Source organism: Microtetraspora malaysiensis (genome assembly GCF_001528665.1).
GTDB classification, from domain to species: Bacteria; Actinomycetota; Actinomycetes; order Streptosporangiales; family Streptosporangiaceae; genus Microtetraspora_A; species Microtetraspora_A malaysiensis.
In genome coordinates, this window is the sequence record NZ_BBYJ01000014.1 from 1 (window position 1) to 56,394 (window position 56,394).

Here is a 56,394-nt window from a genome sequence, read left to right on the forward strand (position 1 = left end):
CTACTTGAAACCGCGCAGGCGGAGACTGTTGCTGACCACGAACACCGACGAGAACGCCATCGCGGCACCCGCGATCATCGGGTTCAGCAACCCCGCCGCGGCCAACGGCAACGCCGCCACGTTGTACGCGAACGCCCAGAACAGATTCCCCTTGATCGTCCGCAACGTCCGCCGCGACAACCGGATCGCGTCCGCCGCCACCCGCAGATCACCCCGAACCAGCGTCAGGTCCGACGCCTCGATCGCCGCGTCCGTACCCGTCCCCATCGCCAAACCGAGATCGGCCTGCGCCAGCGCCGCCGCGTCGTTGACGCCGTCCCCCACCATCGCGACCGTACGGCCCTGACCCTGCAGGCGCTTGACCACGTCCACCTTGTCGGCGGGCAGCACCTCGGCGATGACCTCATCGATGCCGACCTCGGCCGCGACCGTCCGGGCCACCGCCTCGTTGTCGCCGGTGAGCAGCACCGGAGTCAACCCCAGCGCGCGCAACTGACCGATGGCCTCGGCCGAGGTGGCCTTGACCGTGTCCGCCACGACGAGCACGGCGCGCGCCGCGCCGTCCCAGCCCACCGCCACCGCGGTACGCCCCGCCGCCTGAGCCGCCGCAAACGCCCGCTCCAGCTCGACCGGCAGGTGCTGGGACCACTCGGCCAGCAGCTTCGGCCGTCCGACCAGCACCGCGTGCCCGTCCACGATCCCCTGGACGCCGAGTCCTTCGATGTTGGCGAAGTCCTCGGGCGTGGGCAGCGTGCCGACCCGCTCGGCCGCGCCACGCGCGACGGCCTGGGCGATCGGGTGCTCGGAGGCGTGCTCCAGCGCTCCGGCCAGGCGCAGCACCTCATCCTGGTCCTGGCCGTCGGCGGTGTGCACCTCGACCAGGGTCATCTTGCCCTCGGTGACCGTGCCGGTCTTGTCCAGCACGACCGTGTCGATCTTCCGGGTGGACTCCAGCACCTCCGGGCCCTTGATCAGGATGCCGAGCTGGGCTCCCCGGCCGGTCCCGACCAGCAGCGCGGTCGGGGTCGCCAGGCCGAGCGCGCACGGGCAGGCGATGATCAGCACGGCGACCGCCGCGGTGAACGCCGCCCCCACCCCGTCCCCGGTGCCCAGCCAGAAACCGAGCGTGCCCAACGCCAGCGCGATCACGACCGGGACGAAGATGCCGGAGATCCGGTCGGCCAGCCGCTGGACCTGCGCCTTGCCGGTCTGCGCCTCCTCCACCAGCCGGGCCATCTGGGCCAGCTGGGTGTCGGAGCCGACCCGGGTGGCGCGGACCACCAGGCGGCCGCCGGCGTTGACGGTCGCGCCGGTCACCGCGTCACCCGGCCGTACCTCGACCGGGACGGACTCCCCGGTCAGCATCGAGGCGTCGACCGCGGAGGTGCCCTCCTCGATCACGCCGTCGGTGGCGATCTTCTCGCCGGGGCGGACCACGAACCGGTCCCCCACCGCGAGCTGGTCGCTCGGGATTCGGACCTCAGCCCCGTCGCGCAGCACCGCGACATCCTTGGCGCCCAGCTCCAGCAGTGCCCGCAGTGCGGCGCCCGCGCGGCGCTTGGAACGCGCTTCGAAGTAGCGTCCGGCCAGGATGAACGCCGTCACCCCGGCGGCGGCCTCCAGGTAGATGTTGCCGGAGCCGTCGCTGCGCTGGATCGTGAAGTCGAACGGGTGGGTCATGCCGGGGGTGCCGGCGGTGCCGAAGAACAGCGCCCACAGCGACCAGCCGAGCGCGGCGATCGTGCCGAGCGACACCAGCGTGTCCATGGTCGCGGCGCCGTGGCGCAGGTTGGTCCAGGCCGCCTTGTGGAACGGCCAGCCCGCGTACACCACGACCGGGGCGGCCAGCGTCAGCGACAGCCACTGCCAGTTGGTGAACTGCAGCGGGGGGATCATCGCCATCGCGACCACCGGGACCGCCAGGACCAGCGCGGTGATCAGCCGGGCGCGTAGCGGGCCGAGCTCGTCTTCCGGCTCCTCCGGCCCGCCGCCGTTCTCGTTCTGCTGGCGGGGCGGGGCGGGCAGCTGCGCGGTGTAGCCGGCCTTCTCCACTTCGGCGATCAGGTCGTGCGGGGCGATGCCGTCGGGGAAGGTGACCTTGGCCTTCTCGGTGGCGTAGTTGACCGTCGCGGTCACGCCGTCCAGCTTGTTGAGTCGGCGCTCGATCCGGTTGGCGCAGGACGCGCAGGTCATGCCGCCGATCGAGAGCTCGAGCGAGCCCAGGGGCTGCCCCTCGACGGCGTCAGACTCGCTGACGGTCATCGTCTCTCCTCCCCCTTCTCAGCCGACCTGGCGCCGGCACCGACGCCGAAGACCGCGGCGGGGCCGAGATCGTAGGCTCCGCGCGTCGCGGGAGTGTTCATCATCGATCCACCACTTCGTATCCGGCCTCCTCAACGGCGGCGGCGATCGCGGCCGCGTCGACAGGCCCCTCGCTGTCCACCGTCACCAGGCCGGTGGCGAGGTCCACCTCGACGCCGGTGACGCCGGCGACCTCTCCGACCTCTTCCTTGACCGAGCTGACGCAGTGGCCGCAGGTCATGCCCGTGACGGTGTAGGTGGTGGTGGTCATAACAATCACTCCTGGCATCAGAGATAGGGAAATGTCGGAACTTTGGGGTCACGCCGGGTCGATCGGCGCGAAGTCGCCGCGCTGTTCGCGGAAGGTGTGTGGAGTCAGGAACGGACGAGGCGGGCGATGGCGTCGGAGGCTTCCTTGATCTTCGCCTCGGCTTCCGCGCCACCCTTCGCCGTGGCGTCGGCCACGCAGTGGGCCATGTGCTCGTCCAGGAGGGCGAGGGCGAAGGACTGCAGGGCCCGGCTGGCCGCCGACACCTGAGTGAGGATATCGATGCAGTATTTGTCCTCTTCGACCATCCGCTGCAGACCCCGGACCTGCCCCTCGATCCGGCGCAGCCGCCGGAGGTGCTCCTGCCTGGTATCGCTGTATCCGGCCATCTCTCCCGCCCTCTCGACTCGTGTTCGACGACTATAACACCATACCCCCCTACGGTATTTCCTCGGGGTAGGCGCGCCGCCCGCGCGCATTCCCCGGCCGCGCCATGCCCAGGTCGGCAACCAGGTCGGCCAGGTCGGCGGCCATGGCTCACGCCGCCGCCGGCAGGCCCCTGACCTGGCGGTTACCCAGGGGCCGGCAGTCGCAAAGCGGCCCCCGCGCCACCGGACGCACGCTCGCGGCGCGCAAACGGCACTGAAACGGCGCGAAACGGCGCGGAAACGGCGTGGAACACGGCCCACCCGGACAGACGATCTCGCCGGGCGGCCGATCGCCGCTACACGGAGGCGGAAAAGCTTTACCTAAAACCTGTCCCGCGAAGTCAACATTTCTGTCAAAGGATGGCAACCTGGAGAAATGCACAACGGGAAAGCTCGACTCACCGTCTGCGCAGCCCTCCTTACCTTCGCCGCCGGCATTGCCACGCCCGCGGTCGCGCAGGCCACTCCGACACAGACTCCGGTCATCCAGACCGCGCAGAACGCCCCGTCCGTCTACGGCCGGGCGACATATCTGATCGACGCTACGACCGGCAAGGTCGAGCTCAGCAAGCAGGCCACCGAGCGCATGCCGGTGGCGAGCCTCACCAAGGCGATGACGGCGTACGTCGTCCTCAAGGAAGCCAAGCTGACCGACACGGTCAAGATCACCCCCGCCGACGTCAGCCACGCCGACGACAACGGCGGCACCAGCGCCGACCTCCGCGCCGGTGACCGGGTCGCGGTCAAGGACCTGCTGTACGGCCTCATGCTCCCGTCGGGCGCGGACGCGGCACATGCGCTCGCCCGCACCTACGGCCCCGGCATGGACGGCTTCATCGGCAAGATGAACGCCACCGCCAAGCAGCTCGGCATGAAGGACTCCCTGTACACCACCCCCGACGGCCTGCCGAAGGCCGGCGGCGACGGCTACTCCACCGCGCGGGACCAGGCGCGGCTCGCGGAGGTGGCGCTCCGTGACAAGACCTTCACCGCCGTCACCTCCACCCGGACCCACTACGTCCCGCGTACTTCGGACCACAAGTCCTACACCTGGACGAACACCAACAAGATGCTGGACACCCCGGGCGCGCTCGGCGTGAAGACGGGCTTCACCCGTGCCGCGGGCTTCTGCCTGACCTTCGCCGCCGACCGGGACGGACACCGCCTGATCGGCGTCATCCTCGGCGAGTCCGCCTCCAACCGGCGGTTCGACACGGCCCAGAACCTGATCAGCTGGGCCGTCAAGGCATAACTGAAGGCGCTCAACCGGGCGTAACCGAGAAACGCGCGACAGAGGGTGTCGCCGGGAACCGGGTCGCAGTCACACGACCCCGTTCCCGGTGGCGCCCTCTGTTCGTTTTCAGGGAAGGCGGCGGAGGCCGCGACGCAGGAAGACGGCCCGGTCCAGGTAGTCCCGGGCCAGGACGGTACGGCCGGCGGAGCGGTGCAGCTCACCGAGCATCTGGGTGCTGGCGGCGGCGCCGCTCAGGTCGCCGAGCTGCTGGAAGATCGTCAACGAGCGTTCGAGCTGGGCGAAAGCGGGCCGCAGGTCGCCGCGCGCCGCCTGGAGGCCGCCGAGCCCCTGCATCGCGTAGGCCCCGCAGTGCCGGTCGCCGAGACTCTCGAAGATGTCCAGCGCCCTCCCCTGGAAGCGCATCGCCGTCTCGACGTCCGCGGCCAGGTCGTGCAGGCGTCCGACCTGGATGGAGACGCATCCCTCGCGGTGGGCGTCGCCCATCTCCCTGGCCAGCCGCAGCGCGCCGTCCAGCCATCGCGCCGCCTGCGTGAGGTCGCCGGACTTCAGCCAGACGCGCCCGATCGCCTGCCGGGCGTACGCCTCGCCCTGCCGGTCGTCCAGCCCGAGGAACATCGCGAGGGCCTGCCGGAAGTAGCGGAGCGCGATGACGTGGTCGTCGCGGAACTGGGCGACCGCGCCCAGCCCGCAGACGGAGATCGCCTCGCCTCTCCTGTCACCCACCTGCCGGAACATCGCCCGCGAGCGCCGGAACATCTCCCCCGACTCCCGATAGCGGTCCTGGTAGAGGCACACCTGCGCGAGCCCGCGCAGCATGGCCGCCTCGCCGTGCCGCTCCCCGGCCGCGCGGGCGGCGTCGAGGGCGGCGCGGTGGGTGCGCTGCCACATGTCGAGGTGGCAGCGGAGGTCGAAGAACGGCACGAGGGCCGCGGCGAGCCCCCAGGCGGCACCGGCCAGCCCGCCTTCGGCGGCCAGTTCCACCGCCCGCGCCAGGGCGTCCCGTTCCTGGTCGAACCAGAGGATCGGGTTCTCCAGGACCCCTGTCAGCGTGCCGCCGGCCGGGGTCCAGCGCGCCGCCTCGGTGGGGGTGACGCTGAAGACGGTGGTGGGCAGGCCCGCGGCGGCCCGCTCCGCCGCCACCAGCCAGGCGCCGACGACGCGCGCCAGGACGCCGGGTTCCGGTTCCCGTTCCGCGCGTTCCTTGGCGTCGCAACGGACCAGGTCGTGCAGGAGGTATCGAGGCTGGCCGAGCGTGTCGACGCCGACCTGCCGCAACAGGTTCTCGTTGATGAGGACGTCCGTCACGTCGTCGGCGCGATGGCGGTCGAGGACGGCGTCCACCACCCACGCGGGGAGGGGATGCGCGCCGAGCGTGCCCAGCGCGCGCATGGCCCGTGCGGCCTCGGCGGGCAGCAGGCGGTAGCTCCGGTCGAGGCTTTCCCGTACCTCCAGATCGCCCGCGCGCAGCTCGCCGAGCCGGGTGGACTCGTCCGCCAGGCGCTGTTCGAGCAGGCGCAGCGGCCATCCCGGCCGGGCCGCCAGCCGCGCCCCGGCGACCCTGATGGCCAGCGGCAGGTGTCCGCACGCCTGTGCGATGGCGGCGGCCGACTCCGGTTCGGCCTCGATCCGGCCGGCGCCGGCGATCCTGCCGAGTAGTTCCACCGCCTCGCGCCGCGGCAGCGCGTCCAGCTCCACCAGCGCCGCGCCGGGAATCTCGGTGATCCGCCGCCGGCTCGTCACGAGTACGGCCGAGCCGTCGCCGGGCAGCAGGTGCCCGACCTGCGCGCCGCCGGCGGCGTCATCGAGCAGCACGAGCATGGGACGCTCGGCGAGCAGCGACCGGTAGAGCGCCGCCCGCTCGTGCACGCCGTACGGCAGAGCGGCATCGGCGACCCCGAGCGCGCGCAGCGCCTCGGCGAGCAGATCGGCGGGCTCCACGGGAGCGCCGGACACGCCGCCGAGGCACAGGTAGAGCTGCCCGTGGGGAAACCGGTCCCGTACGGCATGCGCGCAGTGGACGGCGAAGGCCGACTTGCCCACGCCCGGCGGCCCCACGATGACGGCGATCACCGGAGGTCCGCCCGGAAGCCCCGGCGGCGGCCCGACTGGTGGCCCGGCCGGAGGCCCGGGTTCCGGCCGGGCCGGTGTCGAGGCCGGGGCCGGGGACCGAGGTGCCGTCAGCACGTTCAGAAGCGCGGCCACTGCTTCCGTGTGGCCGGTGAAGTCCGGTATGTCCGGAGGGAGCTGGCGCGGGGCGGGAACGACGCGTCCCGGCACGGCGGGCGCCTCCCCCGCCTCAGCCCCCGCGTCAGTCCCCGCATCCCCGGCCGGGGTGCCCGTGTTGTCTCCGGACGGCCGGCGCACGCCGCCCGGCGGGGGCGACGCGTTCACGCGCGGGCCGGGCACGGCGTCAGGCGCGGGCACGTCCACGAGCCGTGCACCTCCGGGAGGTGCGGACACGTTCGCGAGCGGGAGGGGCACGCCCTCCGGCAGGACGGCCGGGTCTCCGGACAGGATGGCGAGGTGGGTGCGGCGGAGTTCGGGCCCCGGTTCGACGCCGAGTTCGGCGACCAGCTGCCGGCGGATGTCTCCGTAGCACCGCAGCGCCTCGGCTCGCCGGCCGCTCCAGTGCAGCGCGAGCATGAGCCGCTGCCAGAGGTCCTCACGGAAGGGATGCTCGGCGAGCAGGCCGCGCAGCTCGGCGACGGCCGTCGGATACTCGCGCGCGGCCAGCCGCACCGCGACCAGATCCTCGGCCGCGTCGAGGCGTGCTCCGGAGATCTCCTCGATGCGGCGGTCCCACAGCGGGCTGCCCGGCAGGTCGGCGAGCGGAGTGCCGCGCCACAGCGCGAGCGCGCGGCGCAGGTGGGAGCCCGCGCCCTCCGGGTCCCGCCTGGCCCGCTCGACCAGCTCCTCGAAGATCAGGAGGTCGACTTCGTGCGGCTCCACCTCGATGGTGTAGCCACCGGGCCGGGCTTGGAGGCCGGTTCCGCTCGGGGCGAGCGCGGCACGGAGCGCACTCGCGTACGTGCGCAGGTTCGCGACGGCCGAGCGCGGGCGGGCCCTGGGCCACAGCACCTCGACGAGGATCTCGGTGCCGACCGTCCGGTTGGCGTCGAGCAACAGTGTGGCGAGCAGCATCCGCGGTTTCGGTCCGCCGATCCGGAGGGTCTGCCCTGCGGATCGGACGTCCAGCGAGCCGAGGACTCTGTACGTGGGCTGATCAACCGTCATGACCGCCTGCTCTTCTTACAGAGGCACTGTCACCATTTATCGCGCTTTGTCATTTCTTTGCCAGCCCTTTGTATGGATTTTTGATGCTCCCTGTGCGGTCAATCCCGACCCTTGGGTCCCATCAGCACCTTTGGACAGGCTCCACAGTCAGTTCGCGGCTTCCGTCAGGAGCATCCGGCGGTCGTCCGCGAGGAAGGATCCGCATGAGACTCACGTCCATCGTCAAGGCGGGGCTGGCGCTGCTGCTCGGCGTCACCGCGGGCGCGTCCACCGGCGTCGCCGGCGCCTCCGCCGCCGGCCTCACCGCCTCCGCCGCCACCGCCTCGGCGGTCATGGCGGAGCCCGCCTTCCAGGTTCCCTTCCCCTGCGGCCAGACCTGGACCGGCAACTCCAACGCGAGCAGCGCCCACCAGTCGTGGGAGATCGACTTCAACCGGGGCAGCACGCCCGACGCCGACCTGGGCGACACCGTGGTCGCCGCGGCGGCCGGCACGGTCGTGATCTCCGCGCACCAGGGATCGACGAACGGCTTCGGCAACCTGATCAAGATCGACCACGGCGGCGGCTGGTCCACGTACTACGCCCACCTGCTCACCCGCTCCGTGAGCGTGGGCGCCACGGTCAGCCAGGGCCAGAAGATCGGCGAGGTCGGCAACACCAGCAAGCCGGGCAACAACATCGCGCCGCACCTGCACTACGAGGTGCGCGCCGGCACCGCCTCCTACCCGGCGAACATCCAGAAGGCCAAGTTCAACGGCGCCACCTTCGGCTACCCGGCCCAGACCGTGACGTCCAAGAACTGCGGTGCGACCAGCAGCAACCCGTACACGGCCGAGCAGGTGTGCGGCAGCGGCTACAAGGTGATCGACTCGGCCGCCCTCGGCTCCGCCGGAACCGTCTACCTCCTCTACAACAGCTCCAACGGCTACAACTGCGTCACCACCCTCAAGCGCACCTCCCTCGGCACCAACACCGCCACCAGCGCCTACCTCGAAGTGCAGGGCAAGAGCCGCATCACCGACTCGGGCAACTTCGGCTACTACGCGGGTCCCGTACGCGCCTCGGCCGCCGGAACCTGCGTCAAATGGGGCGGTTCCGCGGGCGGCGTCAGCTACAACAGCCCCCTCTCACACTGTGGGTGACCGTCGCCCCGGATGAGGCGAACGATCGGAAAGTGGCCGGTGCGGGATCACGTACCATCGACGGCGCGAGACCGGAGCCGCCGAGCCCGGTACCCCATTTCCGAGACCCTGCGGGGGACCATGTTCCGCACGATGATGAAGTCCAAGATCCACCGGGCCACCGTCACCCAGGCCGACCTGCACTACGTGGGATCGGTGACGATCAGCGGCGACCTGATGGTCGCGGCGAACCTGGTTGAGGGCGAGAAGGTCGACATCGTCGACATCGACAACGGCAACCGCCTCTCGACGTACGTCATCGAGGGCCCGGCCGACTCCGGCGTGATCGGGATCAACGGCGCGGCCGCCCGGCTGGTCGGCGTCGGCGACCTCGTGATCATCATCGCGTACGCGCTGGTGGCCGAGGCCGAGGTCGGCGCGCTGCGGCCGAGCGTGGTGTTCGTCGACGAGAACAACCGGGCGGTCGAGACCGGCCACGACCCGGCCGGGGTCCCCGACGGCGTGGGCCTGGTCCGCGGCGATCTCGCCGCCCCGGCCGGCTGACCCCCGCGCCTTCACGCAACAGGGCCCGTTCCCCTCCGGGAACGGGCCCTTCCGCGCTCCGCCGTACGCGCTCCTGCTTGATCGGCGCTCTACCTGATCGGCTTACTTGATCGGCGCTTTACTTGATCGACCCGGCGGTCAGGCCGGACACGACCTTCCGCTCGATCAGCGCGAACAGGATGATGACCGGGACGGTGGCGATCACCGATCCGGCGAAGAGGTTCTGCCAGTCGACCTGGTACTGCCCGATGAAGGAGTTCAGCCGCACGGTCAGCGGCTGCTGTTCGGGCGACGTCGTCAGGGTGAGCGCGACCACGAACTCGTTCCACGCCGCGATGAACGTGAAGATCAGCGCGGTGACGACGCCCGGCGCGGCCAGCGGAAGCGTGATCCGGAACAGCGCGCCGAACCGGCCGGTGCCGTCGATGAACGCCGCCTCCTCCAGCTCGCGCGGGATCGAGGAGAAGTACGCGTTGAGGATCCACACCGCGAAGGCCAGGTTGAAGCCGCCGTTGACCAGGATCAGCGACCAGATCGAGTCGACCAGCCCGAGCTGGGAGAACTCGCGGTAGATCCCGACCAGCATCGCGGTCGGCTGGAACATCTGGGTGACCAGCACCAGGATCAGAAACGCCGTCCGGCCGCGGAACCGGTGCCGGGCGGTGTAGTACGCCGCGGGCAGGGCCACCAGCAGCACCAGGATCGTCGATCCGGCCGCGACCTGCAGGGTGATCAGCAGGTTCCCGGACAGCCCGCCCGACCAGAAGTTGACGAAGTTCTCCCAGGCGAAGTCCGTCGGCAGATACGCCGGCTCGCGCAGTTCGGCCTGCGGCCGCAGCGCGGTCAGGATCATCACCAGGTACGGGAACAGGAAGAGGAACGCGATCAGGTACGCGGCGGCGGCGACGACCACCGTCCTGGTCCGCGGCAGCCGCCGGGCGGGACCGGCGCTCGCGGCGCGCGACGCCGCGGCGACCGGAGGGGTCTCGGTGGCGGTCATCACGACACCTCGTTCTTCCACTTGCTGACCTTGAGGAAGATCGCCACCAGGACGATCACCATGCCGAAGTTCACGACGGACATCGCGGCGGACTCGCCGATGTCGGAGCGCTTGAGGATGAACATGAAGATCGTGGATGTGGCCGTCGAGTAGCCGGGCTGCCCGTGCGTCATCACCCAGATGATCGGGAAGTTGTTGAAGACGTTCATCACGTTGATGAGCGTCGCCACGGTCAGCGCGGGCCGCAGCAGCGGAAGCGTGATCGACCAGTACGTGCGCAGCCGGGACGCGCCATCCGTCTTGGCCGCCTCGTAGACCTCCGCCGGGATCGTCGAGAGCCCCGCGAGCAGCGCGTACGTCGTGAACGGCAGCGAGACGAAGACCGCGACGGCGATCAGCCAGGGCATGGCGGTGGCCGCCTGGCCGAGCTGGTCGGCGTCGGCGCCGCCGAGGGCGTCGAGCAGGCCGAGGTCGTGCCGCACCATGTTGATGAGGCCGACCTCGGGGTCGAGCATCCACTTGAAGATGATCGCCGTCATCAGCACCGACGCCGCCCACGGCGCGATCATCGCCCAGCGGGCGAGGCGGCGACCCGGGAAGCGCTGGTTGAAGAGCTGGGCGAGGGCGAGCGAGAGCAGGATCGTGATGGCGACGACGGCCACCACCCAGATCACGCTGCGCGCCATGACCCCGGGGAAGTCGGGTTCCTCGAACAGCTTGGCGTAGTTGCCCGTGCCGTTCGAGCCCTGGACCACACCGGACCGGTTGATCTTCAGGAACGACGACCGGATCATCTCGATGACGGGCCACACGACCACGACGCCGATGAGCACGATGGCCGGGCCGATCCACGCGAGGGGCGCCAGCGCGCGCGCCGCCCGCGTCAGAGGGGAGGTCTGCTGCATTACTCCTGCTTCCTGCGGAGACGTACGGCCGAAGGCGTACGACCGGACGCGGCGCGGCCCGCGCCGTGGAGACGCGGGCCGCGCCACCGGTCATCCGGCCGCGGCGACCTTCTGGATCGCTCCGAGGACCTTCGCGGGGTCACCCGTGACGGCGCCGCCGATCGTCTGCTTGATCTGCGTGTTCACCTCCGACCACTTCGGGTCGGTGAAGGGGTAGAAGGTGGCGTTGGGCAGGGCGTCGAGGAACGGCTTGAGCTTCTCGTCGCCGGAGAGCTTCTCGATGCCCGACTTCGTCACCGGCAGCAGCTTGTAGGTGTCGCTGATCTTCTGCGCCGCGGACGAGGAGTAGAAGAAGTCGAAGAACTTCTTGATCTCCTCCTGGTGGCCGTTCTTGTTGAAGGCCATGATCCAGTCCTCGACGCCGAGGGTCGTGTCGAGCGGGCCGCTCTTGCCGGGGATCGCGGCGACGCCGTAGTTCGTCAGGCCGCCCTTCTCGAAGATCGGCATCGACATGGGGCCGCCGTTGACCATGCCGACCTTGCCGGCCGCGAAGTCCTCCCAGACCGTCTTGCGGTCCTTGGTGCCGGGGTTCGGCGTGGTGAGGCCGGCCGCGGTCAGCTCCTTGAGGAAGGTGAACGTCTCGACGTTCTGCGGCGAGTCGATCGCCCACTTGCCGGAGTCGTCCTTGTAGCCGCCGCCGTTGCCCATGAACCACAGGAACGACTCGCCCTGGGCCTCTTCCTGGCCCAGCGGCAGGCCGAACGGCTGGGTCACGCCCGCCTTCTTCAGCTTCTCCGCGTCGGCCTTCAGCTCGTCCCAGGTCTTCGGCGGCTCGCTGATGCCGGCCTTGGAGAAGAGTTCCTTGTTGTAGAACAGCGCGCGTGCGGAGGAGACGAACGGGATGCCGTACGCGGTGCCGTCCACCTTGCCGAACTCGGCGAACTTCTCCAGCATGTCGGACTGGGTGTTCGCCGAGAGCACCTCGTCGACCTTGTACAGCAGGCCGTCCTTGACGAAGCCGGAGTAGTCGCCGGTCTGCAGGATGTCGGGCATCTGCCCGTTCTGCACCATGGTGGCGACCTGCGTGTCGATGTCGTTCCAGTTGATGACCTGGACGTCGACCTTGATGCCCGGGTTGGCCGCCTGGAACTCGTCGACGACGCCCTTCCAGAACTTGTCGCCGCTGTTGTCGGCGGTGGGGCCGTCGCCGTAGTCGGCGGCGACCAGCTTCAGCGTCACGGAGCCGCCCGCGGCCTTGTCAGCGCCGCCGTCGCCCCCGGCCGACTCGCCGCCGCAGGCGGACAGGGCCAGCGCCGCGGCCACACCGAGGGTGACCACCCCGGCGAACCTCTTGCTCATCACGAATACCACCTTGCTCTGGGGATGACTGGTCTGTACCGGTTGAGACCCGAACAGCGGATAGGCCGCGAATGAGCGGCTTGGGTGCCAAGGGTAAACATGCGGCAAAGGGCCGGTCTATACCGGCAAATATCGGATTCACAACGAAGGGGCATCGCTGACGCAGAGCCGGTCTATACCGGGCAGCCCATGGCGGGGGCGGTGGCGCTCGGCAGCTCGTTACGGCGCCTCTCGCCCGCACCCACCCCCACATTGCGCGATGTTGCGCATATTAGCCCTTTACCGCTCGAAAATGCGCTGACCGAGACGAAAACAGCGCACGAATGATCACGTGTCACACTTGGCAGCTACGCCCTCGCGCTCCGGCGCGGCCCTCCCGCACACCCGCACGCCCCCAAGCGTCCGCACGCCGCCCCCCAGGGCCTCTCCCGCACTCGGGGCGATTGGGGTAAACGGCGGCAAACCTTTGCTTCCGGCATCGGGGCAGCGGGCAGAGCAGGGGGGATCCCCGAAGAGAGGCCCTGCGGAACCGCGGAGCGGCACGCGGTCTTCGCGCTTTCATCCAGCCGCGGTCCGGCTTGCTTCCGCGCGATGCCGCAGCCGACCAGGGTGCCGTCCGCCGACCTGTGAGATCGTCGATGTCTTCCCCTGGGAGGAAGGCACTACACGGGGGAGACCGCTGATGGTAGGCAAGGTTCGCCTGGCTCTGCTTGTCGTGCTGGGTGTGGGAGTCGTGACGCTGGGTGCTGCCGCACCGGGAAAGACGACGCCGGGACGAGACGGGGCGCCCGCCGGTGCGATGATGTCGGGACGAGACGGCGCGCCCGCCAGTGCAGTGATCAAGAACACCCACGGCCAGACGGTCGGCTCGCTTCAGGTGGAGGACGCCGGGAACGGCAAGTCCAAGATCACAGTTGCGGTGACGAACTTGCCTCCCGGCTTTCACGGCTTTCACGTTCACGCCAAGGGCACCTGTGATCCTCAGTCGAAAGACCCGGCTACGGGCAGCCCCTTCTTCAGCGCCGGCGGACACTACGACCTCGGCTCACACGTCCACGACAACCACAGCGGAGACCTGCCCAACCTCCTCGTCGGCGCGGACGGCACCGGCGCGGCCTCGGTGGTGACCGACCGCTTCCGGGTGGCACAGCTCTTCGACAGCGACGGCAGCGCCATCATGATCCACGCACTGGCCGACAATCACGCGAATATCCCGGACCGCTACCGCAACGAGGAGGGTGCGGCAGGGCCCGATGCTGTAACTCTGAACGCGGGCGACTCCGGCGGGCGCATCGCCTGCGGCGTGATCACCAGAAGCTAGGGCTCAAAGACTCGGACGCGCAGCGAGAGCTTCGACCTGCCGCCGATATGTGGGCCGGACGCGACGGCGCGTCGTTGCTGCACCGCGTCGGACGTCAGCGCGCTGGAGCTCCGCACACGCTTGCCCCCGACGGTGCGCGAACAGGCCGCGACCCGGCGCGGCGATCGGTCACCGGTGATCCGGCCCCTCCCCGGGGCCGGCCCGACAGCCGGCCTGAACTTGCTCATGCCAGGGCTCAGGCCTGGACGACCTCGACGCCGGCGTCGCGGAAGCGTTGGACGGTGTCGGCGGGCGCGTCCTTGTCGGTGACCAGCGTGTGGATGGCCGAGCAGGGGCAGATCCGGGCGAAGGCGCGGACACCCAGCTTGGAGGAGTCCGCCACGACGACCACCCGCGCGGCGCGGGAGGCCATCAGCCGGTTGATTCCGGCTTCGCCCTCGTGGTGGGCGAAGGCGCCGCCCTCGGGGTCGAGGGCGTTCACGCCGAGGATCGCGAAGTCGAGCGACACCTCTCGCAGGACGCCCTCCGCGAACGGCCCGATCAGCTCGTACGACGCGGGCAGCGCGACGCCGCCGATCACCACGATCTTGACGTGTCGGCGGACGACCAGCTCGTTGGCGATGTTCAGCGCGTTCGTCACCACGGTGACGCTCGGCTCGCCGCCCTGCCGGTCGAGGTCGGCCCGGCTCGCGAGGGAGCGGGCGACCTCGGTGGTCGTGGTGCCGCCGTTCAGCCCCACGATCGCTCCGGGCGGGACCAGCGCGGACGCCGCCGCGGCGATGCGGTGCTTCTCGGGGGCGTGCCGCGCCGCCTTGTACTGCAGCGGGAGGTCGTAGGAGATCGCGCCGGCGACGGCCCCGCCCCGGGTCCGGGTCAGCATCTGCTGGCGGCTCAGGTGGTCGAGGTCGCGCCGGATGGTGGCGGCCGAGACGCCGAGTTCGACGGCCACCGCGTCCACCTCGACCTTGCCATCCCTGGCCAGGATCGCGAGCAGCGCGTTCCACCGCTCATGGCTCGACATGGGTCCTCCTCGCCGGTTCCGCCCGTTCTCGCCCGGTGAAGCGTATCCAACCACCGGCTTGCCCGTATTTGATTGCTAATGGCATATTGTGCTCAGAAATACGCATCAGAAGCTCGGGGCCGCGCATGATCCTCACCGTCACCCTCAACGCCGCACTCGACGTGACGTACGAGGTGGACGGGCTGGTGCCGAACGCCAGCCACCGGGTCAGGGCCGTCCACCAGCGTGCGGGGGGCAAGGGCGTCAACGTCGCCCGTGTGCTGGCCTCGCTCGACGCCGAGGTCCTCGCCACCGGGCTGGTCGGGGGCGGAGCCGGAGCGGAGATCACGGACGACCTGTCCCGGGCCGGGATCCCGGCCCGCTTCGGCGCGATCGAGGGCACCTCCCGGCGGACCGTCACGGTCGTGTCCGGCGACGCCACGGTGTTCAACGAGCCGGGGCCCGCTGTCACGGCGGAGGAGTGGCGGCGGTTCCGCGGCCTGTTCCGCGAGCTGTGCCGGGACGCGCGGGTCGTCGTGCTGTCGGGCAGTCTGCCGCCCGGCCTCGCCCCGGACGCCTACGCGGAGCTGACCGAGGATGCCCGGACCGAGGGGGCGCGCGTCCTGCTCGACGCCGACCATGAGGCGCTCCGGCTCGGGCTGGCCGCCCGGCCCGACATCGCCAAGCCGAACGCCGCCGAACTGGCCAGGGCGGCCGGGCCGGGCCCGGTCGAGGAGGCGGCGCGGCGGCTGCTCGCCGCCGGACCCGCCGCCGTGGTCGTCTCCCGGGGACCTGACGGCCTGCTCGGCGTCACCCCTGACGGGAGCTGGGCGGTACGGCCGCCGCGCCGCCTGTCGGGCAACCCCACCGGAGCGGGGGACGCCGTGGCCGCCGCGCTGGCCCGGGCGCTGCACTCCCCCGGGCCGCTCGACTGGCCGGGCGCCCTCGCCGACGCGGCCGCGATGTCGGCCGCCGCCGTCCTCTCCCCGGTCGCCGGGGACATCGACCCGTCCGCCTACCGCGCCTTCCTGCAGGAGATCGCATGCCCCTCGCCACGACCGCCTCGATAGTCGCCGCCGCGCCCGGCGGAGTGTGCGCGTTCAACGTCATCACCCTTGAGCACGCCGAGGCCGTCGTCGCGGCGGCCGAGCGGGTGGGCCTCCCGGTGATCGTGCAGGTCAGCGAGAACGCGGTGCGGTTCCGCCTCGGCCGGCTGCGGCCGCTCGCCGCCGCGGCGGGCGCGCTCGCCGCCGACGCCGCGGTGCCGGTCGCCCTCCACCTCGACCACGTGACCGACGACGCGCTGCTGCGCCAGGCCGCCGAGACCGGGTTCAGCTCGGTGATGTACGACGCGTCCCAGGATCCGTACGAGGAGAACGTGGCCAGGACGAAGGCCGCCGCGGAGTGGGCGCACGAGAACGGCCTCTGGCTGGAGGCCGAGCTGGGCGAGGTCGGCGGGAAGGACGGCGCGCACGCGCCCGGCGTGCGCACCGACCCCGGCGAGGCGGCCGCGTTCGTGTCCGCCACCGGCGTGGACGCGCTCGCGGTCGCGGTCGGCAGCTCGCACGCGATGACGACGCGCGTCGCGCGGCTCGACCACGGCCTGATCGGGGCGCTGCGGACGGCGTTGCCGGTGCCACTGGTGCTGCACGGCTCGTCCGGCGTGCCCGACGACGAACTGCGCCAGGCCGTCACGGCAGGCATGAAGAAGATCAACATCGGCACGGCGCTGAACGTGGCCTTCACCGAGGCGGTCAAAACGTCGTTCGCGGAGAAGCCCTCCGGCGCGGACCCCAGGCCCCGCCTCGCGTCCGCCAGGGACGCCATGATCGAGGCGGCCGCCCACCTGCTCCGCACGGTCGCCGCGCCCCCCGCGTGACGTCGGCCGGCCCAGCCACCGGGTGACGCCCAAACCGAGGAAGAGTGGTCTGGACCAGTGGCGTACGCGTGTCGTCCGGGCCCGGTCGTTCGGTCTGGCCGCGCACCGCTCACCTGGCGGTCCTGCCGGGTCACCTGGTCCTGCCGAGGCCGAGCCGCTCCCTCTCACCGCGCCACCCGCGTTTGACCTGAGCGGACCCGGGCAGCGGGGCTGCGAACAGCGGCCCGCGCGGCCGCCCGCACTGACGTGGGAGGGGCGATGACGAACATCTGGCAACCGGGTGGGCGGCCCCCGCGCGCCGGGGACCTGGACTGGCTGCCCCCGCTGGCCCAGTCTCCGGACGCCGAGGGCGACCCCGAGGACGGCCCGTGGAAGGGCTGGTACGTGCCGGGCGCGGACTCCTCCGACGACGTGGAGGAACCCACACCCGAATAGCCCGGGGTCAGCGGTCGTCCAGGGCCGGCCCAAGCCGCCGCAGCCGCCGTTTCACCCGATCTACCGGCGGGAATCTCCCGACGACACGTCTGTACCGGCTCGTGGGGGCCTGAGCTCGGGAGGTCGAAATGCGGCCGGTGGGCACGGCGGTCGCCTGGTGGGCGGCGCTCATGGCGGTGTGGTCGGCCAGCCTGTCGTCGACGGGAACGGCCGAACCGGTGACCGGAGGGGTCCGATGAGCGTCTGGGCCGTCGCGACGATCGCGCTGGCGGCCGGCGGGCTCGGGCCGGCCCTCTACGTGTCCGCGCGCGGGGACGGGCTCGACCGGCTGATCGGCCTGGAGCTGGGCGGCGTGGTGGCCACGTTGGTGCTGATGCTGCTCTCGCACGGCCCCGCGCGGTCGTCGTACCTGATCGCGCCGCTGGTGCTGGCCGTGCTGTCGTTCGCGGGCACGCTCGTGTTCACCCGGGTGCTGGCGGACCGGCCGTGAGCCCCGTCGCGGAGGTTCTGGTCGGCCTGGGGGTGCTGGTCGCTCTCGCCTCGTCCGTGGGCGCTCTGCTGACCCGCGACGTGCTGACCCGGCTGCACTTCGTCACGCCTGTCACCTCGCTCGCCGCGCCGCTGGTCGGCGCGGGCCTCGCGGTGGACGCGGGCTGGAGCGCCACGGCGGCGATGGACCTGCTCATCGTGCTGGTGCTCGCCGCCGCCGGGCCGATGCTCGCCGCGGCCACCGCGCACGCGCGGGCGCGGCGGCAGGGCCTGGCGACCGAGAAGGCCCCCGAGTGAGCGAGCCACCGGTCGCGGTGTGATGAACGGCTTCGCCCGCACCGGGCCCTCCCGGCCGCCGGGCAGCCCTCGCGCGCGTCATGAGCCCGGGACCACCGACGCCAGGACCAGGGCGGGCGGACCTTCGGCGGCGAGCCGTCCCTCATCGAGCAACAGGCAGTGGTCGGCCCGGGTGGCGGCGTCGAGGTCGTGGGTGGCCTGCACCACGGTGACGCCGGCCGCCACGGCCTCCTCCAGCGCGGCGGCGATGCGCCGCCGCGCGTCGAGGTCGAGTCCGGTGGCCGGCTCGTCGAGCAGGAGCAGGTCGGGCTCCTGTGCCAGGCCGCGCGCGACCAGCACGCGCTGCCGCTGGCCTCCCGACAGGGTGTCCAGCCGCCGCGCGGCCAGGTCGAGGACGCCGAGGCGCGCCATGCAGTCGTCCACGACGGCCCGGTCCCGCTCCGACAGGCGCCGCCACGGCCCGCAGTGCGCCCACCGCCCCATCCCAACGGTCTCCCGGACCGTGATCGGCAGGCTGTCGGGGACCGCGCCGCGCTGCGGGACGAAGCCCGGGCGGCGCGCGCTCGTCCGCTCGACCGAGCCGTACGCCGGGCGAAGGACGCCGGCGAGTACGCCCAGCAGGGTGGACTTCCCCGAGCCGTTCGGCCCGACGAGCGCGGTCACGCGCGAGCGCGGGAAACGGGCGGTCAGCTCGTGCAGGACCGTCCTGCGGCCGTAGCGGGCGGTGAGGCCGCGGACTGCGACCGCCGACTCCTCCTCATCATCCATGGTGACACCTCCATTTGGAAATGGTTTCCGTTTTCATTATATGGTGTTGACCATGCACTGGTTGTTCAGCCCATTCGAGGTGTCCTTCGTACGGCAGGCTCTGTGGGGTGGGATCCTCGTCTCCCTGATCTGCGCCCTGGCCGGGACCTGGGTCGTCCTGCGCGGCTTGGCCTTCCTGGGCGACGCCATGTCGCACGGGATGCTGCCCGGCGTGGCCCTCTCCTCGGCGCTCGGCGGCGACGTCCTGCTCGGCGCCGCGCTGAGCGCGGGGGCGATGGCGGCCGGCGTGACGACGCTCGGCGCGTCGTCCAGCCCGTCCGGCGCCTCCGGCTCATCCGGCTCGTCCCGGTTGTCCAGGTTGTCGCACGACACCGGCGTCGGCATCCTCTTCGTCGGGATGCTCGCGCTCGGCGTGATCGTCGTCTCGCACTCCCGGTCGTTCGCGGTGGACCTGACCGGGTTCCTCTTCGGTGACGTCCTCGCGGTCCGCGAGCGCGACCTGCTGTGGCTCGCCGCCGCACTGCTCGTCGCCGCCGCGGTCGCGGCGCTCGGCCACCGTGCCTTCGTCGCCCTCGCCTTCGACCCGCGCGTCGCGCACACCCTCGGGTTGCGGCCCAGGACGGCGCACGCCGTGCTGCTCGGGCTCGTCACCCTCGCCGTCGTCGCGTCCTTCCACGTCGTCGGCACCCTGCTCGTCTTCGCCCTGCTCGTCGCGCCGCCCGCCGCCGCCGCGCTGTGGGCCCGGCGCATCCCGACGATCATGGCGATGGCGGCCCTGATCGGCGTCGGCGCGACCGCCGCCGGGCTGCTCCTGTCGTGGCATCTTGGCACCGCCGCCGGCGCAACGATCGCCGCCGTCGCCGTCTGCGCTTTCTTCGTGTCGGCGGGCGCGACGATCGCAGTGCGGCCCGCCGGGCTCCTCGGGCGCCGCCGTACCGGCGCCGTGCTGGAAGTGGAGCGGCCGTCGTGACCGGGAACCCGACGGCACGAGCGGCACTCGCCGTCCTCTCCGCCGCGCTGCTGGCCGGGTGCGCCCGGGCCGGAGCGGGCGAGACCGGACACGAGGTCGTCGCCCGGAAGCCGGCCGCGCTCCCTCACGGGTACATCGAGGGTGCGGAGGAGTTGGCGGAGCCGCACCCCCGGCTGGTGATCTCCGACGGCGGCACCGGAACGGCGCACCTCCTCGACCTGGTCAGCGGTGAGCTGACTGCCGTGGGCGCCGCCGGAGACGCCGGGGCCATCGGGGGTGTGGGCGGTGACGGCCGGTTCGCGTACCTGAGCGCGCTGAACGGCACGACGGCCCGCGTCATCGACGGCGGCACGTGGACGGTGGACCACGGCGACCACTCCCACTACTACCGGGCCGAGGCGCGCGACGTCGGGGCGCTGACGGGAGGGCGTCCGCAGCGCGTCCTCGGCGACGCGGGCGTCACCGTCGTGTCCTTCTCCGACGGCACCGCGAAGGTCCTCGACCGCGCCGCGCTGGAGAAGGGCGACCTCGTCGAGACCGCCCTCATCGGCACCGGAGGGCACGGATCCGTCGTGCCGTACGGCGAGCACCTGCTGGTGGCGGGCGCGGGCGGCATGGAGGTGCGCGCCCAGGACGGCGGCCTCGTGAGCCGGGTCGGCGCGTCCTGCCCGGAACCGCGCGGCGCGACCGTGACCCGCCGCGGCGCGGTGTTCGGATGCGCCGACGGCGCGCTGCTCGTCACTGTGAAGAGCGGCGAGTTCACCGGCGAGAAGATCCGCTATCCGGGGAAGCCGCCGAAGGGCGACCGCGCCCTGGAGTTCCATCACCGTCCGGGCAGCGCGACGCTCGCCGCGCGGGCCGGCAGCACGGGGATCTGGGTGCTCGACGTCGCCGTCAGGAAGTGGCGCCTCCTGAGAACCGGACCCGCGCTGGCCGTGGCGGCCACCGGCGATGGCTCTCCGGTCCTGTCGCTGACCGCCGACGGCGTGCTCCACGCGTACGACGCCGCGTCAGGCGACGAGACCGCGACGGCCGAACTCCTCGCCGCGCCCCTGCCCGCGGGCGGCGCGGCACCGGCCATCGAGACGGACCGCTCCCGCGCCTACGTCAGCGACCCGGCCGGGAAGGCGGTCCATGAGATCGACTACAACGACGACCTACGGCGGGCTCGCACGTTCGAGCTCGGGTTCCCGCCCGCCGCGATGGTGGAGACGGGGCGGTGACGGCGATGACGGTTCAACTCCAAGGCGGGCCGCGGCGCACCATCTCCACCGGCCGGACGCTCGTCCGCACCGTGGCTCTCCGCCCGGCGGTCCTCGTCACGGCGATCGTCCTCGGGGCGTCGGCCGCCCTCGCCGGGTGCGCCGGCGCCGACGGGCGGCGCCCGGCCGTGGTCGTCACCACGAACATCCTCGGAGACGTCACCCGCCGCGTCGTCGGCGACGAGGCCGACGTGACCGTGCTGATGAAGCCGGACGCCGACCCGCACTCGTTCGCGATCTCCGCCCAGGAGGCGGCCGCGATCGAGCGGGCCGCCCTGGTCGTCTACAACGGCCTCGGCCTGGAGGAGGGCATCCTGCGCAATGTGGAGGCGGCGAAGGACACGGGGGTCGCGACCCTCTCCGTCGGCGAGGGGGTGAACCCGATCCGCTACGCCGTCGATCACGGCGACGGCCCTTACGGCGCGGCTCCTGCCGGGAATGATCTGGCCGGGCGGCCCGACCCCCACTTCTGGACGGATCCACGCCGGATGGTCAGGGGCGTCGACCTGATCGCCGATCGGGTCATCGAGAAGGTAGACGGCGTCGACGCGACGGCGGTCCGGGCGAACGCGGCGCGCTACCGCACCGAGATCGAGGCGCTGGACGCGTGGATGGAGACGCGGTTCGCCGCCATCCCGCCCGCCCGGCGCAACCTGGTGACCAACCACCACGTCTTCGGCTACCTCGCCAAGCGGTACGGCTTCACCGTCGTCGGGGCGGTGATCCCCAGCGGGACGACGCTCGCGTCGCCCAGCGCGTCCGACCTGAAGTCGCTCGCCGACGCCGTACGCGCCGCCGGGGTGCCGACGATCTTCGCGGACTCCTCGCAGCCGGACCGGCTGGCCCAGGTCATGGGCGCGGAGGCCGGGCTGAAGGTCAGGGTCGTCTCCCTTTTCACTGAGTCCCTGAGCACGGCGCGGAAGGGTGCCTCCACCTACGTGGAGATGATGCGCTCCAACACCGAGGCCGTGGTCGGCGGCCTGAGCGAGGGATGACGCGGCCGCCCGGTTCCTCGCGCACCCCACTCCCGCTTTTCGGGCGCGCCCCCTCCCTTGGGCCCGCTCCGCCCATCCCCCGCGCCATGTCCAGGCGCGGCTCCCAGTCCGGAATCACCGAACAGTCCGGACGCACAGAAAGAAAGGTGCATCACAGATGAATGCCTGGCCGCGTACCCGAGTCGCGGCGCTCCCCGCACTGCTCGTCACGGGACTCGCCCTTGGTGCCTGCGCGACCCAGCCGGACGCGCCGAAGCCCGCCGGAGCGGCGTCCGCGCCCCCGCGGATGGTTGAGGGCCCCGTGACGGATCCCCTCGTCGCCACCTACGACGGCGGGCTGTACGTCATCGACGGGAAGACCCTCCAGGTCGCCGCCGACATCCCGCTCCCAGGCTTCAACCGGGTCAATCCGGCCGGGGACGACCGCCACGTGCTGGTGTCCACCTCGACCGGATTCCGGGTGCTCGACGCCGTCTCCACGGAGCTGAAGAACGACGAGTTCGCCGCGCCGAAGCCCGGTCACGTCGTACGGCACGCCGGCAAGACGGTGCTGTTCTCCGACGGGACCGGCGTGGTCACCGTGTTCGACCCGAAGGATCTCGCCTCCGGCGGCCTGCCGAAGGGTGCGACCTACACGTCGGCCGCGCCGCACCATGGTGTGGCGATCGAGCTGGTGGGCGGCGAGCTCGTGACGACGCTCGGCACCGAGGAGAAGCGGGTCGGCGTGCTGGTCCTGGACCGGGAGCGCAAGGAGATCGCCCGCAACGAGAAGTGCCCCGGCGTCCACGGCGAGGCGGCCGCGAAGGACGAGGCCGTCGTGATCGGCTGCGAGGACGGCGCCCTGCTGTACAAGGACGCGGCCGTTCGCAAGATCAGCAGCCCCGATCCGTACGGACGGATCGGCAATCAGGCCGGCTCCGAGGCGTCGGCGATCGTGCTCGGCGACTACAAGACGGACCCCGAGGCCGAGCTCGAACGCCCCGAGCGGGTCTCGCTGATCGACACGGAGTCCGGCTCGCTGCGGCTGGCGGATCTCGGCACGAGCTACACGTTCCGCTCCCTCGGCCGCGGCCCGCATGGCGAGGGCCTTGTGCTCGGCACCGACGGCCGGCTCCACGTGATCGACCCCGAGAAGGGCACCGTCGTGGACCACGTCGAGATCATGGCCGAGTGGCGGGAGCCGCTTGAGTGGCAGCAGCCCCGCCCGGCGCTGTTCGTGCGCGGCGGCACGGCGTACGTGACCGACCCGGCGAAGCGGGAGCTGCACGCGATCGACATCGAGTCTCGGAAGAAGCTGGGGACCGTGGCGCTGCCCGCGTCGCCCAACGAGCTCAGCGGGGTCGTCGGCTGATCCGGCGCCCGGAACAACGGCGATGACACCGGCCGTGGGCGGCGCGGCCCACGGCCGGTCGTCTCATCGCCGCCGGAGAGGACGCCCGCGCGGGACGACTCATGAGCGAGCACGTGCCCCGGGGCCGCCACGTACTGATCGCGCACATCGAGCGCACCCCCGGGGTGCAGAGCATCTCTTCTCCTCTCCCGCCACCTGACCGCGCCTTCAGTGCACCGGATCCGTCCGCTTGGTCCGGGAAACTCGGTTGACCTCGTCAATAGGGTCGCTCTCGTGCTTCCTGTAGCTGAGACCGAAGAGCAATATGACGCGATCGAGGCGGCGGACCTGCGCGCAGGGGTGCTGGCGCTGTGTGAACACCTCGGGCTGACGGGCGACGTCGTCGCCTTCGACGGGGGTTCCCTGCCCGTCTACGCCGTCGGCGACGATTTGGTCGTGAAGCTTTACCCGCCGCTCTACCTGCATGAGATGCGCGTCGAGCGGGACGCGTTGCGCGCGTTGGAGGGCCGCCTGCCGATCCCCACCCCGGGCGTCAAGGACGCGGGTGAGTTCCACGGTTGGGGCTACATACTCATGGACCGGCTGCATGGTGCGGACCTCAAGCAGGCCTGGCCGAAGATCCCGCGGCACGATCGGGAGCGCCTCGCCGTACAGCTCGGGAGGGCTCTCGCGGAGTTGCATGCCGTCACCCCGCCGGAGGTGCTCGGCCCGGCCGACTGGGCCGCCTTCTGCGCCGAGCGCGCCGCAGCAACCGCCGAGCAGAACCGGCGCCGCGGTCTGGACGAGGCGTGGCTGGCTCAGATCCCGGGTTTCCTGGCCTCGGTCGACCTCGAACCGGACGAGACCGTACTGCTGCACACCGAGTTCATGCACGTGCACGTGCTGGTCCACGAGGAGGCGGGCGCCTGGCGGTTGTCCGGCTTGTTCGACTTCGAGCCCGCGATGCGCGGCGCCCGCGTGTACGACCTGGTCGCCGTGGGGATCTTCCTCACCCGGGGCGACCGGTCGCTGATGCATGCTTTCCTCGACGGCTACGGCTATCCCGAGGAGCGACGGGCGGCGCTCCCCCGCACGGTGATGGCCTACGCCCTGTTGCACGTGTACTCGCACCTGCCGTGGTACTTCCAAGAGGTCCCCGCTCCCGGCGCCGCCACTTTCGACGAGCTGGCCTACCACTGGTTCGGCGTATAGGAAAGCCGCGGGGTGAGAGCAGGTAGGGGCCTGGACCTCGTGAAAAGGTCCAGGCCCGGACTGCTCAGCAGCCGTTGGTCACGTAGCAGCCCTTCACGTACCACTTGCCGCTGTAGTAGGCGCCGCTGGTGACCTTGCTCGTGCCGCCCAGGGAGACCAGGGTGCCCGGCACGTAGGAGCAGGACGAGGTGGAGCAGAAGTAGCCGTAGACCCGGAAGTAGGTCTCAAGCCCGCTGGTGCACTTGACGCTCACAGAGGGAAACTGGCGTTTCTCCGCCGTCTCGGCGATCCCGCCGAACAGACCGGTCCTTCGGCGCAGGCACGCCCCGCCCGTCAGCCCTTCGCGAGGCATGATCAGGGACCACGACCGGGGTGTCAGGGCAAGGAGTACCTGATTTTGATGGACCGGGCTTCCTGCTCGGTCACCTCGCTCGGCGTGCGGGCCAGCGTCTGGCGCAGGTCGGAGACGATCCTGTCACCTGCTCCCCGTACGCGCGTACGGTGCTGGGCGAGCTGCGCGTCGAAGCGTTCGGCGGCCGGTCCCGTCCACACCGTCCCGGAGCGGAAGTCCTGATAGGGAGCTTCGATGCCCTGCTCGATCTCCCGCACCAGCGGCTCGACCCTGCGCAGCGCGTCCCCCAACGCCTCGTACAGCGGATTGGGCACCATCTCGGCCATGCGGGTCAGCCCGTCGCCGGAGAAACAGAAATGGCCCTGATCAATGGCGCGTCGGCATCCCTGCACGGAATGGGACGGAACCCACCCCCCTCTCCGGTCGCCCGCGTCGTGCCACCGGTAGACCCGCCGACCGGCGCCGGCCGCTGAGCGGCCGGGGACGGCGGGGACGGCGGGCACATCGGTGCGGCGCTCGGTAGCGGGTGCGTCATGAGGGCGGTGGGCTCCACAGCGGCCAATGGAATTCAACTCATCGGGTAGCTCACATTATTTTCCATAAAACCCTTTCGTAAAGCGGTAAGCGCGGATTCTGGCTTTTACTGCCAGAAGTCGCTTTCACCGGAAAACTGGTATCGGAGCCACGCCGCCGGTCGGCCTCGACGCTCTCCAGCCCCGCTCGCCCGTCGTCAGCCGACCCGCCGTCAGCCGACCTCGACGCTGTCGAGCACGCCGAGCGCGTCGGGCACGAGGACGGCCGCGGAGTAGTAAGCGGTGACGAGATAGGAGGCGATCGCCTTCGCGTCGATGCCGGTGCACCTGACGGACACGCCGGGCCGGTACTCGTCCTCCAGCCCGGTGCGGTGCAGGCCGATCACCCCCTGATCCTCTTCTCCCACGCGCATGACGACGATCGAGCTGAGGCCCCGGCGGCTGATCGGGATCTTGTCGCAGGGCAGGATCGGCACACCGCGCCACGCCGTGACGGTCGACTCCCCCGCCCGGACGGAGTCCGGATATATCCCCCGACTGTTGCATTGCCGGGCGAACGCGGCGATCGCCCGGGGATGGGCCAGGAAGCAGTGCGACTTCCTCCGCCGGCACAGCAGCTCGTCGAGATCATCCGGGGTGGGCGGGCCGGTGCGGGTGTGGATCCGCTGCCCCAGATCCGCGTTGTACAGCAGGCCGAACTCCCGATTGTTGACCAGCTCGTACTCCTGCCGCTCCCGCAACGCCTCGATCGTGAGCCGCAACTGCTGCTCCGTCTGGTTCATCGGCTCGCTGTACAGATCCGCCACCCGCGTGTGCACCCGCAGAACCGTCTGCGCCACACTCAACTCGTACTCCCGCGGCTCCGCCTCGTAGTCCACGAACGTCCCCGGCAGCGCCACCTCCCCCGCATGACCCGCCGCCAGCTCGATCTCCGCCTCACCGTGCCGGTTCTGCCGGGCGCGGGAGCCGGTCGCGAACCGTCCCACGTGCTCCCGGAGCGGGCCCGACCGGTCGAGCAGCTCCAGGAACGCCTCGACGGGCAGGCTGAGCACCGTGCAGGCGGTGCTCGCGGTCGCGGAGAACCCCCAGGTCATCGCCGTTCCGGACAGTGCCTGCGCGCCGAGGTGGTGGCCGTCGGCCAGCACGCCGAGTGTGCGGGAGCGTCCGTGCCCGCCCGCGGCGGTGACGTCCACCCTGCCGTGCGCGACGACAAGCACTCGGTCCACGGGCTCCCCCGCGGAGACGAGCACCTGGCCGGGCGCCGCCTCGCGCTGGACGAAACGCTCGGCCAGCGCGTCCATGACCGAGAAGTCCGCGAAGCCGCGCAGCACGGGCAGCTCTCCCAGGCTCGAGGGGACGATCCTGACCTGCCCGTCCGCCGACGTCACCATGACGCGGCCGGCGCCGGGCCGGTGGTTCCGCCGCCGGTTCACCCGGTACGTCCCGCCCGCGACGTCGACCCAGGGCAGGACCCGGAGCAGGTGCCGGGGGGAGATCTCCCGCATCCCCGGCGTCGACTTGGTCGTCGTCGCCAGGTTCCGCGCGGCTTCGGTGCCGAGGCTCAGCCGGGGGTCCCCGGCGTCGTTCCCGTTCATCGGCTCACACCACCGATCCCAGGAGGCGCGCGGCGGCGGTGCCGAGGCCCGTCGGGCCGTTCGGCACCGCTCCTCTCGGCACCGGATATCTCAGCTCGGACTCCACGTACCGCCGGGTCCGCTCGTGCCACAGCTGGATCGCGGCCATCCAGTCCTCCAGTCCCGCGACGTACGCGGTGAGCGCGGCGCGCGCCCCCTCGTCCAGGCCGTAGTCGTCGAACAGCACGGGCAGCTCGGTGACGACGAGGTGCTGGAACTGGCGCAGCCGCGACGCGATCAGATCGGTGACGACGCCGAGGGCCCGGCGCGCGTCGCAGGTGAAGAAGTCCTGCACGACGAGGACGCAGTTGTGCAGCTCCCCCTCGTACTGGACCTCCTTCTGGTACGAGTAGACGTCATTGATCAGGCAGCCGACGTCGGCGGTCGCGTTCTCCAGGCCCAGCATCGTGCGGCTGCCGTAGATCTCGGCGGGCACCCGCAGATCGTTGACCGGGCGGGACAGCGCCCGGGTGAGGTCCGATCCGAAGGTCCGGCGCCGCATCTCCATGTAGTCGACGGGATCGGGGATCCGGTTCTGCATGTGGTTCGCCAGCTCCCACAGCCAGCTCTCCGTCATGCTCTCCACCCCGGTGCGGAAAGCGCGCCGGGCCTCCATCGGCATGCCGGCCGCCGTACGGGCCCACAGGTCGCCGAGGCTGCGCTCCACCGGGTTCGCCGGAGGTGGGGTGACGCCCAGGTCCAGCGGCATGAACGCGGACAGCCGCTCGTTGAACACCCGGGCGCCCGCCATGTCGCCGGTGGGGCCGAAGATCACGGGAAAGTAGTCGTCGCCGTACGTCCCCCAGGTGAGCCACTCCGCCGAGAGCGTCAGCTCGGGCGCGGAGACCTCCGGATCGATCCTGGCCGAGCACAGGGCGAAGTCGAAGCCCTCGTTCTGCCGGGCGGTCCACAGGCCGGGCCCGGGCACGCCCGGGATCGGGTCGTAGAACCCCATCCGCCCGGCCCAGGCCAGGCTCTCCCGGCGCGCCGTGTCCAGGTGCGGGTTGAGCCGCACCGGGTACGGCAGGGCGATCCCGTCCCTGGGCAGGGGCTCCACCGGCTGGTAGCGCCGGTAGGTGAAGCTGCGGATCCCGCCCGGCCCGCGCAGGCCGGCGGCGAGCCGGATCCGCGTGGACGTGGTGCCGAGCCCGGTGGGCCCGCCGAGCACCCGGCCCAACGGCGCGTGAACATCCTCCGGGGCCGAGGACGAGGGCGAAGACGAGCCAGCGGACGAGGCCGAGGACGACCCGTTCATGTAGCGGCTGGAGCGCATGTGCCACTCGTGTCCGCCCGACTGCCAGTCCTGCAGCCCCTTGACGTACGCGAGGACGGCCAGCCGTTCGGCCGGATCCAGCGCGTACTCCTCGAAGAGCGGCGGCAGCTCGGTGAGCGCCGTGTTCTCGAACTGGTGCAGCCGGGAGGTGAGCAGGTCGTTGACGGCGTCGGCCGCCTGCTGCGTGCTGTGGCCGAGGAACCGCTCGAACACGAGGATCCCGTTGCTCAGCTCGCCCTCCTCCTCGACCTCCCGCTGGTAGGAGAAGATGTCGTTCCGCAGGTGGACCGCGTCGGCGAAGGTGTCCCTGAGCACGTGCAGGGGGCGCGTCCCGGCGACGCGGGCGGGGACCTCGGCGCCCACCGCGTGCTCCACCAGGTTCGCCGACCACGGCGCGCCGCCGACCCTGCGCCGCATCTCGATGTACTCCATCGGGTTGGCGACGCGGCCTGCGTCGATGTTGGACAGCTCCCACAGCGACTCGTTCAGCAGGTTCGCGGTGCTCTCGACGAACCTGCGCCGCCAGTCCGCCGACATGCCGGGGACCGTGCGCGCCCACAGGTCGGCGAGGCCGCGTTCGACGGGGTTGGCCGGCTCCGGCGGCTCCGCCCCGTCCCGGGCGGGCATGAAGGCCGGGAGCCGGTCGAGGTACTCCTTGGCGCCGGCCGCGTCGCGGCTCCGCTTGTAGACCTCCAGGAAGTGGTCGTCGAAGAAGAACACCCAGACGTACCAGTCCGTGATGAGGTCCAGCTCGTCCGCCGAGGCGTCCGGATGGATGTAGGCGCACATCAGGCCGTAGTCCATGGTCTCCAGGAGCCGCTCGTCCCAGACGCCGAGCCCGGGGTCGAGCATGCCCATGTCCCGCGCCCACTCCCTGGTGTGCGCACGCGCGCCCTCCAGGTGGGGGTTGAGCCGGGCCGGGTACGGCACGTAGAAGTCGGGAAGTTCGAAGGGTTGCCGCATCATCCGCCTCTTCGCCGGTCGCTAGCCGATCTCGACGCTCTCGAGGACGCCGAGGGCGTCCGGGACCAGGACCGCCGCCGAGTAGTAGGTGGTGACCAGGTACGAGATGATCGCCTTGTCGCTGATGCCCATGAACCTGACCGACACCCCGGGCTGGTACTCGTCCGGCAGGCCGGTGCGGTGCAGGCCGATGACGCCCTGGTTCGCCTCGCCGGTCCGCATCGCGAGGATCGAGCTCACCCCGCGGTCGCTGACCGGGATCTTGTTGCACGGCAGGATCGGCACCCCGCGCCAGGCCGGGACGCGGTTGCCGTGCATCTCCACGGTCTGCGGGTAGATGCCGCGGCTGTTGCACTCCCGGGCGAACGCGGCGATCGCGCGCGGGTGCGCCAGGATGTGGCCCGGCTCCTTCCACACCTTGGCCAGCAGCGCGTCCATGTCGTCGGGGGTGGGCGGGCCGGTGCGGGTGTGGATCCGCTGCCCCAGATCCGCGTTGTACAGCAGGCCGAACTCCCGATTGTTGACCAACTCGTACTCCTGCCGCTCCCGCAACGCCTCGATCGTGAGCCGCAACTGCTGCTCCGTCTGATTCATCGGCTCGCTGTACAGATCCGCCACCCGCGTGTGCACCCGCAGAACCGTCTGCGCCACACTCAACTCGTACTCCCGCGGCTCCGCCTCGTAGTCCACGAACGTCCCCGGCAGCGCCACCTCCCCCGCATGACCCGCCGCCAGCTCGATCTCCGCCTCACCGTGCGCGTTGACGGCCCGGCCGTCGGCCGGCTCCCGGCCGTCGAGGTACTCCCGCAGCCCCGGCGACTGCGCCGCGATCTCCTGGAACGCTCCACGCGTCAGGACGAGCGCCGTACACGGCGTGATGGCCTTGGCGGTGAACTCCCACGCGGCCGCCTCGTCGGTCAGGCCCCGGTCGCCGAGGTGGTCGCCGTCGGCCAGCACGTCGGCCACCTTCTCGGCCCCGTACGCGCCGGCGGCGAGCCGGTTCACCTTGCCGTGCGCGATCAGCACCACCCGGTCCGCCGGCGCGCCCGCGCTGACGATCACCTCGCCCGGCTCGAACTCCCGCTGGGTGAACCGCTCGGCGAGCGCCTCCAGCACGTCGGTGTCGTCGAAGCCGCGCAGCGTGGGCAGCTCACACAGCTCGGCCGGGATGACGCGGACGTCCGCGCCGGTGGAGACGAACGTGATCCGCCCGTCCCCGACGGCGTAGCTGAGCCGCCGGTTCACCCGGTACACGCCGCCCGCGACCTGGACCCAAGGAAGGATCTTGAGCAGGTGCCGCGAGGTGATCTCCTGCATCTGCGGCACGGACTTGGTCGTCGTGGCCAGGTTCCGCGCGGCGGCGGTGCCGAGGCTGAGCTGCGGCTGCTCGGTGGAGGAAACGGTCTCCGTCATGACGTGAACCACCTGTTCTCTGTCGGTTTCCTGGGCGTGCTCGCGAAACGCGCGGCGAGGGTCGGCCTTCTCGGCGCGCGGTCAGGTTCCGCGTGTGGGTGTCGTCTGGTCCGCGCAGCGGGCGCGCGACGCCGGCCGTGCCGTACGGCACGGCGAGGGGGCGCCGCGGCGCGGCGTCAGCGGGTGCGGTGGATGAGTCCGTCGGCCAGCATGGCGAGTCCGGCCCTGGCCTCGGGGCCGATCGACGCGGAGTGGAGGACGTCGTACGCCTCGCGGGCACGGCCGTCGATCATGAGTTCCACGTGTGCCAGCGCCCCGGTGCCGATCACGATCTGCCGCACGCCGGCGGCCTGCTCCTCGGTCAGCTCCGGGTTGCCGTGCCATCTGCGCAGGTGGGCCGCCTCGGCGGGTGAGGCGTGCTGGAGCGCGTGCGCGATGAGGATCGTGTGCTTTCCCTCCCTGAGGTCGTCGAGCACCGGCTTCCCGGTCTGCGCCGGGTCGCCGAACATGCCGAGCACGTCGTCGCGGAGCTGGAACGCCTCGCCCAGCGGGACGCCGAACCGGGAGTAGACGTCGAGCAGGGAGGGGTCGGCCCCGGCCAGCGCGCCGCCGATCTGCAGGGGGCGCTCCACGGTGTACTTGGCCGTCTTGTAGCGCACCACGGTGAGCGCCTGCTCGACCGTCGGCAGGTCGCGGACCTGGGCGAGGATGTCCAGGTACTGCCCGGCGATCACCTCGGTGCGCAACCGGTCGAAGAGGGCCCTGGCCCGCTTCAGCCGGGACGGTTCGACCCCGCTGCCGGACAGCAGCTCGTCGGACCAGGCGAGGGTGAGCGTGCCGAGCAGGATCGCCGCCGCCTGCCCGAACGAGCGGGCCGCGAGCCCCGGGTGCAGCCCGGCGAGGCTGCGGTGCATCGTCGGATGCCCCCGGCGCAGGTCGCTGCTGTCCATGATGTCGTCGTGGATGAGCAGGCCCGCGTGGCACAGTTCGAGCGCCGCGCCCGCCGAGACGATCTGGTCGCAGTCCGCTCCACCGGCTCCCCGCCACCCCCAGTAGCACAGGAGCGGCCGGACCCGTTTGCCTCCGCCGAGGATGAAGCCGCGCAGCAGCCGGTAGGCCGTGGTCACCTCCGGATCCGCCACGGGGGCGGCGTGCTCGTCGAGGAACCGGGCGAGCCTCTCGTCGACCAGCGTTCGCATCCGCCGGGCGGTCTCACTGACAGCCCCGCTGACCGTCTCACCGGCGGTCCCACTGGCGGTCTCCTCCGCCCCGCCGACTGCCTCGGCGAGCGCCGTTTCGGCCGCCTGCCCGATCGACGCCTGGTCACTCTCCACCGTCATCGTCCGTCCCCTCGAGGAAGCTCCGATGCACAGGACGCTATTGATCGACTACAGCGCGCGGAAGGGCCCATTCCGGATAGTGGAACGGTCCCGGCGGCCGTCCCCGCCCCACGTGCGGTGATCCGGATCCATAACATCTCTGATACGCAGTGTGGTGATTCATTGCCATGGGTAATCATGGTCTTGCGAATCTCGTAGCCGGAGTTTGCCCTCACATCTCCCGTAAGGTGCGCACCGACAGAATGCCGCGAACCATCACCCATCAGGGGCCGTCGTCCGTGCCACAATCGCTCCCCGCCGCGCCGCCGCCGATCACACCGGACGACCCGGGGCCGCTCGAGAAGCCGAGCAGCCTGGAGAAGGGGATCACGATCCTCGCCTCGCTGAGCGCGGCCGTTCAGCCGATGGGCCTCGCCGAGCTGTCCAGGAGGACCGGCCTGCCGAAGACGACGGCCTACCGCCTGCTCGGCGTCCTGTGCGCCAAGGGCCTCGCGCAGCGGGTCGGCATCGACTACGCCATCGGCGACCGGCTGGCCACCCTGGCCGGGCCGGGGCCGCGGATGATCCCCGGCACCCGCCCCCTCGTCCTCCCGCACATGATCCGCCTCTACGAGCGGACCCGGCAGACGGTCAACCTGGCCGTCACCCGGGGGTTGGAGATCGCCTACGTCGAACGCGTCTACGGCCACGACCGGGTGAGCTCGCCGTCCGACGAGGTCGATCGCGCCCCGCTCCACTGCACGGCGAGCGGCAAGGTGCTGCTCGCGTTCGACCACGGGCTCAACTCGGCCTTCCACGATCGGGGGACCCTCGACCGCATGACGCGGCGCACGATCGTCGGGCACGCCGCCCTCGACCGGGAGCTGAGCATGGTGCGCCGCCGGGGCGTCGCCTATTCGCGGGAGGAGTTCGCCGAGGGCGTGGTCTGCGCGGCCGCGCCGGTGCTCGACGGCGACGGCGGCGTGCGCATGGCGGTGAGCGTGGCCTGCCCCTCGCGGTCGGCCGTGTCGGGAGAGGTCACCGCCCTGGTCAAGCAGGCCGCGCAGGCCATCTCCGCCACCGTCGTCACCGCCCTGTCCGCGATGACGCCGCGGCCGCGCCCCGACGGGCCGCCCGCGTCCTTCCTCTGAACACGCCGCCTGAGTACTGAGTACGCCTCAGGAGCGGACGGCGCCCGGGTCCGCTGAACGGTCCCGCCGCCGTCCACGCTCCTCCCCGCCCTGGCCGGGCGTCCCGACGATGTTCCCGAGAAGGGAAAGATCGGCCAGGATTGCGGAGGGCCGTACGTCCGTCGCTTGTCGCGCGGGCGCGGCCGCCGCCCCCGAGACGAGGAGATCAGGTGACGTTGCCCTTCGACGCGGTGCTGTGCGACTTCGACGGCGTGCTCAGGTTCCACGACCCCGTCGCCCAGGCGCGGATCGACGAGACATACGGACTCGCGCCCGGCACGATCCTGAAGACGGCGCTGAGCCCGGCGCTGATGGGGCCGGCCTCGCTCGGGCTGATCACCTGTGAGGAGTGGGAGGCGTCGCTCGTCACCGCTTTCACCGACGTCCTCGGCTCGGCGGGGCGCGCGGCGCGGCTGGTCGAGGAGTTCGCCGCCGTGCCGTCCTGGATCGACGAGGAGGCGCGCGGCCTGCTGGCCGAGGCGCGGCGGCGGGTGCCGGTGGTGCTGGTCACGAACGCCACGACCCGGCTGGAGGAGGAGCTCGACCGCCTGGGCATGGCGGACTTCGCCGACGCCGTCGTCAGCAGCGCCCGGGTGGGGGTGGCGAAGCCGGACCGCCGCATCTACGAGCTCGCCGCCGAACGCGCGGGCGCGGCCGCCGAGCGCTGCCTGTTCGTCGACGACCGGCCCGAGAACGTCGCCGCCGCCGTGGCGCTCGGCATGACCGGCGTCGTGTACGGCGGTCCGGCGGACCTGCGTGCGGCGCTCGCCACTTCCGAATCGGCCGCGCGGCGCGACCCGGCCCAGTAGCCCCCGTATGCGAACATGACCGCCGGGGGGCTCAAGAGAACATCGGGGGATCAATGGTTCGCAAATTCGTGCTGGCGGCGGCCGTCGCCGTCGCCGGCCTTTCGCTGTCGGCGGCGCCGTCATGGGCGGCTACCGCTTCCACCTCGTCCGTCACGGCCATGCCGTCCGGCATCCCGTGCATGCCCGGATCGCCATGCGCCAGCGGGCTGTGCCCGCCCGGCACCGTCTGCGTCCCGGCGCCCAAGCAGTGCTTCACCCTGCCCTGCCCGCAGTTCGACTGCGTCCGCGTGGACAGGAACGACCGCTGGGACCGGTGGGACCGCTGGGGCAGGAACCAGTGGGACTGGCGGAACCGGTGGGACAGGGACCGGTGGAACAGGGACCGGTGGGACAGGGACCGGTGGGACCCGCGGGACCGGTGGGACCGGGATCCGCACCGGCCGACGTATTCCTGAACCTGGACGTGAAACCGGGTCTGTGCCTGCTGTGACAGGCGGACCGCCTCGCCCGACCGAAAACCGGCCGGGCGAGGCGGCGGAACGATGAACGCGGCCCGCCCGACCGGTTTCCCCCGGCGGTGCGGGCCGCACCCATGTCCGGGCGTGGGTCGTCATTGGCCGAGACGAGCAGGGCCAACACGCGAATCGCCAGCGCGGCGCAACCCGGATCGGGAGCCCCCGTATGTCAGCATGATCCGCGGAGGGGCTCCAAAATGATCGGGGGATCAATGCTCCGCAAATTCGCGCTGGCGGCGGCCGTCGCCGTCGCCGGCCTTTCGCTGTCGGCGGCACCGTCCTGGGCGGCCACCGCTTCCACGCCGTCCGTCACGGCCATGCCGTCGGGCGTCACGTGGGCGCCCGGATGGGACCGGTGTGACGACCGGTGCGACCGGTGCGACCGGTGCGACGACTGCTGCCGTCGATGCGACGACCGGTGCGACGACCGGTGCGACATCCGCTGGGACCGCTGGGACCGGTGCGACGACCGGTGCCACGACCACGACCGGTGGGACCGGTGGGACCGGTGGGGCCGGACGGGGGCGCTGGTCGACCTGGACGTCGACCTGAACCTCGGTCTGCGCCTGCTGTAACAGGCGGACCGCCTCGCCCGACCGAAAACCGGACGAGCGAGGCTACGGAACGATGAGCGCGGCCCGCCCGACCGGTTTCCCCCGGCGGTGCGGGCCGCACCCATGTGCGGCGTCCACCGGCGGACGCCCCTCGCGCGCTCTGGCCGGCGCGCGAGGACGGCGGCCGATCAGAGGCCGAGGCGGACGGGGAGCCGGGACAGACGCCAGGAGCCGGGCAGGAGCTGGCGTTCGAGATCCTCGGGCGGCACGGCCAGGCGAAGGCCGGGGAAGCGGCGGGTCAGCGCCAGGAAGGCGACCTCGCCCTCCTGGCGGGCCAGCGCCGCGCCGAGGCAGTAGTGCAGGCCGTGCCCGAACCCGACGTGGACCTCGCGCCGCCCGTCCGGCTCCCGCGTGATGTCGAGGAGCTCCGGATCGTCGAACCGGCGGGGGTCGTAGTTGGCGGAGACGAGCAGTGCCATCACGGGCTCGCCGCGCCGCACCAGCGTCCCTCCGATCTCGACGTCCTCGGCCGCGTACCGGAGGCGGGTGGCATGCACGGGCCCGCACCAGCGCATCAGCTCGTGGACGGCACGGGGCGCCAGCGCCGGATCGGCGCGCAACGCGTCCCACTGGTCGGGGTGGGTCAGCAGGGCCGTCGTGCCGTTGCCGATCAGGTGGGCGGTGGTCTCGTGCCCGGCCAGGACCAGGGTCAGCACCATCGTGACCATCTCGATGTCACTCAGGCGGTCGCCGTCCTCGTCGTGGGCCCGGATCAGCCCGGTGAGCAGGTCCTCGGCCGGCCGGGCCCGGCGGCGCTCGATCAGATCGTGAATGTGGTCCACCATCTGGCGCAGCGGCTCGTTCAGCGCTCCCGGCTCGGTGGAGAACAGCGCCCTGCCCCAATCGCGCCACTGGGGGCGGTCCTCCACCGGGACGCCGACCAATTCGCAGATCACCGTGATCGGCAGCGGATACGCGAACCCCTCGATGAGATCGACCACGCCGTCCTCGGCGCGGCCGGGAAGCCGGTCGAGGAGGTCTTCGGTGATCTGCTCCACGCGCGGGCGCAGCTCCGAGACACGCCGTGCCGTGAAAGCGCGGGAGACCAGCCGGCGCAGCCGGATGTGGTCGGCGCCGTCGGCGTCGAGAACACTGTCGAGGATGTACTGGGCGTACTCGGGCAGGACGCCGCGAGCACTGATGATCTCTTCGCGGAGGTCATGCGCGTCCGTTCCCGGCACGTTCGCCGGGTTGTTCACGAACCGCTGGTCACTCAGCACCGTCTTGACGTCGTCGAACCGGGTGACCAGCCAGATCGGGGTGCCGCCGCCGACGAAGGCCGCACGCGCGAGCGGAGCCTCCTCCCGGAGACGGGAGTACCCCCGGAACGGGTCGCTCAGCAGGGCGGGGTCCATCATGTCGACGGAACTGGTGGTGCCGGGAGTGCTCATCGTCGCCTCCATCGGGCGTGTCAGATGCGTTTCTGCCTGCCGATCTCTTCGTTCAACCGGTCGAGCAGGCTTTGGTGGAGATCGGCCACCCGCGGCGCCACCGCCGCCGCCTCCTCCGGCGCGCGCGGCGTCTCGAAGGCGGCGCGGACGACGTGGGCGACCATGTCCGCGTTGTCCGCGACACTCGGGACGCCCGAGGGAAGCATGGGCTCGATCATGAGGAACCCGGTCAGCACGGCGAGGTACGCGTGCCGCTGCGCGGCCGGGGACGGCCCCGGATCGATCAGGCCGTGTTCCCGCAGGAGCCGGAAGTAGCCGTCGAGAGTCCGTTCCCGGACCTCCATGAGATCGCCGATGACGTGGGCGGCGCTCCTGCTCAAGGTGCCCAGGGTGTCGGGGTCACCGAGGAACATCGCGCGAACGATCGGGTCCTCGTGGACCCACAGGTAGGCCGCGGCGGCCACCCGGCTGGGCAGGACCGCCAACGGATCGGCCCGGATCTCCTGGACGAACCGCTCGACCATCCTGCTCCGGGCCCGCAGCAGGACCGTGAGGAAAAGGACCTCCTTCGTGGTGAAATGCAGGTAGACCGTGCCCTTGCCGACGCCGGCGCGGCGGGCGATGTCGCCGACCGTCACGCGCGGGTATCCCCAGGCCACCAGCAGTTCCCCGGCCGCGTCGAGGATCCGCTCCGCCCTCCGGTCGCGCTCGGCCTCGGCCTGGCTCACCGCTTCGAGATCGACCTGTGTCACGGCTGCCCTCCCCTGCCTTCCGCCTGACCGGACGCGCCGGAGCGGGTGGCCGCCTCTGCTCGCGCCCCCGGAGATCTCGGGTACGGCAAGCCCCGCCTGGAACGTCGTGACCCAGATGAGGAATCGGGTCATCGAGTCAAACGTAAGCCCGATCCACCTTCCCGACAACCACCTTCACGCCACGAAAACCTCACCGTAGGGACATGGAGAACTGTGACGTACAGGCACGACCTGGCGTCGACACCGGCGCGCGGGCTGTGGCAGCGTTCGGTCCGCATAGACCATAGAGATCCCCGGATACCGACCAGGAAGGCCGTTCATGGACATCTCGACCGCGGACCTGTACGACGAGCGCGAGACCGAGCTCGACTCCTGCGACCTGCAGTTCCGGCAGTACGGCGGGCGCCGCTCCTTCCGCGGCGTGATCGCGACGGTGCGCTGCCACCAGGACAACGCCCTCATCAAGGCGGTCCTGTCGGAGCCGGCGGAGGGGCGGGTCCTCGTCGTCGACGGCGGCGGGTCGCTGCACACCGCGCTGATCGGCGACGTCGTCGCGGGCATCGGCGTGGCCAACGGCTGGGCCGGGGTCGTCGTCAACGGCGCGGTCCGCGACGTCGTGGCGTTGCGCGACCTCGACCTGGGCCTCAAGGCGCTCGGCTCCAACCCCCGCAGGTGCACCAAGGACGGCGCCGGCGAGCGCGACGTCCCCGTGACTTTCGGCGGCGTGGTCTTCCGTCCCGGCGCCGAACTGTTCAGTGACGACGACGGGGTCCTCGTCACCACGGCGTGAACTCCGCGCCGTTCTCGGCTCTACGGGGTGAGGCCGCGACGGCGCCGGAGCACGGAACCATGGACATGATCACGGCTGGCCGGAGGCCGTTCTGTAGGATTTCAGATGATCACAACGCCCCCTGATCCAGGAGTACCGGTTTGCCCGATCTCTCCCGCGAACGGCTCCGCGCCCTCGTTGACGCTCCGGCCTTCCAACGTGCCGTCATCGCCGTGATCACGCTGAATGGGATCACACTAGGGCTGGAGACATCCCCCGATCTGGCCGACCGGTACCCCGCCGCCTTCCTCTGGACCGACCGGGTCATCATCGCGATCTTCGTCGTCGAGATCGGCCTGCGCATCGCCGCGCACGGGAAGGCGTTCTTCCGCGATCCGTGGAACTGGTTCGACCTCATCGTCGTCGGTATGGCCATCGTGCCCGCCTCGGAGTCGTTGTCGATCCTGCGGCTCTTCCGGTTCCTGCGCGTCCTGCGGCTGATATCCGTGGTCCCCAGCATGCGGCGGGTGGTCTCGGCGCTGTTCACCGCGCTTCCGGGGCTGGCCTCGATCCTGGCCCTGTTGATGCTGTCGCTCTACATGGCCTCCGTCATCGGCGAGCAGCTCTTCCGCCAGGCGGCCCCGCAGTACTTCGGGGACCTCGGGAAGTCGCTGTTCACGATGTTCACCGTGCTCACGGTGGAGAACTGGCCGGCAGTCGCCGAAGACGTGATGGCCAAGGAACCGATGGCCTGGATCTTCTTCGCCGCGTTCATCGTGATCACGGCGTTCTTCGTCCTCAACCTGCTCATCGGCGTGATCGTGTCCGCGATGGAGACCGAGGTCAACGCGTCGCGATGGAAAGAAGACCAGGAGCTGGAGCTGAAGCAGCACAACGCGGTGATGGGGCAGATCCGGGCGCTCAGCGAGAAGGTGGACCTGCTGACGGCCAACCTGGCGGCCCTCTCGGCCACCCGCCCCACCCCGGATGCCGAGCGGGAACTCCTCCCCGCCGACGTCGGCGACGGAGCCGGGAGCCAGGACGCGAAGTACGCGCGGCGACGGCGCCGTCGTCAGTGAATGGCTGTCCGAGCACTGGCCCCTGGAGGCCGTCGCGTACGCACCGCGCCTAAGGTTCCCGCCGGGGTTCAGCCGGCGAACCGCTCCTTCCGGCGCGCGACGAACTCCTCGACCGTCTCCGCCGGCCTCCCGGTGACCTCCTCGACCGTACGCGTCATGCGGTCGTACCGGTTCTCCCGATGCAGGCGGGCCATGGTGGCCAGGTGCTCCTCGACGTGCGCCCCGAGTCCGGACGGCGTGAGCACCTGCTCGACCCAGGTCTCCCACGGCACGTCGACGTAGGAGATCGGCCTGCCGAGCGCGCGCGAATACTCCGCGGCGACGTCGGTCATGTCCTCGGCCCGCGGGCCGGTCAGCTCCAGGACCCGGCCCACGTACGGACCCGGATCGGCCAGGACGGTCGCGACCACCCGGGCGACGTCGTCGGCCGCGACGGGCGAGGTGCGGCCGGTCCCGAACGGCAGCCGGATCGTGCCGGTTGCGGCGATGGATCGCGCGGCCAGCGTCGTGAACAGCGGGTTGTCCAGGAAGATGGTCGGCCGGACATGCACGACCGGAAGGCCGGACCAGTCGAGCACCTGCTCGGACAGCCAGTGCAGCCGCTGCTGGTGCGACTCGCTCGCGCTGACCGCGTCCATCTGCGAGACGGTCAGCTGCGAGATGGCGACCAGCGTGTCGAGGCCGCCGACGGCCCGTGCCACGGTCGCGACGACGGCCGTGGCCTCCAGGTAGGACGGCGCCACGCTCATGCTGAAGAACATCCGGCGGGTCCCGCCGAGGGCCCGCGCCACGTCCGCGGGCCGGGTGAGGTCGCCGACGACGACCTCGGCGCCGAGCGCGCGCAGCGCCCCGGCCCGGTCGTCGTCGTGGTGCGCCATCGCCCGTACGGCCAGGCCGCGCCGGAGCAGCAGTTCCACGACCGTGCGGCCCACACCACCGACTCCCCCGCCGGCGCCGGTCACCAGGACAAGGTCGGTCTCCGCCATCACACCCACCCCCCTTCCAGCATGACGGTCGCGGCCTCCGGCCTACCGCGGGCATCCGCCGTTCCCGGTCAGAACGGGAGGGTGACGCGGTCGACGCACCAGTAGAGGCTGACCGCCACGATGGGGACCGACATCGCGACCGTCACCCAGCGGGCGGCGGACGTGCGGCGCAGCAGCGTCAGCAGCGGGAAAAGCACCGCGATGATCACAAGCTGGGTCACTTCGATGCCGACGTTGAAGCTCAGGAGCGACAGGAGCAGCCCCCACGACCCGCCCTCGTCGATGTCGAGCGCGCTCGCGAAGCCCAGCCCGTGCACCAGGCCGAAGGCGAAGACGACCGGCAGCCGCCATCTGCCCGCTCTCTCCTCCCCGCGGCCCAGGAGGTTGGCGACGGCCACGACGATGATCGATACGGCGATGACCGGCTCGACGATCGCCGCCGGAACGTCGACGACGCCCATCGCCGCGAGGAGGAACGTGATGCTGTGCGCGACCGTGAAGGCGGAGGCCGTGACGACGACGTCGCGGAGCCGGCGGGCGCCGATGAGCAGCGCGAGCAGGAAGAAGATGTGGTCGAGGCCGGACAGCAGGTGCTCGGCGCCGAGCAGGAAGAACTCGCCGACCTGGTGGGCGGCCCGGCGCTCGCCGATCCGCAGCGTCGGGCTCGCGGCGGTCAGGACCGCGGAGCCGGTCGTGCCGTCGAGCCGGTATCCGACGAGCGTCTCCGTGCTGTGCACGAAGCTCTCGGCGTCGGGGAAGAGCGCGCTGGAGATCGCGTGCTGCCCCGGGCCGTCGCCCGCGCAGTCGTAGTCGAGGGTCACGACCGCGAAGGCCACCTTCGCGCGCTCGCGCACGTCCGCGTCGCCCGCGGGCGTGGGCGTGCACGGTGCTTCGTCGTACGTCACGGCGAAGCGGCGGGTGACGTAGTCGATGACGGCGTCGTGGTTGATCTTGAGCTGGCGGAGCTGCTCGGTCCGCTCCTTCGCGTCGTAGGCCTCCGCGTACAGCCAGGCCGACTTCATGAGGAGGTCGTACTCCAGATCGAGCACGGCCCTGACGTCCGGGCCCGTCCCGGTCACCGTGGCGTGGGCCTTCGTGGTCGCGTCGTGCGCCGCCGCCGGGGCGGGACGCGCCGCGTCGACGAGCACGCCGACGAGCACACCGGCCAGCAGGCCGACGAGGACGTGGGCGAGGACGAGGGCGGACAGCCGGCGCCTGCGAGGCATGTCTCGTTCTCCAAAAAAGTACGGGGAAAAGGTGCGGGGAAATCCGGCAGGGGAACGCCGCCCCGGGCCGGGGCCCGGGGCGGCGGAGATGGGGTTACTTGCGCTGGAACCAGCGGTACATCGGCGAGTCCGGCCCCCAGTCGCCGGGACGGCCGTGCTCGTTCTTCGTGACGAAGACGCTCGGTTCGGACGCGGTCACGCCGCCGCCGGTGGAGCGTGCCGTGACGAACCACGCGTAGGCCGTGTTGGCCTTGAGGCGGTCCCAGACCACCGAGGCGACCTGCCCCGACTCAACCGTGCTCGTGCCGACGACCCGGGTGGGCTTGTAGATCGCCAGCGAGTCGGTCGCGAAGCTCGTCGTGCGGGTGGTGAGGTCGACCGGGAGCACCATGTTGTCCTCGCGCCCGTCGTAACGGCGCAGCGGGTCGAACTCGCCGGCGCCGAAGTCATTGAGCAGCGGGGAGTAGGTGTCCACGGTCAGCTCCGACCGCTTGACGTTGAACTGCAGCAGGCGGAAGAAGCTCGCGCCGAACTGGAGCTGGTCGTCCGGGTTGTATCCGCCGACCTCGGTGAGCCCGAGACGGTCGGCCGACACCGTGTAGAACTGGTAGTCCGCCAGCAGCTCGACGACGCCCTTGCCGACCTGGCCCACCTTCGGCTTGACGTTGGTGGCCACGCCGTGCTCGTGCCCGGCGAGGATGAGGAAGACGTTCGGGTTCTTCTCGACCACCGTCTTGTACAGCATCGAGCCGTCGGGAGCCGAGAATCCGGCGCCGCGTCCGTCCGGGTTGGTGCTCGGCACGAGGTAGTCGTGCGAGAGCAGGATGCCGTTGCGGTCGGGGAACCGCTTGAAGATGGAGTCGGCCCACTCGGCCTCCTCCCGCGTGACGCCGTACGACAGGCCGACCACGACGAAGTCCAGCCCGCCGGCGGAGAACAGGTCGTAGTGGTTCTGGTTGTCGCCTTCCTTCCACGGCCCGCCGTACTCGGCGTGCTGCCAGCCCTGCGCCGCCGTCTGGTACCGGCCGGGGCCGTAGTACTTGTTGTAGATCGCCTCCGGCCCGTCCTCCGTGCCCGACTGGTTGTCGTGGTTGCCGGCGATCACGCCGTTCGGGATGCCGGCCTCGTCCAGCACGCGCTGCTGCCGGGAGGACACCTCGAGCTCGCCGACGACCTGCTTCTGCATGGCCTCGTCCGCGGGCTTGCGGATGTTGTTCTCGATGATGTCGCCGGTGTGCGCGACATAGGAGATCTTGCGCGGGTCCTTGTTGTCCTTGATCCAGTTGACGATGCCGGAGTAGGCGGACTCCCACACCGCGCGTTCCTCGGCGGTCTCCTGCTCCACCGCGCCCTCGGAGATGTACTGCGTGTCGGTGAAGTGGACGATCGAGAAGTCGTACGTGGAGGGGTCGGCGAAGCCGTTCGGGTCGCCGGGGTCGATGTCGTCGGCGAACGGGTCCTCGCCCGTCACCATGACGTGGACCTTCTGGCCGTCGATGTACTCCGCGCCGACGACGGCGGTGAGCGTGGTGTTGCCCTCGGCGGCGCCGCGGGAGCTCGTCAGGAGCTCCCACGCCTTGGTCTTGGTGTTCCAGGCGCGCAGGGACACCAGGCGCTCGGGGTCGATGACGCCCTCCCAGCGCAGGACCGGGGCGTCCACGTGGCCCTTCACCTGGATGTCGAACCGCTGGTAGGTAACGTCCCGGCCGGCGGGCGCGTCGAGCGTCGCGCCGTCGGCGGGGTCGAGCCCCTTGGTCGTGATCTTCTGCTCGCCGGGCACCTCCAGGGTCGTGGGCACGGTCGCGGCCACGCCCTGATACGCCTGGTTCGGGGTCAGGATCTCGGCCTCGGAGAACGTCGCCTTCACCTGACCGCCGCCGGGCTCGGCCACCTTCGCCGAGAGCGTGACGGATCCCGACACGTCGACGCTGCCCACCGCCGGTGCGAGCTCGGCGGGGACGTCCGGGACGCCCGCGGACTCGAACGTGATCTCACGTGTGGCGGTGTTGCCGAGGCCGTCGGAGCCGGTCACGGCCAGGGTGTGCGCGCCGGGCGACAGCCCGGGGCCCACCTGGGCGCCCAGCGCGATCGGCCGGCCGTCGAGCGTGACGTCCGGCCCGGACACGACACCGGAGGCGTCCTCAAGCGTGACGTCTAGCACGACCGAGGCGGTGAGCTTCTCCCCCGCGGCCGGGACGCTGGCGGCGACCTTGGGCGCGGAGTTGTCGGTGATCAGCGTGCGGGTGGCGGTCTCCCCCGACGTCGAGGCCGCGACGAGCGTGTGCTTGCCGTCCTTGACGGCGGTGGTGTCGAGGTCCGCGCGCAGACCGCCGGCGGGCGCGTCCACGAGGAATTCGAGGTCGATCTCGGTGAGCAGGTTCACGTTGTCGCCGCAGTTGCCGTCACCCATGCTGTACGAGCTCTTGAGCATCTGGCCGGCCGCCGTCCCCCGCACCGGGGCGAGGGCGATGTTCGAGATCGCGAAGTCGTCGCGGTTGGCGCCGCACGACGTCGGATAGGTGCCGGTCACGAAGTCGATCGTGTTCCAGCCGGGCACGAGGTACTCGTTCGGGAACGTGAAGTCGACACGCCGGCTGACGAAGTCGCCGTCGAGCACGACCTTCCGCCCGTTGACGAGCAGGTAGTTCTGGTAGCGCGCCTCGATCGAGTTGCTGCCCACGGTGAAGCTGAGGGTCGCGTCACCCGAGCCGAGCGTCTGGACGACGTGCACCGGCCGGGCGTCGATCGTGTAGTGCAGTTCGACCTCGCGCAGGGCGGTCTGGCTGCTGCCGCAGTCGCCGTCGCCCATCTCGTACGACGGCTTGATGTCCTTGCCGGTCACGGTGGCGCCGTCGAGGGCGAGGTCGAGGTTCGCGATGGTGAAGTCGTCGCGGTCGATCCCGCAGGACGCCTTGTAGTCCCCGGTCACGACCTTGATCGTGTTGTCGCCGGGCACCAGGAATCGGGCGGGCACCGCGATGGGGACGCGCCGGCCGGCCCAGGAGCCGCCCAGGTCGATGCGCTTTCCGTTGACGAGTAAGTAGTCGTCGTACTTGTCGTCGATCGAGTCCGCGCCCACGTCGAAGCTGAACGTCGCCGCCCCGTTGCCCAGGGTGGCCTTCGTGGTGGGCTCGGCGCCGTCGACGGTGAGGGACGTGACGCCGCCTCCGCCCTCGGCGGGCACGGTCGCGAAGACCGACTGGTCGCCCGCCACGAGCGTGCCGTCCGTGGGCAGCAAGCGCGGCGCCCCGGCCGGAGAGTTGTTCACGGTCACGCTGTTCTTGACGGTGACCCCGGCCGCGGATTTGGCCGTGATGGCGTGCTCGCCGTTGCCCAGCTTGGTGGTGTCCAGGTCCGCGGCGAGACCCGTGGTGCCCTGCGGGTCGCCCTGAACGAAGAACGTCAGTTTGGCCTGCTTGAGCAGCGAGGTGTTCGAGCCGCAGTTTCCGTCACCGAAGGAGAGGGTGTACGGGTTGTCCTCGCCGTCCGCGACCTCGCCGAGAAGTTCGAGGCTCACGTCGGACAGGACGAAGTCGTCGTAGTTGACGCCGCAGGAGCTGTCGATCGTCCCGGCGAAGATCTCGATGGTGTTCTCGCCCTTGACGAGGTGCTCGTTCGGGATCTCGATGGTCGCCCGCTCGCTCACGTGGTCGCCGATGTCGCTCCGGTACGCGCCGTTGACGAGCACGTAGTTGTGGTAGCGCGCCTCGGTCGAGTTCGAGCCGACGTCGAAGCGGAGCCGGGAGACGCCCACCGTCCGGGTGGCCTTGATCGCGGCGCCGTCCACGGCGAGCTCCGTGACGCTGTCACCGGCCTCGGCCGGAACGGCCGCGACCTTGGCCGTGCCCTCAAGGAACGAACCGTCGGCGGGGCTGAGGGTTGGGGGGGTACGAGAGCCGGTCGGCGTCGGGCTGGGACGTCCCTTACCGGGTTTCCCCGGGTCGGGGTCGGCGTGCGCCGCCGTCACGACACCGCTGACCAGCAGCGTCGCGACCACGGCGACCACGGCGAAACGTCCTCGAATGCTCGAGCTTCCCAGCAGCTTTCGTGCTGCCACTGGCTGCATCGGGTGCAGTCCCTTTCGTCACGTTCGGATAAAGCGCCCATAAAGGCGCTTAGGTCTCGAGCGGCCACAGTGGAGGGCACGAGTGAACAGTGTGCATAAAGGGGCTGAAGGGAAAAAGAAATATCATTTCGCCGCGCGATGATCGCGCGGGCCGCCCCGGCCGTCCGGCACGTTCGGACGTGGCGGCCCCGCTCACCCCCGGGGCGAAGAGGCGAGATCCGCGACCGGCGTGACCTGCCCTGATGGTCCCGGCCCGCGCCGCCGTACAGTGGGCCGTGGGGCACGGCACGACACGGCACGCCAGAGACGGGCGCGACGGACGCGTGCTCGTGCCGGCGGTTCGCGGTCAAGGGGTGAGAGCCATGACCGGACTCAACGTCACCCGGAAACTGATCGGCGCCCACCTCGTGGACGGCGTGATGACACCCGGGGAGGAGATCGGGCTGCGCATCGACCAGACGCTCACGCAGGACGCGACGGGGACGATGGTGATGCTGGAGCTCGAAGCACTCGGCCTGGACCGGGTGCGCACCCGCACATCGGTGCAGTACGTCGACCACAACCTGCTGCAGACCGACGAACGGAACATGGCCGATCATCTGTTCCTGCGTTCGGCCTGCCACCGCTTCGGGGTCTGGTACTCCCGGCCGGGCAACGGCGTGTCGCATCCCGCGCACATGCAGCGCTTCGGCATCCCGGGAGCGTCGATGGTCGGCTCCGACTCCCACACCTGCGCCGCCGGCTCGCTGGGCATGCTCGCCGTCGGCGTGGGCGGCCTGGAGGTCGCCATGGCGATGGCGGGGCAGCCGCTGTACCTGACGATGCCGGAGGTCTGGGGCGTACGCCTGACCGGCGCGCTCCCGCCGTGGGTCTCGGCCAAGGACGTGATCCTGGAGATGCTGCGCCGGCACGGCGTCGACGGCGGGGTGGGCCGCGTCATCGAGTACCACGGACCCGGGCTGGCGGCGCTGACGGCGATGGACCGGCACGTCATCGCCAACATGGGCGCGGAACTCGGCGCGACCACGACCGTGTTCCCGGCCGACGACCAGGTCCGCGCGTTCCTCGCCGCCGAGGGGCGGGCGGGCGACTTCACCGAGATCCTCCCCGATCCGGACGCCGGCTACGACGTTCACGAGGAGATCGACCTGTCCGCCCTGGAACCGCTGATCGCCGCGCCCTCCTCGCCGGGCAACGTCGTCCCCGTACGCGAGGTCGCCGGCGAGGAGGTCCATCAGGTGGTGGTCGGATCGTCGGCCAACCCCGGGTTGCGGGATTTCGCGATCGTCGCCGCCGTCCTGGCCGGTCGCCAGGCGCATCCGCAGGTGTCGGTGGACATCAATCCGACCTCGCGGGAGACCCTCGCCGACCTCACCCGCATGGGGGCCACCCTCGACCTGATCAGGGCCGGCGCGCGGCTGCACCAGGCCGGATGCATGGGGTGCATCGGCATGGGGCAGGCGCCCGCGGTCGGTCGCAACAGCCTGCGCACCATGCCGCGCAACTTCCCCGGCCGGTCGGGGACGAAGGAGGACTCGGTGTGGCTGTGCTCTCCGGAGACGGCGGCGGCCGCCGCGCTGACCGGACGCATCACCGACCCGAGGACGCTGCCCGGCCTGCTGGGGATCGAGTACCCCGTCGTGACGCTGCCCGAGCGGGCCTCCGTCGCCGAGGGCATGTTCGAGCCGCCCCTCGCCCCCGCCGACGCGCGGCGGGTCGAACTGGTCAAGGCGCCCAGCATCGGGACGCTCCCCGACTTCGACCCGTTGCCGGACCGGCTGCGCGCCCCGGTCCTGATCAAGGTGGGCGACAACGTCTCCACCGACGAGATCCTGCCCGCGGGGGCCCGCGTCCTGCCCTTCCGCAGCGACATCGCGCGGCTCGCCGAGTTCACCTTCAGCCAGATCGACGAGAGCTACCCGGCGCGCGCGCATCAGGCCGGCCCGCACGTCGTCGTCGGAGGCGACAACTACGGCCAGGGGTCCTCGCGCGAACACGCGGTGATAGCGCCCCGCTACCTCGGCCTGCGCGCGGTGATCGCGAAGTCGTACGCGCGCATCCACTGGCAGAACCTCGCCAACTTCGGCGTGCTGGCCCTCGAGTTCGCCGACCCGGCGGACTACGACCGCGTCGGCCAAGGCGACGAGCTGTCCCTGGAGGACCTGCGCGGCGCGCTGGAGAGGGGCGGCGACATCACGGTACGCGACACGACCACGGGCGCCGACTTCGTCGTCCGGCATCGCCTGTCCCCCCGCCAGGTCGCGATGGTGCTCGCCGGCGGGCAGATCCCGTTGATCAGGTCGCGGACCGCGGCGTGAGGACCCATCTGGAGACGGCGCTATGCCGCCGAACCGGTGCATGTACGTCGATTTCGATATCTTGCATAGATCGTGACCGACCGAAACCTGCGAAAAAGGGAGCACCCTATGCTCGACGACGCCGGTCTGCGGGCGCTCCGCGAAGCGGCCCGCCTTTCTCCGGAGAATCTCCCCCTGCGGCAACACCTCGCCGGGCAGCTCCTGGCCATGGGATATCTCGCTGAGGCGGAGGCCGAGTACCGGGCCGCTCTCGTGCTTGCCCCCAAGAACGCGGACATCACGGCAGGTCTGGCGGAGGCGTTCGTCCGGCAGAGCGCCTACGGCGCCGCGCTGGCGGCGCTCGAACCGCTGCTGGCTTCGCCCGGCTACCCTCCCAAGCTCGGCGTGCTGGCGGCGCGGGCGCTACTGGCCGAGGGTGACACGGCACGGGCGGCCCACCGCTACCACGACGCGGTATCCCGTGATCCGTCCGTGGGCGACGCCGATCTCGCCGCCCGCCTGTCGGCCCCTCCCGTGCCCGCGTCGCCGTACCCGGCGCCCGCGCCCGCGCCGGCCTACCCGGCGGCGGGCTCCCCGCCGCCGGACGGTGCCGAGGTGGAGCGCGCCGGCTTCTCCTTCGCTGACGTGGCGGGCATGGAAGCGGTCAAGGAGGCGCTGCGGATCAAGCTCCTGCTGCCGCTCCAGCAGCCGGAGCTGTTCGCCGCGTACGGCAAGCGCGCCGGCGGCGGGGTACTGCTGTACGGGCCTCCGGGCGCGGGCAAGACTCACCTGGCCAGGGCCGCCGCCGGCGAACTGGGCGCGGCTTTCGTCAACGTGGGACTGGCCGACATCCTCGACATGTACATCGGATCGAGCGAGCGCAACCTGCGCGCCACATTCGAAATGGCCCGCCGCAACCGGCCGTGCGTACTGTTCTTCGACGAGGTCGACGCGCTGGCGGCCCGCCGCTCCGACATGCGCCAGGCGCACACGCGTCAGCTCGTCAACCAGTTCCTGGCCGAGCTCGACGGCGTGGACCAGAAGGCCAACGAGGGCGTCCTGGTGCTGGCTGCCACGAACGCTCCGTGGTACGTGGATGTGGCGTTCCGCCGTCCGGGCCGCCTCGACCAGCCGGTGTTCGTGCCGCCGCCCGACGCCGCGGCGCGCGCGGCCATTTTGCGCATCCTGTGCCGCGACAAGCCCTTGGCCGAAATGGACTTCGACGCGGTGGCGCGGGCGACCGAGCATTGCGTCGGCGCGGACCTGAAGGGTGTGGTGGACCGGGCGGTGGAGGCCAAGCTCCAGCAGTCGATCCGTGCCGGCCGCCCCATCCCGCTGTCAACGCCCGATCTGCTCGCCGCCGCGCAGACCGTACGGCCCACGGCGGTCCGCGAGTGGATGTCCACCGCGCGCAACTACGTGATGCACGCCAACGACTCCGGCGCCTGGGACGAGCTGATGCCCTGGGTCAAGCGCAAGTGGTAGCAGTCGCCGACTCAGTCCAGCGGGCGCGCACACTGCTGGAGATGCGCCGCCCGGCTGACGCCGAGCGGGAGCTGCGCGGTGTGCTCGCCCAGGAGCCGCAGCACGTCACCGCGCACTCCTTCCTGGCCCTCGCCCTGGTCCAGCAGGGCAACGTGGCCGAAGGCGTCGCGGAAGCGCATGAGGCGGTCCGGCTGGCGCCCGACCAGTGGCTCACCCACTACATGGCCGGACAGGTGTATCAACACGCCGGCCGTCCCGATGAGACGATCGCCGCGATCAACGCGTCCCTGGCTCTCGAGCCCGAGTTCGCGCCGGCCTGGGAGCTGCTGGCCCGGGCACACCTGAGGAAAGGCGAGTGGCCCCAGACGGCCGAGGCGGCGCGCCGCGGGCTGGCCTTGGATCCGCAGGACTCCGATCTGGTGAGCCTGCTGGCGCTGGCTCTCACGAAGACGGGAGAGGAGGAGCAGGCCAGGGCCGCGGCCGCGCACGCCGTACAGCTGGACCCGGAGAGCGCAACCGCGCACCTGGCGTACGGCCGGATGGCGCTGGCCTTCGGTGATCCCCGGCGAGCGGCGGACGCCTTTCGCGAAGTGCTCCGTCTCGCCCCGGGCTTCGACGAGGCCAGGGATCTCCTCGTGGCTGCGCTGAAGCAGCGCAATCCTCTTTACCGGGCGCTCACGCGACTGCAGGGCAGGTTCCGCGGCAACCGGCGGCTCGTGTTCCTGCTGCCCGCCGTACCGCCTCTCATCGTGTTCTTCGTTCTCGTCGCGGTGCTGCACTGGGCGGCGTGGGTCGCCGAGGCGTGGACCACGCTGCGCCTGGCCCGCATGAAGGCCACCCGGCTGCTGTTCTCCGATGCCGAGGCTCGCGTGGCCGTGCTGTGCTGCGGCCTGGTGGCCGCGGGCGCGGCGGTGCTCACGCTGGGCGTGACGCTCGGCCTGAACGCTGTCGGCACCGCGGGCGTGGCCGTCATGGCCCTGGTCACCCCTGTCCAGGAGGCCGTGCACACCGGGTCCGCCCGGGGCCGGACGGTCCTGTACGGCTGGACCGCCCTGCTTGCCCTGGCCATCGCCGCGTCGGCGGTTCTCACCTCGCCGACCACGGCGCTGTTGTGCGTGTACGCCGGCCTGTCCACGATCTGGGTGGCGGCCGGCATACGCCGTGTCCTTGGTCGTGTCTGACGAATCACGCCCTGCCGCGCGCGGCTCCGGCGGATTCACCCGGCGTCCGGCGCGGAGGTCCCAAGGTTCCACGAGGGAGCGGGTACGGCGCCCTATGGGGTGGAGGACGCGGCACCGGGCGTGGCCACGTACTCCTCCCTCGTGATCACGGTGACCTGAACAGGCCGACCGGTGCTCGGGACCGTCGTACGGCGCTCCGGGCGCATTCCGAGCTTGGCCATCACCCGCAGGGACGCCTCGTTGTCCACGCGGGCGACGCTGACGATCTCCTCCAGCCCCACCTCCCGGAACCCGAAAGCCAGCACCTCACGCGCCGCTTCGGTGGCGTAGCCGCGGCCCCAGTGTGCCCGTCCCAGCCGCCAGCCGATCTCCACGGCGGGCAGCACCTCCGGCAGGAACTCCGGAACCGCCAGGCCGACCCACCCCGCGAAATCCCCTGTCTCCCGCACCTCGACCGCGAACAGGCCGAACCCGCGCTCCTGCCACCCCAGCCCCCGCCTCACCAGCGCCTCGGCCGTCTGCTCGCGGGTGCGCGGCACACCGTCACCGATGTACCGCATCACCTCGGGGTCACCGTCCATCGCGGCCAGCGGATCGAGGTCGTCGTCCCGCCACATCCGCAACCGCAACCGCTCCGTCAGCCGTTCCACTCCGGGCCCTCCTCGATCGCCGAACCATGATCGTAACCGCCGCGCGCAACGCCTGTCAGGGCCGAGCCGGACCTGCCGCACGCGCGGACGCAGGCCGGCGCGTCACTCGCCGGAAAGGTCTCCGGTCTCCAGCAGCCGCCCGCCCGACAGTTCCAGCCGGCGGCCCACCTTGATCTCCGCGAGGAACCGCTCATCGTGGCTGACCACCACGAACGCCCCCTCGTACGCGTTGAGCGCGCTCTCCAGCTGCCCCACGCTGACCAGGTCGAGGTTGTTCGTGGGCTCGTCGAGCAGCAGAAGCTGGGGCGCCGGCTCCGCGCACAGCACGCAGGCCAGCGTGGCGCGCAGCCGTTCACCGCCCGACAGCACCCCGACCGGCAGGTGGGCCCGGGCGCCCCGGAACAGGAAGCGGGCGAGCAGGTTCATCCGCTCCACCTCGGGCATGGCGGGGGCGAACGCGGCGAGATTCTCCGCCACGGTGCGCTCGACGTCGAGCAGGTCCAGCCGCTGCGAAAGGTAGGCCACCCGGCCGTCGGCCCGCCGGGTCGTGCCGCCGTCCGGCTCCAGATCGCCGCCGATCAGGCGCAGCAGGGTGGACTTGCCCGCCCCGTTGGGGCCGGTCAGGGCGACACGCTCGGGTCCGCGGATCGTCAGGTCGACGCCGGGCTCGGCGAACAGGCCGCGGGCCTGGAGGTTCTCGCCGTGGAAGACCGTGCGCCCCGCGGGGACGTTGGTCCCCGGCAGTTGCAGCGCGATCTTCTGGTCGTCGCGCAGGGCGCGCCCCGCCTCGTCGAGCCGGGCCTTGGCGTCGCTGACGCGGGAGGCGTGCATCTGGCCCGCCCGCCCGGCCGACTCCTGGGCGCCCCGCTTCATGTTCCCGGCGAAGATCCGCGGCAGGCCGGCGCTCTTGAGGTTGCGCGCGGCGTTGCTCGCCCGGCGTTCGGCCCGCTCGCGGGCCTGCTGCATCTCCCGCTTCTCGCGCTTGAGCTCCTGCTCGGCGCTGCGCACGTTCCGCTCGGCGGCCTCCTGCTCGGTGCGGACCGCCTCCTCGTACGCCGTGAAGTCGCCGCCGTAGAAGCGGACCTCGCCCCGGTCGAGTTCGGCGATGCGGTCCATGCGGTCGAGCAGGGCCCGGTCGTGACTGACCACGAGCAGGCAGCCGTTCCAGTCGCCGAGCACGTCGTAGAGCCTGCGGCGCGCGTCGAGGTCGAGGTTGTTCGTCGGCTCGTCGAGCAGCAGGACGTCGGGCCGTCTGAGGAGCTGCGCGGCCAGGCCGAGCGACACGACCTGGCCGCCGCTCAGCGTACGCAGCGTACGCGCAAACTCGAGGTCGCCGAGGCCGAGCCGGTCGAGCTGGGCTCGGGTGCGCTCCTCGATGTCCCAGTCGTTGCCGATCGTGGTGAAGTGCTCCCCGCTCGCGTCCCCTGATTCGATGGCGTCCAGCGCCGCGATCACGGGGGCGATGCCCAGGACCTCGGCCACGGTGAGGTCGCCGTCGAGCGGCAGGCTCTGCGGGAGGTAACCGAGCACGCCGTCGACGGACACGCTGCCGCCACCGGGCCGGTATTCACCGGCGATCAGTTTGAGCAGCGTGCTCTTGCCCGCGCCGTTCGGAGCGACGAGGCCCGTACGGCCGCCGCCCACGGTGAAGGACAGATCGCTGAAGACAGGCGTGTCGTCGGGCCAGGAAAAGGACAGGTTGGAGCAGATGATGAACGCATCGGACATGTGGGAGACCTCGTAAGCACGTGATCCGGGCGCGGCGAAGCCGCCCGGCAATGGGACAGGTTTTCGGGAATGACGACCACGGCCACGTCGGCGGCGGTCATACGCGCCTGCCGGGGCCGATCAACCTCCGGTATCACCCGGAGATGTCGTCGTCACCTGCCACGTCTGGTCTCCTAGCTTTCGCTTACAAGCGTCACACACCATAACAGCCGTCTACCGTCCAACGGCAAGGCGTTTTTTCCGGGGCCCCGCCGCCGGCGGCGAGTGCCACGCCGACCACGGGGCCGGCCGCCCTGAACGTCGACGCCAGGAGCGGAATCGGCCACGAGCTGCGGGATCAGGGCTTGCCGGGGGCGCCCGGCGGGCGGTGCTCGGCGGCGATGCCGATGCGGCGGTGCTCAGCCGGGTGGGACTCCCCACTCTGGTGGAAGGCCGCCGTGCCCAGACGAATGACCGTCTCCGAAGGCTGCCGTTCCGCGTCCTCCAGCGCCTGCAGGCGTTCGAGGTCGGCGGCGGGGACCAAGGCCACGATCGGCTTTCCATGCCGGGTCATCACGATGCGCTCCCCGCCGTACGCGGCACGGTTCACCAGCTCGGCGAAGTCGGCCCGAGCTTGCGTGACAGGGATCTCTTCGGCCATGGATCCAACATAGCAGTCTGTATGTAATGTACGTTCTGTATATTCTGTACAGAATGGAGGCCGCCCATGATCGACCCCACCAGCCGCTACGTCCTGCCGGAGGTCGTCGAGAGGACCAGCCACGGCACGGTCGTGATGGATCCCTACTCCAAGCTCCTGGCCGGGAGGATCGTCTTCCTCGGCGCCCCGATCGACGACACCAGCGCCAACGACGTGATGGCGCAGATGCTCTACCTCGACTACGACAACCCCGACCAGGACATCTCGCTGTACATCAACTCCCCCGGCGGCTCGTTCACCGCGATGATGGCGATCTACGACACGATGCAGCACGTCGCCGCGGACGTGGAGACCGTCTGCATGGGCCAGGCCGCCTCCGCAGCCGCCGTCCTGCTGGCCGCGGGAACCCCCGGCAAGCGGCTCGCCCTGCCGCGCTCACGCGTCCTCGTTCACCAGCCCGCAGGTGAGGGGGAAGGACAGTTCAGCGACCTGGAGATCCACGCCCGGGAGGTCCTGCGCGCGCGGGCGCTCACGGAGACCCTGCTCGCCCGGCATACAGGGCAGAGCGCGGAGCGCGTCCGCCGCGACATCGAGCGGGACAAGATTCTCACCGCGAACGAGGCCATCTCCTACGGCTTCGTCGACGCACTGGCCGGATCCCGCAAGAGGGTCCCGATCCGGTGATATGCCGGTGACCGGCGCGGCCGTCGCCGCCGGCGTGATCAAGGCGTCAGGCGGAAGACCGGCCGGCCGCGTGGGTCGCGCTCGGCGTCCAGGGTCTTGTCCTCCAGGAACGCCACGGCATCCGGGTCGAGGAAGACGCGTACGTCCTCCTTCTCGATCACGTGGTCTCCGGACCAGGCATCGCTCGCCAGCGAGAACTCGAGCGCGCCTTGTTCGTCCGGCTTCACGGCGATCCGCAGGCCCGCCTGGTGCGGCAGGTACTCGCCCACGATGAGATCGCGGATCGCCCCCATGGCATTGTCGGTCATCGTCAGCACGGCAGGCTCCTCGATTCTGATGCCGCGGTCCGTCTCGTCCGATGCCGGCCCGCCCAGCGGATCGGCTGCCCTTGGCCCCGGACAAGCCGTGCGCCCGCGCTCCCGCCGCCGGTGGACGAGGACACCCCTCGCGCCCCCTGCCCCGAGCCGTCCCGATCAAACGGCGTCGCCGCGCCCGCAACCATGGTGGCGGCCGGATCGGACGGGCCGTTCCGGCCGCCCCTCTGTCCGCGGGGGCCGGTCTCGCCCGGGGCGTCCACAACGCTCTTCCTCCCGCGGTCGTAGACTCGAAGCCGAACCCGCACCCACCTTCTCGTCGATGACGCGGCCGGCCGCGTCGCGGATCGGGGACGACGGCGTTCGCCCCGGGCGGCGAGCCCGCCGGGCGATCGCGTGACGCTCAGACGGGGGAGATATGCGTATCGGCAATGTCTATCGCCCAATGGTCTTCGGCTGCCGGGCGGACGAACGGCTGCCCGAGGTGGCCCGGCGGATGGTCGAGAAGAAGGTCGGCGCGCTCGCTGTGCTCGACGGCGACGAGGTCGCCGGAATAATCACGGAGCGTGACCTGGTGGCGGCGATGGCCACGTTCACCGACCCGTCCTCCGTGAACGCCGCCACGTGCGCCAAGACCGAGGTGAAGACCGCGGGCCTGGACGAGGACTCGCGCGAGGTCGCCCGCCGGATGCTGGACGCGGGCATCCGCCACCTGCCCGTGGAACAGGACGGACGCATGGTGGGCATGGTCTCGATGCGCGATCTCCTCGCTCTGGAGACGTGGGCGTCGTGAGGCGTCCCTCCGCGTGACACCGTCGCGGTCACGACGAGGGCCGTGCCGAGCGAGATCGTGGAGCTTCCCGGCGAGCGCCGTGATCTCGTCGAGCCCGTGCACGGTCGTGGTCATGGTGTGCCTCTTCTCTCGGGGAGTGTCCGGTCACTTCTGGCCGCCGAGCCCGAGCAGGCGTACGGCGTTGTCCTTGAGGATCTTCGGACGGACCTCCGGCTTGATCTCCAGCCTGTCGAAGTCGGCCAGCCAGCGGTCCGGTGTGATCACCGGGTAGTCGGAGCCGAAGAGCACCTTCTCCTTCAGCAGCGTGTTCGCGTACCGGACGAGCTGCGGCGGGAAGTACTTCGGCGACCAGCCGGACAGGTCGATGTAGACGTACGGCTTGTGCGTGGCGACGGCGAGGGCCTCGTCCTGCCATGGGAAGGACGGGTGGGCGAGGATGATCCGCAGCTCGGGGAAGTCCACCGCGACGTCGTCGACCAGCATCGGGTTGGCGTACTTCAGCCGGATGCCGCCTCCGCCCGGGACACCCGCGCCGATGCCGGTCTGGCCGGTGTGGAACAGCGCGACCGCGCCCAGTTCCTCGATGGCCTCGTACAGCGGGTAGGCGGTCCGGTCGTCGGGCGCGATGCCCTGGATGCCGGGATGGAACTTGAAGCCGCGCACCCCATGCTCCTCGACCAGCCGGCGCGCCTCGCGGGCGCCCGCCCGCCCCTTCCACGGGTCCACGCTGGCGAACGGGATGAGCACGTCGGCGTGCTCGGCACAGCTCTCGGCGACCTCCTCGTTGGAGATGCGCGGGTGGCCGGTGGCGTGCTCGGCGTCCACGGTGAACACCACCGCGGCCATCTTCCGCTCGCGGTAGTAGGCGGCCATCTCGGGGATGGTCGGCTGCCGGTGCGCGTGCGCCTTGAAGTAGTCCGCCGACGCGCCGAACAGCTCCGGGCTCAGCGAGCCGTGGCCGTCCTTGGAGATCTCCGCGTGGGTGTGGACGTCGATCGCGACCAGGTCGGCGACGTTCATGGCTCCTCCGGTCATCTCAGGCCTCCGGGATCGCGGGAACGGGGATTCCGTACGTCTCGGGGTCGGCGCCGACGCCGGTCTTCCACGACTCGGCGATGGGGACCGCGTCGTGGAGGGCGTCGTGGAGGGCGGCGAGGTACCGCTCCGCGTCAAGCGCGGCGGCGCAGCCGGTGCCCGCGGCGGTGACCGCCTGCCGGTAGTGCCGGTCGACCAGGTCGCCGCAGGCGAACACGCCGGTCAGGTTCGTCCGGGTGGACGGGTGGTCCACCCGCACGTAGCCGTCGTCGTCCAGGTCCACCTGGCCGATCAGCAGCTCGGAGCGGGG

The 56,394-nt window shown here is 71.2% G+C and carries 51 protein-coding genes (1 of these 51 only partly in view); 25 read left to right on the forward strand and 26 right to left on the reverse strand.

Features of this window, described 5'->3' with window-relative positions; translation table 11 throughout:
- From AWQ71_RS18475 to AWQ71_RS18485, 3 genes are all read right to left on the reverse strand, one after another.
- Positions 1-2,262 (reverse strand): heavy metal translocating P-type ATPase, encoded by a 2,262-nt coding sequence (locus AWQ71_RS18475; RefSeq protein ID WP_067134844.1) that lies wholly within the window; start codon positions 2,260-2,262, stop codon positions 1-3.
- 100 nt (positions 2,263-2,362) lie between these two features.
- A complete protein-coding gene (locus AWQ71_RS18480) occupies positions 2,363-2,572 on the reverse strand; it encodes a heavy-metal-associated domain-containing protein (RefSeq protein WP_067134845.1) in 210 nt (69 codons plus the stop codon).
- A 104-nt stretch (positions 2,573-2,676) separates the two neighbouring features.
- Positions 2,677-2,958: a metal-sensitive transcriptional regulator gene (locus AWQ71_RS18485; RefSeq protein WP_066951910.1), complete on the reverse strand. Its 282-nt coding sequence runs from the start codon at positions 2,956-2,958 to the stop codon at positions 2,677-2,679.
- A 415-nt stretch (positions 2,959-3,373) separates the two neighbouring features.
- On the opposite strand from AWQ71_RS18485, the gene AWQ71_RS18490 reads away from it, so the two are divergent.
- On the forward strand, positions 3,374-4,249 hold the full coding sequence (locus AWQ71_RS18490; RefSeq protein WP_067134846.1) for a D-alanyl-D-alanine carboxypeptidase family protein: 876 nt from the start codon (positions 3,374-3,376) through the stop codon (positions 4,247-4,249).
- Between the two features lie 108 nt (positions 4,250-4,357).
- Here AWQ71_RS18490 and AWQ71_RS18495 read toward each other — a convergent pair whose 3' ends face one another.
- Complete coding sequence (locus AWQ71_RS18495; RefSeq protein WP_067134848.1) at positions 4,358-7,486, reverse strand: AfsR/SARP family transcriptional regulator; 3,129 nt, start codon at positions 7,484-7,486, stop codon at positions 4,358-4,360.
- Positions 7,487-7,689: 203 nt separating this feature from the next.
- Between AWQ71_RS18495 and AWQ71_RS18500 the strand changes: the two genes are divergently transcribed.
- The gene (locus AWQ71_RS18500) at positions 7,690-8,628 is read left to right on the forward strand and encodes a M23 family metallopeptidase (RefSeq protein WP_067134850.1); all 939 of its coding nucleotides are present in this window, start codon (positions 7,690-7,692) and stop codon (positions 8,626-8,628) included.
- A 120-nt stretch (positions 8,629-8,748) separates the two neighbouring features.
- Positions 8,749-9,171, forward strand: coding sequence for an aspartate 1-decarboxylase (gene panD / locus AWQ71_RS18505; RefSeq protein WP_067134852.1), 423 nt, complete (start codon positions 8,749-8,751; stop codon positions 9,169-9,171).
- Between the two features lie 118 nt (positions 9,172-9,289).
- Here panD and AWQ71_RS18510 read toward each other — a convergent pair whose 3' ends face one another.
- The 3 genes from AWQ71_RS18510 to AWQ71_RS18520 form a co-directional block, all read right to left on the reverse strand.
- Entirely contained in the window at positions 9,290-10,171 is an 882-nt protein-coding gene (locus AWQ71_RS18510) for a carbohydrate ABC transporter permease (protein ID WP_084259029.1), read from the reverse strand.
- On the reverse strand, positions 10,171-11,076 hold the full coding sequence (locus AWQ71_RS18515) for a carbohydrate ABC transporter permease (protein ID WP_067134855.1): 906 nt from the start codon (positions 11,074-11,076) through the stop codon (positions 10,171-10,173). Before AWQ71_RS18515 ends, AWQ71_RS18510 begins: the two co-directional genes overlap by 1 nt.
- 90 nt (positions 11,077-11,166) lie before the next feature.
- On the reverse strand, positions 11,167-12,435 hold the full coding sequence (locus AWQ71_RS18520; protein WP_067134857.1) for an extracellular solute-binding protein: 1,269 nt from the start codon (positions 12,433-12,435) through the stop codon (positions 11,167-11,169).
- Positions 12,436-13,117: 682 nt separating this feature from the next.
- On the opposite strand from AWQ71_RS18520, the gene AWQ71_RS18525 reads away from it, so the two are divergent.
- Positions 13,118-13,756, forward strand: coding sequence for a superoxide dismutase family protein (locus AWQ71_RS18525; protein WP_084259030.1), 639 nt, complete (start codon positions 13,118-13,120; stop codon positions 13,754-13,756).
- Positions 13,757-13,991: 235 nt separating this feature from the next.
- On the opposite strand, the gene AWQ71_RS18530 is transcribed toward AWQ71_RS18525, so the two are convergent.
- On the reverse strand, positions 13,992-14,777 hold the full coding sequence (locus tag AWQ71_RS18530) for a DeoR/GlpR family DNA-binding transcription regulator (protein WP_067134861.1): 786 nt from the start codon (positions 14,775-14,777) through the stop codon (positions 13,992-13,994).
- A 125-nt stretch (positions 14,778-14,902) separates the two neighbouring features.
- Between AWQ71_RS18530 and AWQ71_RS18535 the strand changes: the two genes are divergently transcribed.
- The 5 genes from AWQ71_RS18535 to AWQ71_RS18550 all read left to right on the forward strand — a co-directional run bounded on the left by AWQ71_RS18535 (position 14,903) and on the right by AWQ71_RS18550 (position 17,856).
- Positions 14,903-15,826 (forward strand): 1-phosphofructokinase family hexose kinase, encoded by a 924-nt coding sequence (locus AWQ71_RS18535; RefSeq protein WP_067134862.1) that lies wholly within the window; start codon positions 14,903-14,905, stop codon positions 15,824-15,826.
- The gene (locus tag AWQ71_RS18540; protein WP_067134864.1) at positions 15,799-16,635 is read left to right on the forward strand and encodes a class II fructose-bisphosphate aldolase; all 837 of its coding nucleotides are present in this window, start codon (positions 15,799-15,801) and stop codon (positions 16,633-16,635) included. The genes AWQ71_RS18535 and AWQ71_RS18540 overlap by 28 nt, the downstream gene beginning before the upstream one ends.
- Before the next feature lie 258 nt (positions 16,636-16,893).
- On the forward strand, positions 16,894-17,070 hold the full coding sequence (locus AWQ71_RS41725) for a hypothetical protein (protein ID WP_157570430.1): 177 nt from the start codon (positions 16,894-16,896) through the stop codon (positions 17,068-17,070).
- Between the two features lie 235 nt (positions 17,071-17,305).
- The gene (locus AWQ71_RS18545; protein WP_067134866.1) at positions 17,306-17,560 is read left to right on the forward strand and encodes an MrpF/PhaF family protein; all 255 of its coding nucleotides are present in this window, start codon (positions 17,306-17,308) and stop codon (positions 17,558-17,560) included.
- Complete coding sequence (locus AWQ71_RS18550; protein WP_067134868.1) at positions 17,557-17,856, forward strand: monovalent cation/H(+) antiporter subunit G; 300 nt, start codon at positions 17,557-17,559, stop codon at positions 17,854-17,856. Before AWQ71_RS18545 ends, AWQ71_RS18550 begins: the two co-directional genes overlap by 4 nt.
- A 78-nt stretch (positions 17,857-17,934) precedes the next feature.
- Here the strand turns inward: AWQ71_RS18550 and aztA are convergent, their stop codons facing one another.
- Entirely contained in the window at positions 17,935-18,624 is a 690-nt protein-coding gene (gene aztA / locus AWQ71_RS18555; protein ID WP_067134870.1) for a zinc ABC transporter ATP-binding protein AztA, read from the reverse strand.
- A gap of 52 nt (positions 18,625-18,676) precedes the next feature.
- On the opposite strand from aztA, the gene aztB reads away from it, so the two are divergent.
- The 5 genes from aztB (at position 18,677) to AWQ71_RS18580 (ending at position 24,393) form a co-directional block, all read left to right on the forward strand.
- Positions 18,677-19,594, forward strand: a complete 918-nt coding sequence (aztB, locus tag AWQ71_RS18560) for a zinc ABC transporter permease AztB (protein WP_067135202.1) — start codon at positions 18,677-18,679, stop codon at positions 19,592-19,594.
- Positions 19,591-20,817: a hypothetical protein gene (locus AWQ71_RS18565; RefSeq protein WP_067134872.1), complete on the forward strand. Its 1,227-nt coding sequence runs from the start codon at positions 19,591-19,593 to the stop codon at positions 20,815-20,817. Before aztB ends, AWQ71_RS18565 begins: the two co-directional genes overlap by 4 nt.
- Before the next feature lie 5 nt (positions 20,818-20,822).
- The gene (aztC, locus tag AWQ71_RS18570; RefSeq protein ID WP_084259059.1) at positions 20,823-21,851 is read left to right on the forward strand and encodes a zinc ABC transporter substrate-binding protein AztC; all 1,029 of its coding nucleotides are present in this window, start codon (positions 20,823-20,825) and stop codon (positions 21,849-21,851) included.
- A 157-nt stretch (positions 21,852-22,008) separates the two neighbouring features.
- A complete protein-coding gene (aztD, locus tag AWQ71_RS18575; RefSeq protein ID WP_067134874.1) occupies positions 22,009-23,202 on the forward strand; it encodes a zinc metallochaperone AztD in 1,194 nt (397 codons plus the stop codon).
- A 273-nt stretch (positions 23,203-23,475) separates the two neighbouring features.
- Positions 23,476-24,393, forward strand: coding sequence for a phosphotransferase family protein (locus tag AWQ71_RS18580; protein WP_067134876.1), 918 nt, complete (start codon positions 23,476-23,478; stop codon positions 24,391-24,393).
- A 64-nt stretch (positions 24,394-24,457) separates the two neighbouring features.
- On the opposite strand, the gene AWQ71_RS18585 is transcribed toward AWQ71_RS18580, so the two are convergent.
- From AWQ71_RS18585 to AWQ71_RS18610, 6 genes are all read right to left on the reverse strand, one after another.
- Positions 24,458-24,646: a hypothetical protein gene (locus AWQ71_RS18585; protein WP_157570431.1), complete on the reverse strand. Its 189-nt coding sequence runs from the start codon at positions 24,644-24,646 to the stop codon at positions 24,458-24,460.
- Positions 24,647-24,768: 122 nt separating this feature from the next.
- A complete protein-coding gene (locus AWQ71_RS18590; RefSeq protein WP_067134881.1) occupies positions 24,769-25,071 on the reverse strand; it encodes a hypothetical protein in 303 nt (100 codons plus the stop codon).
- A 419-nt stretch (positions 25,072-25,490) separates the two neighbouring features.
- Positions 25,491-26,873, reverse strand: coding sequence for a family 2B encapsulin nanocompartment shell protein (locus tag AWQ71_RS18595; RefSeq protein WP_067134883.1), 1,383 nt, complete (start codon positions 26,871-26,873; stop codon positions 25,491-25,493).
- 4 nt (positions 26,874-26,877) lie between these two features.
- Positions 26,878-29,151, reverse strand: a complete 2,274-nt coding sequence (locus AWQ71_RS18600) for a terpene synthase family protein (RefSeq protein ID WP_369407205.1) — start codon at positions 29,149-29,151, stop codon at positions 26,878-26,880.
- 18 nt (positions 29,152-29,169) lie between these two features.
- Entirely contained in the window at positions 29,170-30,561 is a 1,392-nt protein-coding gene (locus AWQ71_RS18605; protein WP_067134885.1) for a family 2B encapsulin nanocompartment shell protein, read from the reverse strand.
- 176 nt (positions 30,562-30,737) lie between these two features.
- Positions 30,738-31,901, reverse strand: a complete 1,164-nt coding sequence (locus AWQ71_RS18610; RefSeq protein WP_245658355.1) for a polyprenyl synthetase family protein — start codon at positions 31,899-31,901, stop codon at positions 30,738-30,740.
- 242 nt (positions 31,902-32,143) lie between these two features.
- Here AWQ71_RS18610 and AWQ71_RS18615 point away from each other — a divergent pair, with 242 nt between their 5' ends.
- From AWQ71_RS18615 to AWQ71_RS41730, 4 genes are all read left to right on the forward strand, one after another.
- The gene (locus AWQ71_RS18615) at positions 32,144-33,031 is read left to right on the forward strand and encodes an IclR family transcriptional regulator (protein WP_067134886.1); all 888 of its coding nucleotides are present in this window, start codon (positions 32,144-32,146) and stop codon (positions 33,029-33,031) included.
- Between the two features lie 209 nt (positions 33,032-33,240).
- Positions 33,241-33,879 carry an HAD-IA family hydrolase gene (locus tag AWQ71_RS18620; RefSeq protein ID WP_067134887.1) on the forward strand — a complete coding sequence of 213 codons (639 nt, stop codon included), beginning with the start codon at positions 33,241-33,243 and terminating at the stop codon, positions 33,877-33,879.
- Between the two features lie 53 nt (positions 33,880-33,932).
- Positions 33,933-34,334 (forward strand): hypothetical protein, encoded by a 402-nt coding sequence (locus tag AWQ71_RS18625; protein ID WP_067134888.1) that lies wholly within the window; start codon positions 33,933-33,935, stop codon positions 34,332-34,334.
- Positions 34,335-34,606: 272 nt separating this feature from the next.
- Positions 34,607-34,969, forward strand: a complete 363-nt coding sequence (locus AWQ71_RS41730) for a hypothetical protein (protein WP_067134889.1) — start codon at positions 34,607-34,609, stop codon at positions 34,967-34,969.
- Positions 34,970-35,136: 167 nt separating this feature from the next.
- On the opposite strand, the gene AWQ71_RS18635 is transcribed toward AWQ71_RS41730, so the two are convergent.
- Both AWQ71_RS18635 and AWQ71_RS18640 read right to left on the reverse strand, forming a co-directional pair.
- Positions 35,137-36,399, reverse strand: a complete 1,263-nt coding sequence (locus tag AWQ71_RS18635) for a cytochrome P450 family protein (RefSeq protein WP_067134890.1) — start codon at positions 36,397-36,399, stop codon at positions 35,137-35,139.
- Positions 36,400-36,419: 20 nt separating this feature from the next.
- Complete coding sequence (locus AWQ71_RS18640) at positions 36,420-37,151, reverse strand: TetR family transcriptional regulator (RefSeq protein ID WP_245658356.1); 732 nt, start codon at positions 37,149-37,151, stop codon at positions 36,420-36,422.
- Positions 37,152-37,470: 319 nt separating this feature from the next.
- On the opposite strand from AWQ71_RS18640, the gene rraA reads away from it, so the two are divergent.
- Both rraA and AWQ71_RS18650 read left to right on the forward strand, forming a co-directional pair.
- Positions 37,471-37,941: a ribonuclease E activity regulator RraA gene (rraA, locus tag AWQ71_RS18645; RefSeq protein WP_067134891.1), complete on the forward strand. Its 471-nt coding sequence runs from the start codon at positions 37,471-37,473 to the stop codon at positions 37,939-37,941.
- Between the two features lie 140 nt (positions 37,942-38,081).
- Positions 38,082-38,999: an ion transporter gene (locus AWQ71_RS18650; protein WP_067134893.1), complete on the forward strand. Its 918-nt coding sequence runs from the start codon at positions 38,082-38,084 to the stop codon at positions 38,997-38,999.
- A 68-nt stretch (positions 39,000-39,067) separates the two neighbouring features.
- Here the strand turns inward: AWQ71_RS18650 and AWQ71_RS18655 are convergent, their stop codons facing one another.
- The 3 genes from AWQ71_RS18655 to AWQ71_RS18665 all read right to left on the reverse strand — a co-directional run bounded on the left by AWQ71_RS18655 (position 39,068) and on the right by AWQ71_RS18665 (position 45,268).
- Positions 39,068-39,985, reverse strand: a complete 918-nt coding sequence (locus tag AWQ71_RS18655; RefSeq protein ID WP_067135213.1) for an NmrA family NAD(P)-binding protein — start codon at positions 39,983-39,985, stop codon at positions 39,068-39,070.
- A 68-nt stretch (positions 39,986-40,053) separates the two neighbouring features.
- A complete protein-coding gene (locus AWQ71_RS18660; RefSeq protein ID WP_067134895.1) occupies positions 40,054-41,211 on the reverse strand; it encodes a HupE/UreJ family protein in 1,158 nt (385 codons plus the stop codon).
- A 94-nt stretch (positions 41,212-41,305) separates the two neighbouring features.
- The gene (locus AWQ71_RS18665; RefSeq protein ID WP_169806591.1) at positions 41,306-45,268 is read right to left on the reverse strand and encodes a metallophosphoesterase; all 3,963 of its coding nucleotides are present in this window, start codon (positions 45,266-45,268) and stop codon (positions 41,306-41,308) included.
- 371 nt (positions 45,269-45,639) lie between these two features.
- Here AWQ71_RS18665 and AWQ71_RS18670 point away from each other — a divergent pair, with 371 nt between their 5' ends.
- The 3 genes from AWQ71_RS18670 to AWQ71_RS18680 all read left to right on the forward strand — a co-directional run bounded on the left by AWQ71_RS18670 (position 45,640) and on the right by AWQ71_RS18680 (position 50,240).
- A complete protein-coding gene (locus AWQ71_RS18670) occupies positions 45,640-47,595 on the forward strand; it encodes an aconitate hydratase (protein ID WP_067134899.1) in 1,956 nt (651 codons plus the stop codon).
- A 108-nt stretch (positions 47,596-47,703) separates the two neighbouring features.
- A complete protein-coding gene (locus AWQ71_RS18675) occupies positions 47,704-49,059 on the forward strand; it encodes an ATP-binding protein (RefSeq protein WP_067134901.1) in 1,356 nt (451 codons plus the stop codon).
- On the forward strand, positions 49,053-50,240 hold the full coding sequence (locus tag AWQ71_RS18680; RefSeq protein WP_281196206.1) for a tetratricopeptide repeat protein: 1,188 nt from the start codon (positions 49,053-49,055) through the stop codon (positions 50,238-50,240). Before AWQ71_RS18675 ends, AWQ71_RS18680 begins: the two co-directional genes overlap by 7 nt.
- 92 nt (positions 50,241-50,332) lie before the next feature.
- On the opposite strand, the gene AWQ71_RS18685 is transcribed toward AWQ71_RS18680, so the two are convergent.
- The 3 genes from AWQ71_RS18685 to AWQ71_RS18695 form a co-directional block, all read right to left on the reverse strand.
- A complete protein-coding gene (locus AWQ71_RS18685) occupies positions 50,333-50,890 on the reverse strand; it encodes a GNAT family N-acetyltransferase (RefSeq protein WP_218001850.1) in 558 nt (185 codons plus the stop codon).
- A 102-nt stretch (positions 50,891-50,992) separates the two neighbouring features.
- Positions 50,993-52,618: an ABC-F family ATP-binding cassette domain-containing protein gene (locus AWQ71_RS18690; RefSeq protein ID WP_067134905.1), complete on the reverse strand. Its 1,626-nt coding sequence runs from the start codon at positions 52,616-52,618 to the stop codon at positions 50,993-50,995.
- A gap of 337 nt (positions 52,619-52,955) precedes the next feature.
- Positions 52,956-53,258 (reverse strand): type II toxin-antitoxin system Phd/YefM family antitoxin, encoded by a 303-nt coding sequence (locus AWQ71_RS18695; RefSeq protein WP_067134907.1) that lies wholly within the window; start codon positions 53,256-53,258, stop codon positions 52,956-52,958.
- Between the two features lie 66 nt (positions 53,259-53,324).
- Here AWQ71_RS18695 and AWQ71_RS18700 point away from each other — a divergent pair, with 66 nt between their 5' ends.
- Positions 53,325-53,942, forward strand: a complete 618-nt coding sequence (locus AWQ71_RS18700; protein WP_067134908.1) for an ATP-dependent Clp protease proteolytic subunit — start codon at positions 53,325-53,327, stop codon at positions 53,940-53,942.
- 38 nt (positions 53,943-53,980) lie between these two features.
- Here AWQ71_RS18700 and AWQ71_RS18705 read toward each other — a convergent pair whose 3' ends face one another.
- Positions 53,981-54,259, reverse strand: a complete 279-nt coding sequence (locus AWQ71_RS18705) for a HesB/IscA family protein (protein ID WP_067134910.1) — start codon at positions 54,257-54,259, stop codon at positions 53,981-53,983.
- Between the two features lie 415 nt (positions 54,260-54,674).
- Here AWQ71_RS18705 and AWQ71_RS18710 point away from each other — a divergent pair, with 415 nt between their 5' ends.
- On the forward strand, positions 54,675-55,049 hold the full coding sequence (locus AWQ71_RS18710; RefSeq protein ID WP_067134912.1) for a CBS domain-containing protein: 375 nt from the start codon (positions 54,675-54,677) through the stop codon (positions 55,047-55,049).
- 144 nt (positions 55,050-55,193) lie between these two features.
- Here AWQ71_RS18710 and AWQ71_RS18715 read toward each other — a convergent pair whose 3' ends face one another.
- Entirely contained in the window at positions 55,194-56,069 is an 876-nt protein-coding gene (locus AWQ71_RS18715) for an amidohydrolase family protein (RefSeq protein WP_067135218.1), read from the reverse strand.
- A gap of 16 nt (positions 56,070-56,085) precedes the next feature.
- Positions 56,086-56,394: the 3' portion of a thioredoxin-disulfide reductase gene (gene trxB, locus AWQ71_RS18720; protein WP_067135220.1), read on the reverse strand. The gene runs 729 nt beyond the window's last position; only the last 309 of its 1,038 coding nucleotides appear in the window; the start codon falls outside the window, past its right edge; its stop codon occupies positions 56,086-56,088.

Bases quoted from the DNA above. Each gene is read 5' to 3' on its own strand.
- AWQ71_RS18485 (WP_066951910.1), bottom strand. From the start codon at position 2,958: ATGGCCGGATACAGCGATACCAGGCAGGAGCACCTCCGGCGGCTGCGC.
- AWQ71_RS18535 (WP_067134862.1), top strand. From the start codon at position 14,903: ATGATCCTCACCGTCACCCTCAACGCCGCACTCGACGTGACGTACGAG.
- AWQ71_RS18595 (WP_067134883.1), bottom strand. From the start codon at position 26,873: ATGAACGGGAACGACGCCGGGGACCCCCGGCTGAGCCTCGGCACCGAA.
- AWQ71_RS18530 (WP_067134861.1), bottom strand. From the start codon at position 14,777: ATGTCGAGCCATGAGCGGTGGAACGCGCTGCTCGCGATCCTGGCCAGG.
- AWQ71_RS18500 (WP_067134850.1), top strand. From the start codon at position 7,690: ATGAGACTCACGTCCATCGTCAAGGCGGGGCTGGCGCTGCTGCTCGGC.
- aztA (WP_067134870.1), bottom strand. From the start codon at position 18,624: ATGGATGATGAGGAGGAGTCGGCGGTCGCAGTCCGCGGCCTCACCGCC.
- aztD (WP_067134874.1), top strand. From the start codon at position 22,009: ATGAATGCCTGGCCGCGTACCCGAGTCGCGGCGCTCCCCGCACTGCTC.
- AWQ71_RS18590 (WP_067134881.1), bottom strand. From the start codon at position 25,071: ATGGCCGAGATGGTGCCCAATCCGCTGTACGAGGCGTTGGGGGACGCG.
- AWQ71_RS18660 (WP_067134895.1), bottom strand. From the start codon at position 41,211: ATGCCTCGCAGGCGCCGGCTGTCCGCCCTCGTCCTCGCCCACGTCCTC.
- AWQ71_RS18610 (WP_245658355.1), bottom strand. From the start codon at position 31,901: ATGACGGTGGAGAGTGACCAGGCGTCGATCGGGCAGGCGGCCGAAACG.
- AWQ71_RS18695 (WP_067134907.1), bottom strand. From the start codon at position 53,258: ATGGCCGAAGAGATCCCTGTCACGCAAGCTCGGGCCGACTTCGCCGAG.
- AWQ71_RS18710 (WP_067134912.1), top strand. From the start codon at position 54,675: ATGCGTATCGGCAATGTCTATCGCCCAATGGTCTTCGGCTGCCGGGCG.
- AWQ71_RS18600 (WP_369407205.1), bottom strand. From the start codon at position 29,151: ATGATGCGGCAACCCTTCGAACTTCCCGACTTCTACGTGCCGTACCCG.
- AWQ71_RS18700 (WP_067134908.1), top strand. From the start codon at position 53,325: ATGATCGACCCCACCAGCCGCTACGTCCTGCCGGAGGTCGTCGAGAGG.
- AWQ71_RS18675 (WP_067134901.1), top strand. From the start codon at position 47,704: ATGCTCGACGACGCCGGTCTGCGGGCGCTCCGCGAAGCGGCCCGCCTT.
- AWQ71_RS41725 (WP_157570430.1), top strand. From the start codon at position 16,894: ATGACGAACATCTGGCAACCGGGTGGGCGGCCCCCGCGCGCCGGGGAC.
- AWQ71_RS18495 (WP_067134848.1), bottom strand. From the start codon at position 7,486: ATGACGGTTGATCAGCCCACGTACAGAGTCCTCGGCTCGCTGGACGTC.
- AWQ71_RS18480 (WP_067134845.1), bottom strand. From the start codon at position 2,572: ATGACCACCACCACCTACACCGTCACGGGCATGACCTGCGGCCACTGC.
- AWQ71_RS18525 (WP_084259030.1), top strand. From the start codon at position 13,118: ATGGTAGGCAAGGTTCGCCTGGCTCTGCTTGTCGTGCTGGGTGTGGGA.
- aztC (WP_084259059.1), top strand. From the start codon at position 20,823: ATGACGGTTCAACTCCAAGGCGGGCCGCGGCGCACCATCTCCACCGGC.
- AWQ71_RS18540 (WP_067134864.1), top strand. From the start codon at position 15,799: ATGCCCCTCGCCACGACCGCCTCGATAGTCGCCGCCGCGCCCGGCGGA.
- panD (WP_067134852.1), top strand. From the start codon at position 8,749: ATGTTCCGCACGATGATGAAGTCCAAGATCCACCGGGCCACCGTCACC.
- AWQ71_RS18510 (WP_084259029.1), bottom strand. From the start codon at position 10,171: ATGACCGCCACCGAGACCCCTCCGGTCGCCGCGGCGTCGCGCGCCGCG.
- AWQ71_RS18520 (WP_067134857.1), bottom strand. From the start codon at position 12,435: ATGAGCAAGAGGTTCGCCGGGGTGGTCACCCTCGGTGTGGCCGCGGCG.
- AWQ71_RS41730 (WP_067134889.1), top strand. From the start codon at position 34,607: ATGCTCCGCAAATTCGCGCTGGCGGCGGCCGTCGCCGTCGCCGGCCTT.
- AWQ71_RS18655 (WP_067135213.1), bottom strand. From the start codon at position 39,985: ATGGCGGAGACCGACCTTGTCCTGGTGACCGGCGCCGGCGGGGGAGTC.
- AWQ71_RS18515 (WP_067134855.1), bottom strand. From the start codon at position 11,076: ATGCAGCAGACCTCCCCTCTGACGCGGGCGGCGCGCGCGCTGGCGCCC.
- AWQ71_RS18545 (WP_067134866.1), top strand. From the start codon at position 17,306: ATGAGCGTCTGGGCCGTCGCGACGATCGCGCTGGCGGCCGGCGGGCTC.
- AWQ71_RS18490 (WP_067134846.1), top strand. From the start codon at position 3,374: ATGCACAACGGGAAAGCTCGACTCACCGTCTGCGCAGCCCTCCTTACC.
- AWQ71_RS18615 (WP_067134886.1), top strand. From the start codon at position 32,144: ATGCCGCGAACCATCACCCATCAGGGGCCGTCGTCCGTGCCACAATCG.
- AWQ71_RS18690 (WP_067134905.1), bottom strand. From the start codon at position 52,618: ATGTCCGATGCGTTCATCATCTGCTCCAACCTGTCCTTTTCCTGGCCC.
- aztB (WP_067135202.1), top strand. From the start codon at position 18,677: ATGCACTGGTTGTTCAGCCCATTCGAGGTGTCCTTCGTACGGCAGGCT.
- AWQ71_RS18625 (WP_067134888.1), top strand. From the start codon at position 33,933: ATGGTTCGCAAATTCGTGCTGGCGGCGGCCGTCGCCGTCGCCGGCCTT.
- AWQ71_RS18475 (WP_067134844.1), bottom strand. From the start codon at position 2,262: ATGACCGTCAGCGAGTCTGACGCCGTCGAGGGGCAGCCCCTGGGCTCG.
- AWQ71_RS18635 (WP_067134890.1), bottom strand. From the start codon at position 36,399: ATGAGCACTCCCGGCACCACCAGTTCCGTCGACATGATGGACCCCGCC.
- AWQ71_RS18715 (WP_067135218.1), bottom strand. From the start codon at position 56,069: ATGAACGTCGCCGACCTGGTCGCGATCGACGTCCACACCCACGCGGAG.
- rraA (WP_067134891.1), top strand. From the start codon at position 37,471: ATGGACATCTCGACCGCGGACCTGTACGACGAGCGCGAGACCGAGCTC.
- AWQ71_RS18670 (WP_067134899.1), top strand. From the start codon at position 45,640: ATGACCGGACTCAACGTCACCCGGAAACTGATCGGCGCCCACCTCGTG.
- AWQ71_RS18605 (WP_067134885.1), bottom strand. From the start codon at position 30,561: ATGACGGAGACCGTTTCCTCCACCGAGCAGCCGCAGCTCAGCCTCGGC.